The organism is Gordonia sp. NPDC003950 (genome assembly GCF_053605205.1).
This window is the reverse complement of sequence record NZ_JBSGIT010000005.1, coordinates 173015-230529: the sequence shown is the minus strand read 5'-3', so window position 1 is coordinate 230529 and position 57515 is coordinate 173015. Positions and strand designations below refer to the sequence as shown.

Genomic DNA, 57515 nt, shown 5'->3' with positions numbered 1-57515 from the left:
CATATGCCAATCGGACGATGAAGCGAGACGTAGATGAGGCCGCGATCTGTCGCCGCAAGCGATTCCCAGGTGGCCGACTCCTCGCCATACGTCGGCCAACTCACACCGACGTGTAGCTTGTCCCCGGCCGTGCGGAAGGCGGCAATCGCGAGGGCGATCTCAGGTGGAGGCTCGTCGTGCGGTTTGGTCACGAGGACCTCGGAGTACGACTGCAATTCGGTGCCTGTCATTGCTATGTCCATAGCCCTTGACCGTACGAGCCGCCTAGCGGCGAGCGTGGACGTTAACTGCAGATTCCCCGGAACAGATGATGCACGCACTCCTACGCTTGCACGCACGCATCGGCTCCTGATCGAACAAGCGGCAATCACCTGGCGCGCGGTGTACGCACCGCGCAACGCTGACTGCCGATTGGTCTGCCGGCAATCAGTTCTGAGTGTTGTGAGAGTTGTGAGGGGTAGTCATCCCAAGCAGAACCCGGCCGACTTCAGAGACCACTGATCTGTAAGTGATTAATCTCAACAAGCGTTCAGTAGGTAGGTCTCTCTAAGGGCTCGTTGTCACGAGGTTGTCACAAGTTGTGCAGACAACCCTGTTCAGAGCATGACTACCGTGGACGGTAAGTGCAGGTCACTAGACGTCCTGAGACTCCCCTAGCCTGCCGGATACGCACGGTACGGGACTTAAAATCCGCCCAGTGTCGGTTCGAGCCCGACTGGACACTTATGCTTGTTCGCTCGACGCTGCTCGGTCGCCTTTGTCTCATCATCAGTGTCTGCATCGCGGCCTCGGTGGTCGCGGTCGCGCCCGCCGCCGCGGCCTCGGCGGTGTCGGTGACCGGCGGCACAGTCCAGGGCTTCCCGCGAGACGGCGTCATGACATACCTCGGTGTGCCGTTCGCGACGGCGGAGCGGTTCGCCCTTCCGCACGCAGCCGCTCCCTGGCCTGGGGTTCGCCGCGCGGATCAGCACGGACCGCAATGCCCACAGGCCTTGCCGACGCCAGGTATCTCACTCCCCAGTTCGGTTCCTTTCCCGACGAGTGAGAACTGCCTGAACATCGACCTCTATGTGCCGCCGCACGCTGCCGGGCACCGACTACCGGTGATGGTGTACCTCTTCGGCGGCGCCTTTGTCCTCGGCTCGAATCTCCAATACGACTCTCCGGCCGAGCTCGCCCGGACCGGCAACGTGATCGTGGCAGTGCCGAATTACCGTGTCGGACCGTTCGGATTCCTTGCGCTTCCGGAACTCGCCGCCGAATCCGACGGAGCCACCGGGACATACGGGATCGCCGACCAGCAGTTCGCCCTGAGGTGGGTGCGGGACAACATCGGACGGTTCGGTGGCGATCCGCACAACGTGACTATCTTCGGCGAGTCGGCAGGTGGGATGAGCGTGTGCTCGCAGCTCGCCGCCCGGGGTTCGGCAGGCCTGTTCACCAAGGCCATTGTGCAGAGCGGTGCATGTGAGGACAGCCCGTTGGTCCCGCCACCCGTGCGGGAGGGCTACCGCCGTTCGGCCGCCTACGCCGCGTCACTGGGATGTACCGAACGGGCCTCCCGAGTGGCGTGCCTTCGTTCGCTTCCCATCGAGAAGCTGTTGGATTCGCCGACCACAAAGTTCAACAGCGCCGCGATCACCTGGACTCCGTTCCGGGATGGCGTGGTGGTCGCCCGCACCCCCGGTGAGGCGCTCGCCGCCGGAGCTGCCTCGCACATCCCCATGATCGTCGGGAGTAACGCCGAGGAGGGCGGCACCTTTGTGGCGCTCTTCGACTACGCCCAGGGCAAGGTCCCGACCGCGGCGGGGTACCGCGACGAGATCCGCACGCTCTACCCGGATCACTGGCGGCAGATCCTCGCCACATACCCGGTGTCTCGCTACGGCTCTCCGACTCGTGCGCTGTCGGCGGTGTACACCGATTCACTGTTCGCCTGCCCCGCCGACCAGACCACCCGGTCGGCTGCGGCCGGCGGCACCACCGTGTGGCAGTACCGGTCGACCGCGGCCCCGCTGGGCGAGAACCCGGTGCTGCCGGGCGCATTTCACGCCTCCGACATTCCCTACCTGTTCAATCGCCTGGGCGGCATCCCGATCCCGTGGACCGGGAAGCCCGCACAGCTCGCCGCACAGTGGAAGCGTCAGTGGACCACGTTCGCCCACACCGGGAATCCGAACGGACCCGGTCTCCCTGCCTGGACGCCGTGGACCAGATACCACCAACGCTTCCTCTCGATCGGCGTCGAGAGCTCACATATGCGGGGTGGCTTCACCTCCCTGCACCGCTGCGGATTCTGGAAGTCGTTGGCGAACTGACCGGTCCGTCACGAACCGACGAGCGTCAGTTGCTCGGTGAGATCGGCGGCTGCACTGCGCACCGCGACGACGATGGCGTCGAGCCGTTCGGCTGGCATCCGTCTACGCATCGCGACAACGCTGGGCGCGCCGGCAACCTCACCATCGCTGTCGAAGACCGGCGCCGACCCCCATAGCGTCCAGATCCAGTTCAGCGGTGCTCCCGCTGTAACCGTCTGCACGGATGCACGAGCCGTTTCAGCAGCTCGTCCCCATCGGTGAGTGTGTTCTCCGTGAACGTTCCCGGCCTCCGCTACGTCCGAGTGGGGTGTCGATCAGGCCGGGAGAGCCCACGTTGCAACGGACCCCACGTGATGCGTTCTCCATCGCCGCGTGGTTGCAGAACGCGGTGAGCGCCGCTTTCGACGCACTCATTGCGGGCACGGCACCCGACGCACTGAAAACCGAGGTGGACGAGATCAGCACAGCGGAGGACCCCGACTCCATGAGCGGCAAGGCGTATTTCACACCGAGGAAGTGCGATCGGACGTTCACTCCGAACACCTGGGCTCTTTGACGATGTTGTGGGTCAGTTTCGTTGCGGGAGAGCAGGACACGCGCCTCCGCGAGTCAGTGTCGACATTGCGATGAGGGCATCGGGTGCGTGAAATCCGTAGGCGCGTTTCATCAGTGCACGCAAGTGGGTGTTGTTGGCTTCCACTCGCGCATTCGACAGGCCGCAGACGATCGCGTTATAGATCTGCGTCTTCTGCGACTCGACACTGGTGACGAGGGCGCACATCTCGATGATCCCGCTGCGCCTCGCGCGACTGATCCAGCGTTCGATCGCCCGCCATGGATCATCATGCGTTCCGGAGAACAGATATCGCAGTTGCTCTTTGAGCTGATACGCTCGCGCGAGTTCATTATTGGCGTGGCCAACAATCCTCGCGCGGGTACGTCGCTGGGCCGTGGTGAGGTTCTCGGGATTCTTCAGCATCGCCCATCGCAGGTGGCGGCGGTCGGCCTGGGTCAGCCCGGCGATACGATTCATCACTCTCGCCCGGCATCGGTCTAATGCCCGTGTCGCCCACTGAACAACGTGAAACGGGTCCATACACCACAACGTCTCCGGCGCACGCTCGGCAACGACCGAGGCGATGTACTGGCCGGCATCGGCACTGATATGGGTCAAATGCGCGATTCGAGGCTCGCCGAGCTCATCGAAGAACGCGTGCAGGGTCTGTTGGTGGCGCGACTCACCGATGTCGATCTCCTCGACCTAACACTGATCGCGGGTGCCTTCGGCTACCCGACGACCATCGAGGCGCAGGACACCGCGATGAGCCCGCGCGGCTACCGGCTGCTGGCCCGCATCTCACGCCTGCAGTTCGCCCACATCGACCGCCTGGTCCGCAGCTTCGGCACGCTACAGGCATTGCTCGCCACCAGCGCCGCCGACCTGCAGGCCGTCGAGGGCATCAGCAGCATCTGGGCACGGCACATCCGCGATGGCCTGTCGCGGCTGGCCGAGAGCAGCATCGAACGCTACGAGTAGCGCGTCGTACTCGGTGACCGGTGTTCGTCGAGTCTGTGTTCGTCGAGTCTGGGCGGAGCGCAACGGTAGGTCGCGGGCGTGGCCGAGAGCCGGATCGGGTTGGCCACCTGACGGATCGGGGCATGACTACGTTCGTCGTCGATGGTGATGACCGGTTCGAGCCCGAGACGTTCGGCGAGTGCGACGGCATCCGCGATGTCGTTGAGCGGGCCGCACGGCACCCTGTGCTCGGTGAGCCGCTCGAACCAGGCATCCGCGGTGTCGGCACCCAGCGCGGCGTTCAGGAGCTCGGTCAGTTCGACGCGATTCGCCACGCGGGCGGCATTGGTCGCATACCGTTCGTCGTCGGCCAGATCCGGTTGTCCCAGAACGTCTGCCAGAGCAGCGAACTGCCGGTCGTTGCCGACGGCCAGCACCAGCGGACGGTCGGATGCCGAGAACACCTCGTACGGCGCGATGCTCGGATGCCGATTGCCCATCGCCTGCGGCACCACGCCTGCGGACACATAGCCCGATGACTGGTTGACCAGTGCCGACAGCAGCGACGACAGCAGGTTGACCTCGACCCGCTGACTTCGCCGGTCTGGTCCCGGTGTCGTAGCGCCGCAAGGATTCCCACTGCGGCATGCAACCCGGTGATCACGTCGACCATCGCGACACCGACCTTCGTCGGGGTGTCCGGGTCCGGCCCGGTGACGCTCATCAGCCCGCCGACCGCCTGGATGAGCAGGTCGTAACCTGCCAACTGGTTGTTGCCGCCGAAGCCGGTCACCGAGCAGTATGTCTGTGACAGACGCCACCTATGTCTGCGAGAGGCAAGGGTCGACGCGAAACGGCTTGGTAGACAAAGGGTTCGAGGGAGTGGCGGCGGGTGCATGCGCCGGGCTGGCCCTGATTCATCTGTTGCAATATGCAGTGGTTTACTTGACATAATGTATCTTATCGGCTTGGAAGGGTGTGGCCGGAACCCGACTCCGAGTTCCCCCCGCCCAGCGTCATCCGGACGCGCGGTCCCGCATCCGCCACCAGAAACCGTGTGGTGTTCGGTTCATGCCGGTTTCCTCGGACCGACGACCCGAACCTCGACGAGAAGCTGGGGATCGACGCACTCGACTCCTATGCGACCCGCCTTGCCGGCCTGCCTCATGAGCAGTGGCCGGATGCACTGCTCCTGCTCGGTGATCAGGTGTACGCCGACGAGCTGACTCCCCGCGCCCGTCGCAATCTGGCCGGGCGGCGATCCAGCACCGACCTCCCCGACGACGAGGTGGTCGGCTTCGACGAGTACGCCAGTCTCTACCGGCACACGTGGGGCGATCCGGAGATCCGGTGGATTCTCTCGACCGTGCCGACGGCGATGATCTTCGACGACCACGACATCCGAGACGACTGGAACACGTCGGCCGCGTGGCAGGAACAGATCAACCGGCAACCGTGGTGGCGCGAACGGATTCGGGCGGGTCTGGTGTCGTACTGAGTGTTTCAACATATCGGAAACCTCGATCCGGCTGTCCTCGCCATCGACCCCGACTATCAGGACGTCATCGACATCGACGGGGACTGCTGGTCGCGGTTGGTCGACCTCGCCGACCGCGCCGACACCGAATCCGATGGGCGCAAAGGCCTTCGGTTCAGCTTCCGTTGGGACCTGGGGCGTGCCCGACTGATCGTCGTCGATTCCCGTAACGGCCGGATTCTCGCCGAGGGTGACCGAAAGATGTTGAGCGACGGAGAATTCGAGTGGTTCGAAGCCAGCTGACCGACTCGCCGGAAGCGGTCGATCACCTGATGATCGCAACGTCTCTGCCGTGGCTGCTGCCTCCGGTTCTCGGTGACGTCGAGACGGTGAACGAGATCGCCGCGCACCGGTCCGGGTGGCGTGGTCGGTTGGCCGAGCGGATCCGCCAGGGTGCCGACCTCGAACACTGGCCCGCCTTCAGCCAGTCCTTCGAGCGACTCACCAGGCTCATCCGCAGCAGCGCGTCGCGGCCCGTCGCACCGTCGACCATCACCGTCCTGTCCGGCGATGTCCACCACAGCTACGCCGCGCGCGTCGACTTCGGCGAACCGGTGCATTCGGCCGTGTACCAACTCGTCTGCTCCCCGGTACACAACGTGGTACCGCCGTACGTCAAACCGATGTTCATCGTGGGCTGGTCAACCCTCCTGGCGCGTGGGACCCGTCGGTGGGCCCGGCACGCCGGCGCTCCCCCGCTGCCGATGTCCTGGACCAAGGTCAACGGCCCGATCTTCGGAAACACCATCGCGACCGCCGGCTTCCTCGGACGTTCGGCACGGGCGGTGTTCGAGCAACCCGGAGACGACGGCACACTTCGCACGATCTCCGATGTTGCGCTCACCACCGATGCCTCGGATGCTCGGTGACCGTCTCTCACGTGCTCAACCACCCCCCTGCGTCACGAAATACGCTGTGGCGTACTCTGTTCGCCCGTGCCTCTCCCCACTGCCGACGCTCCTATGAATGACATCACCCTGCGTGAATGCGTGTGGTGCTCGTCGACCGACGACCTCGCCTACTTCCGCAACGAACCGCGATGCGCACGTTGCCGGACCTCCGAACAGACCATCGCCGAGGCTCGCGAGTTCGTCGACTTCTATGGTCTGCGGCCGTTGGGTGGGTCGTTGGAGTCCGACGACGAGGAGGAGCGCGCGCACCGTGTCGCGGCTCGCGAGGCGCGGGCGGAGCTGACCCGTACCCGCACCGAGCCGTCACGGCGTGGAAAGTCCCGATCCGGGCAGCGTGGCGTGGTCGCCACTGGCTCGGCCGGGCGAACTCAGCCTGCGGGAAGGACGAGCGCTAGCCCGGCGCGGACCGCCGCGTCGGCGACGGTTCGATCCTCGAACGTTTCCGGGCCGGACCGCGCAGAACTCGAGCATCGGGCCGAGAAGCTGCTGGCGCAACTCGCCGAGATCGAGGAACGCCTCACCGTCGCGCAGAACGATCCAGGTCTCAGCGGCAAGGCCAAGGTGTCGGACCTGAGTGCGAAACGTGAGTCGGTCCTGCGGACCCTCGCGGCGTTGGCGAAGGCCACGCGCTCTCTGGAACCTGCCTGACGTCACTCGTCCGCGGGGGTGAGTCAGATCTTGCTCGCCCCGTGATCGACGGGGAGCTGAATCCCGGTGATCGTCCGTGACTCGTCACCGGCCAGGAAGAGTACGGCGTTGGCGATGTCCTCGGGCTCCGAGATCGGCGGATCGAACCAGTACTGCCCCATGGCCGCAGCGTAGGAAGGATTGTCCGCGAACACCTTCGTACCTTCAGGGCCTTGGGAGCCCATCGGGGTGTTGACGCCCCACGGGTGTATCGAGTTGACGCGGATCCGGTAGGGCGCCAACTCGATCGCGGCCGACTTGACCAGCCCGACGACGCCGTGTTTGGCTGCGCTGTAATGACTTTGGCCGGGCAGTGACTTGATGCCGGCCACGGAACTGGTCGCGATGATCGATCCGCCGTTACCGAGGTCGATCATGGTCGGCGCGGCGGCGCGCAGCGTGTTGAACACGCCGGTGAGGTTGATGTCGATCATGTCGCGCCACCGGTCTACCGACATCTCCCAGAATCGTCCCCAGCTGACGACCCCGGCGTTCGCCACCACGATGTCGAGGCGTCCCAGTTGATCGACACCACGCGTCACCAGCTCGACCATGCCGTCGAGATCGCGGACGTCGACCTCGGCGTGCACTGCGCTACGTCCGGTCTTCTCCACGAGCGCAACGGTTTCGGCCAGATCCTCCGGGGTGGCGGCCGGATAGTCGGTGTCGGTGGGGGGTGCACAGACGTCACAGAGAATGACGTCCGCGCCCTCCTCGGCCAGCGCGACGGCCTCGGCCCGCCCCTGGCCGCGCGCTGCTCCGGTGATGAAGGCGACCTTGCCCGCCACTCGTCCTGCGCTTGTCATTGTTTACACCTTTCGTCTGGCGGACCGACGACTGCCGGTCGCCGGGTTGATAATTGGCCCGGCAGCGGACAGTAGGTTCCGCACCGTGTCGTCGATCGCCACCTGTGGATCTCGGGCCCAGTTCTCGACGGCCAGTCGGTTGGCGGTCACGACGCAGGCGGCGGCGAATTGTGCGCGCAGGTCGGCCGGGTCGAGGTCGATGCGTCCGGCGAGCACGGGGCGTAGTGCGTCACAACAACGGTCGTGCACGCTGAGCCACGCGGATGCGAGCGCCGGTGACGTCGGGAGTGTCCGCAGGAAGGTGCGGTGGCGCCGGCCGGATGGTTCGTCGAGCGCCGTCTGCAATGCGCCGACCAGCCCGTCGATGAGGTTCTCCTCGTCCGGGCGCGCCGCGAAGGCGTCGACGTAGGATCGCCAGCCGGCGTCAAGTGCCGGGGCGATCACATCTTCCTTGGTGGGGAAATAGCGATGGAATGTGCGTACCGAAACGTGTGCGGCCGCGGCGATGTCGGGGATGGTGGTCGCCGTGTAGCCGCGCCGGGCAAACAGGTCCAGCGCGGCGTCGGAGATGTCGACCGACGTCTGCTGCTGACGTTGTTCACGCAAGGTGGGGACGGTGCCCATGTCCCACACCCTAGCAACTGGTGGCAGAAACTGCCATCAAGGCAGAAGATGCCCCGTATTGTCAGTCGGTGTCGGTGTCGGTGTCGGTGTCGGTGTCGGTGTCGGTGTCGGTGGCGGGGCCATCGTCGGTCGCGCCGCCCTCGCCGGTCCAGTCTCCGGATGTCTCGCCGGAAGCGGGATCTGATTGCACGTCGGAATCCGCGCCTTCCGGCCCGGTGCCTGTGTCCTCGGTGTGTGGGTCGGTCTCTTTGGGGGACATCCACCATTCATACCGAACGTGGTCGCCATGAACTGCCGAACTCGTCATCTCCGTCGATCTCACCGATGTCTCCGGTACGGCAAAGCACTGAATGTTCGGAGTTCGAGTCCAATGTCTCTACCCCTCCTGTCGGGTGGGCGGGACAATCGGAGCATGGGTGAGGTCAAGAGATTCCGCATGACGCCGATACGCAGGGTCGGCGAGAAGGTAATGCCCGTGCCGGTGCGGTGGGGATTGGTACCGCACACCTACATGATGACCACCCGCGGACGGAAGACCGGTAAACAGCACAGTCACCCGGTCAGCCTCGTCGAACGAGACGGCTCGCGATGGCTCGTCGCGCCCTACGGCCCCGTCGGATGGGTGCACAATGCGCGCGCGTCCGGAACGGTACGCATCATCCGGCGCGGCGAGAACCAGGAGTGGGCGGTGCGCGAGGTCACCGCACCCGAGGAGGCCGCCCCGATCCTGAAGGAGTATCTCCGGATCACCGGTCCGCCGCGCGATTACTTCGTCGCGAAACCCGATGCGCCGCTGGAGGAATTCGCCGCCGAAGCGGATCGACACCCGGTCTTCGAATTGGTGCCGATAGGCGCGTGAGGGTACGTCAGTCACGCTGTGCCGCGTAGCGCAGCAGGACGGTGCCACCCGGGAAGGTGCGATTCTCCAACAGTCGCAACGACATCCACGATGGCAGCATCGGAAAGAACGGCAGACCGCCGCCGATTGCCGTGGGCGCGATCACGAGTCGATACTCGTCCACCAGTCCGGCCCGGATCACCGGTGCGGCCAGGGTCGCGCCGGCGATCTCCAACTGGCCGTCGGTCTCGGCCTTCAGTCTGGTGACCACCTCGACCGGGTCGCCGCGTTCCAGGCGCGAGTTCCAGTCGACGGACTCCAGGGTGTGGGAGAAGACCACCTTGGGCATGGCGCGCCAGATGCGGGCGAAGTCGACGATGATGGGTGACGCCTCGGGGTCGTCGTCGGCGGTCGGCCAGTAGTCGGCCATGAGGTCGTAGAGTCGCCGTCCGTAGAACGCCAGGCTGGTCTCGCGTTCGAAATCGTTCCAGTACTGATGCAGTTCCTCGTTCAGATCGGACCAGTCGATGTTTCCGTGCGCATCGGCGATGTAGCCGTCGACCGACACGGTGAAGCCGTAGATGAGTGTGCCCATGAAAGTCAGACTGCACCGGAGCGCGATACTCATCGCGGCGCCGCGCTGGTCACACCACGATTGTGGAGCTCAGGGGGTGCACACCTCGTCGAACCCGACGCCGAGACTGTCGACGAGGACATCGAGATCCGGGACGGCGGCGTCGTCGACGTCGATGCCCAGGCAGCACTCCCCCACATACGACAGCAACGTCACGTTGAACGCTGCCCCGATCGTCGGGCCGAAGGCGTACTGCTTGATGATCTTGGCGCCCGCCATGTACAGCGAGACGGGCGAACCGGGTACGTCGGAGGCGAGGAAGTCGACATGTTCGAGCATCGCGCCGACCGCGGAGGACGGCAGCACGTTGAGGGCACCGGCGATGGGCTGGGCCAGCGGGACCGCCGGCTCCAGCCGCCAGTTGGCGACGATCTCGTGGATGCGACCGATCAGCTTGGCGGGTTCGGGAATGTCGGAGGGAATCACGAAGCGCAACAACGTGATCTGGTTGCCGCCGATCGTCTCGTCGTCGTCGGGCCGCAGGTTGACCGGCATGGTGATCCGCAGACGATCGACATCCGAGTCGTGCCGGCGGTGATACTCACGCATGCCGAGCACGATGCCGGCGAGGAAGGCGTCGTTGAGGGTTCCCCCGCCCTTCTCGGCGGCCGCCGCCAATCCGTCGACCGGAACGTTCAGGGTCGCGAGGTGGCGCCGTGTGCTGCGCTCGGTCATCACCGGCGACTGCGTGCGGAGCACCGGTTCGACGACGCGGGCGATCGAGGCGAGGGTCACCCCGACATCGCGGACCGCCCGGATCGGTTGGAAGAGCATGCGGGTGCCCAGACGTGCCGCCCCGACCACGGACGCGCGCACCACCACTGTGGCCGAGGATGCGTACCAGCCGACGGTGTCGAGTATCGACGGGTCGGCGGCACGGGCGACGCTGTCGGGCGCCGGTTCCCGTGGGGTTCCGGACCGTTCGAAGTCCATGATCTCCGCCGCGATGCGGACCGCGCCGACGCCGTCGGTCATCGAGTGGTGAAACTTCATCACCACGGCCGCGGCCCCGTCGCGTTCGAGACCGTCGAGCAGCGTGTACTCCCACATCGGGCGTGCCGGATCAAATGCGGTCATGGCCTTGGTCCGGGCCACCTCGAGAACCCCGCGCAGATCCTTGGGATGCGGGGCGGCGAGACGACGGAGGTGCCAGCGGAGGTCGAAATCCGGATCTTCGATCCACCGGGGCGGTGCGAGACCCACGTCGGGTACCAGCTTGCGGCGCATCGCCGGTAGTACCTGGGCTGCCCGTTCGGCCGTCGCGACCAGTCGGTCCCAGTCCGGTGAGACATCGAGCAGGAGAACCACGACGACCGTGGAACGCAGGACCGGGTTGTGCTCCATCCGCCAGGAGAACATGTCCGATTGAGTCATCCGGGTGGTGTTACTGCTCATAGCGTCCAGTATCCCCGGTCGACATCACATAGCGGCAGAGTCTTTTGACATGTGCTGGCATGGTTCCGGCACCACGTTCACGGTTTCGTCGTGGATGCTGACGCGTGCGCGTCCGGTTCGCACCGCTCCGCACCACCCGGGCCGGGTGTAGCTCACCGCGGTGCGTTACCGCGACCCGCTGACGTTGACCGCCGCGGTGTCCACCCGCGAGGCGACCGCTCGGTTCGCTCTACCGGCCGACCGATGGACACGCTCGGCAAGCCGACCGTGGCCGGGTGATCGGGCAGGGTAATCGGGCAGGTGCCCGGCGAGTCGCGCGGCAGCCGTTGATTCGGTTGATCAGTGGGAACTGCTCCCCGCGCGGGTAGATCATGCCTTGTCGCGATCGAGTCGCATTCGAATGTCGTCCCGCATCGTCTTCTTGTCGATCTTGGTGGTGGGCATCTTGTCGACGACGACCAGACGTTCGGGGATCTTGAACCGTGCCACCCCGGCGGCCTGCATCGACCGGCTGACATCGTCGAGTGACACCGAATGTCCCTCGGCCTCCGTCAGATACAGCCACCGTCAGATACCGGCAGAGCCGTTCACCGAGAACCAGATCCGGCGTGGCGATGGCAGCGGCCGTCTCGACGCCGGCAAGTCGGTAGGCGACGTTCTCCATCTCCTCGGCGGAGGCCTTCTCACCACCCCGGTTGACCATGTCCTTGTCGCGACCGGCCGGCGTCGATTCCGAATGCCACCTCGGTGGTCTTCCCGGGGCAGAGTCACTTCGCGAATCTGACCGACCCGAAAGGGGTTGCCGGGGCGATTCGGGAGTTCACCACCGGATAGGCCGTACTCACAGCTCTCGGCCTCGGATGCGGGCTGCCCCCGGTGTACGCGTCGCTACCGGGCACGCTCGCAGACGAGCGTCGCCATCCGGACGCCTTCGCTGTAGACCGCAGCGGGCAGGTGATGGATTCGAACCACCTCGTCATGGCAGAGCCACCTGAGAGTGTCGGTGGTGACGCCGTACTCGTCGTCGAACAGCAGATGTGCCTCGTAGACCGCTCCGTCCGCGACGATCCTGGTCACCACACGACCGTCGTGGACGCGAAAACCGTGGGCGAGAGCGGCGTCCGACACCGCATGCTTGTCGCGGAATTCTCGTCCCTGAAAGTCGAGGTTCACATAGGCCCGGTCGTCGGGGCGGTAACGAAACGTCATCCGGTGAATCTGCTCGACGGGTTGTTCGATACCGGTGTCCTCGGCGAAGCGTCGCAACTGGTCGAGTTCCGCACCCAGTGTTGCCGGATGGGGGAACACGACGTTCTCGCACCGTACGGACACCATGGTGTCCAGTGGTGTGAGCACCTCGATCACTGCGGTCTCGTCGCTATGTGGGTCGGGTACGACGCGGTGGAGAAATCCGGCGGATGGCGGGTCGTCGGCATCGACTGGTGTCGTGACGTCGCGTATCGGTACGACGGCCAGGTTGCGTAACCAGCGTCGCCAGGTCGGGTCCGGCCATAATTCACCGAGAAGTAGTGTGCGCACCGGCATTCCGGTACTCACCCATCGCTGTACCTCGGCGTGGGAGTGCGAGTCGTGTCGCACCAGCAGGTCCCCCAGTTCACGCAGCTGTGTGTACTCGGGTGTGCCGTACACGGCCTCCGGTACCGAGGGAAGTGCGGTGCCGTCCAACCGCCGTGCCACGACCTCACCGTCCTTCAGGGACAGTTCTGTCTCGCCGACGGTCACCCACAGAGAATCCCCGGTGCTCGAGCTGACCTCATCGTTCGAGGACATCCGACCTCCGTTCGGCGATCGCCCGGGCCTGGTGCACGAGCTCTGTCAGGTCCGCGACGATGGGGACGGGGGCACCCGGCAGCACCCGCTCGATCGTGGGACCCAGATGATCGTCACCGGCGGCCAGTAGCTGCTGGGCGTCCTCGTCGGTGAATCCGCGCATCCGATCTGAGGTCACGGAGTCTCGCACGGTCAGCTGATGCCACCACATGGGCCGCAGGTGGCAGAGCCACTCGTGGGCGGGTTGTGCTGCCCGATAGGATAATTCGCCGTCAACCAGTTTGCGGGTGTCCCAGATCAGGTCGCCACCGTCCGCGTCGTAGATGCGCGAACCCGTGAGAACCCACCGGTGGCTCCCGCTCTCGGGAACGCGCATCACCGACGTCGGAGTGATGTGACGCGGTAGGTCGATGGTGATCGACGTGCCGTCACCTTCCACAACCCGCCAGCGTTGTTCGGTCGAGTCGCAGAACACCGCCAGATAATGCCTCTCATTGTGTGTATTGACCGGCGAATGACGGGTCGTGGGAGTCACCGGCCGGGCGGTGCAGTACTCGGGGCGTATCCGTTCGCCGGGCAGTGCCGACGGAAAGAGTCCGATCACGTCCGGGGGCGTCAGGTGTTCGCTTCCGCTGAATGGACGGAACTGATGTCGGTTCACGTCGGACGACTCCGGTACCACCCACGCGTTTCCCTCCTCGTCGACGAGGACGGGAAATGGCTCACGCAGCACCACCAGAGCCGGCATATCCGGCGCGACAACCGATGTCGTCGACCAAACCCGTCGTCCGTCCGGCATCACCCAGGACGCGCCCGTACTCGCGGCGTGACGATTTCGATCAAAAGATTGGCTGTCGTAGGTCACGTGGGCCCGCCGCCCCGACGGACTCCATGTGGCGACATCGCCATCGGTCTGCACCACCTCGCCATCGACAAGAGTGAGGAAGCGTGAGTTCCAGGGCAGGCCAGCACATTCGGCGACAACGTCATCGCCGTCGACGAAGACGAAACGACTGCCGCTGCGGACGCCGACGGCCGGCCAGGCATCTGCCCACGCCGGAATCGCTTCCCGGTCATCGAATCGACTGGATGCGAATGTCCCCGGCCTGGTTGGGGCGGGCGTCGGCTCGACCAGATCTTCGAACATCGTCCACCCGTACTCCGAGGGGAGACCGCATCGAATTGCTTGGCTCAGCAGGGAAACGGGAGCAAGGGCGGCCACCGCCGAGGCGAGCGCCCGGCTCATGAGCGGTGCGGGAATCTGGGCAACCTTGCCGAGGGTCTCGACGATCTGACGAACGGAACCGGTTGTGGTCAAACGGTTCGCGAGTTCGTTGGTGTAGCGACGACAGAGTTCGGCGACACCCGCGGCGGTCAACAGCTCCGGCTCGCGGGTCACCGCCCGCATGAGCGCTCTGCCCGTGCCGTCGATGTTTGCGGTGAAACTATGGGTCGCCGCGTAGAAACGCAGGTCGCGTCCGAAATGTGTGGCCGGTTCGGTGAGCCCGGTGACGCGGCCTTCGAGCTCCAGCCCGGCCGCCAGAAGAGCGTCATAGAGTCCCGCCGATATGGCGCAGGTCGATGGGGTGCCCACCACTGTCCGGTGCACCTCGATTCGTCCAGAATCCCGGGCTGCGATGACCTTCTCGACGAGACGCACCAGGCCACCTCCCGTGTCATCGTCGAAGCCGCGGTCGAGAAGTCGGTATGTCTGGGCCGCCAGCCATTCACCCGCGTCGACGCGTCCATCGAGGAGAGCGGCGTCGGCACCGACCGCGATGAGGTAATCGGCCCAGTCGCTCGGACCGATTCGTCGGGGGCGCACCCGGAGTAACGCTTCGGCCCAGAGCTCGTTGCCGTCCACGCCGGCGGTCACCCGGTCCGCGACCCGTGTCCAGAACGGTGACGAGGCGTCGCAGGTTCCCGGGAGGTCGAGAATGCCGAACAGAAACCGATCAAGATGGTCGTCCGGATCGATACCGCATTGTTCGGCCACTTCAGCGATGTCGGCGAGCATCCCCACATGCGGGGCGTAGCCACTACCGACCATTGCCGTCAGTACCGCGCAGAAGGTATCTACGCAGAAGGAATCCGTATCGGCCGGCGCGGGCATGGCGGTCAGGCTGCGTCGTAAGGGTAAGAGGTCCGCGCTGTCCAGCTGGCCGCGCAAGGCAAACTCCTGGTACGCGGCGACAAGCCGCGGGAGATCTGGTTCCACTCCGGCCGAACGCTCACCGACGCGAGCATCGGTGAAATATGACATCTGGCCGCCATCGCCGTGTCCGGCCCACGCAGGGTCCTGTACTCGGGCCCGCTCTTCGGTTGCCAACGCGACCACGGCGGGGGGTGCACCCCGTTCCCACTTGCGCCATTCGAAGGGACTGGCCGAATGCAGCAGGTTGGCACCCGCGAGGATGTCGTCGCGGTCATCGGGGTGGTGGGCCAATGCCCACTCCGGGTATCCGGCAATGCCGCGTGCCTGGTAGCCCACCACCCGGTCACCTGCGACCTCCACCCCGTTGACGAGGTGCTCGTCGTCGGCGGTGCCGATCCGTCGTATCACCCGATCGCCGAGGAGCGCAGACCGAAGCTCCACCACTCGTGCCGGTGAGGCGCCGTGCACTGGCTCGTTCGACACGCCACCGAACTGGATGATCTGCCGTGCTCCCCAAGTCACCGGACCGATGCTAGCCGACCGCGTCGACTGCAATAACGCCGTAGATCCGAGTCACCAGGTGACTCGGATCTACGGCATAGCGTCTCGCGATCAGCTGCCGGTGGACGCGGGCCCGTCCCGCGGACGTGGGTTTCAGGCACGTGACCGAGCGAGTGCACAGAGCATCCGACGGGTCTTGACATCGGTCGGTGAAGGTATCAGACCGCGGTTGTCCAGAGCTGTTCGGATCGCCAATTGGATTGTCGCAGAGCGTATTTCCAACTCACCCGCCGACTCCCCCGGTCGTGGCTGCACCATTGCGGAGATCTCGAGCAGATCCACCTCGGGCACGGTCCAACGCTCTACCTCGATCCCGACCCCGTCCAGCGATATCCCCGACCATCGCGATGAGTCGATCGGCCCCAGCCGCATCAGGTGGTCGATGGGTACGCCTGCGGGTGTGCAGGTCACGAGAAACTGACGCTGCGCAGAATCGAGGAGATGTGCCGGATCGATCCCGTCGGCAACGGCGGTTCCCACCGAACCGGGGTTCCGTCGACTCACCACCGACGCCGCCATCGCGCGATGTGAGCCGCACCAGTCGCCGGTGAGGCGGTACATCAGATTGTCGTCGGCGAACGGGGCGACCCACTTGCCGACCAGTCGGTCCGGCGGACACGGGCGTAGCCGGACCGTGATGTCATCCTGGTCACCGCTGCGCATCTTGATGATGAGATTGCTCGACAGCAGCGGAAGAGGAGTGTGCTCGACCGTCGACTTCGCTTCGGCAAACCAGATGTCGCGACGTTCCGTGGGCCGCTGCGGACACCCCAGGACCCGCAACGCCTCGCCGACCCCGGTGTCGATGTTCGTCTTGATCTCGATCGGTGCGATCACAGGCCACCCTCCATGTACATGACGCTCACTGCGCACCGAGGTCTTCAGCCGCGCCGGTTATGTCCATCGTCGCCATCGACACGCCCGAGGGCACGAGTACGGCGCTACCTCAATCGGGGTCGTCGCGGCCGAAATCGGACGTCAGAACCGGACAAACCACACGAACGGGCACCTCCGACGTACCTCTCAGGTGAATGCAGCGTCGGAACCGAGAGGTGCGAGCCGCAATCCGAGGGGTGATGTGCCGGGGATCGAGTAGTCGATTACTCGTGTACCCGTTCACCGATGGCTTCATGCTGGTGGGGCACCGACGCGTACGAAGATGAACCCGACGACCGGCGGAGCTTTCCCGCCACGGAGACTGCTGATGCCCGGAATCCCTGGTGTGACCGCCTCGACCACCGCGCTGCAGGGCGCACCGCCGCAGGCGTCACCCGACGGACGACCCGCTGAGGGATTGGGCGCGCACCTGCTGCTGGATGAAGCTGGTACGCATGTCAGAAAAGGCGCGTGCCGCCGACTCTCCGTCAGGACCGAGCGCCCGGAGCTGGCTGCGTAGCTGGTTGGCTGACGCATCGCTGCCCGCCATCCGTTTTGCGAGATCCTCGTTCGAGATGCCGAGCTTGTCGAACGCGCGCTGTGCCGCCTCCGCTTCGTCGGCAAGCGCATTATTCCGACCGCGATTGGTGTCCCACGTCGCGAGGCCAGCCATGAAGGATTTGTGGGTGGCGGCCGTCGCATCGAGCTTCTGTCGATACTGGTCGACCGCAGCCGTCTGGGACTGGATCACGCTGTCGTTGACTGCGCCCCCAGAGGCCACGAGTGCGTTCAGCACCTCGTGCTGCGCCTCGACGAGGTTGCGGCTGGCATCGGCGAGAGCTTCCGTTTTCTGCTTGGCCTCAGCGAATTTGGCGGCCACATATGTTCCAGCCACTGCCGCTGCGGTGAGCCCTAGCCCGACAGGACCACCAAAGACCCCCGCAACCGCCGACCCCGCATTCTTCAGCATCCCGAGCCCACCCTTGGCCGCAGCCGCCGCATTGGCGCCGAGTACGCGGGTTCCAGCGGCGACAAGACATTCCAGGATTTGCAGCCTGCATATAGCCGATCGAGGTACGCCACGCCGAACCAAACCCTGTGACCGCCGTCCGCGCGGATGCGAGCTGGCCGGCCATTGGTGCGACCGCCGTCGTTACCCGCCCCATGATCGCCGGCACGGTCTTGAAGGCCAGCCACGCCGCCACAAGTGCCGTCACCGCACCCTGGTTCGACTGCATCAACCCCGACAGTCCCGACAGGATCGGCTCGATCGCCATCAGCACCGCCGATGCCGCCTGCAACGTCGTCAAGAAGATCTGCCAGCCCGAGACACCCAACGCGGCCGACGCCTGCGACAGAGACGAGATGATCCCCCCACCGCGGGTGCCATCGATGCGAGCGTATCCATCAGGCCAGCGAGCGTCGACTTCAGGTCGTCGATCGCCCCGGTCTCCTCGAAGCTCGCGAACGCCTCACGAACCTTCGGGCCCCACTCGTCGAAAACCTTCGAATCAAATGCAGCCGCAAGCTCTTTCGCCTTCGGGGTGAAAGCGTCAATGCGCGCAGTAACGTCTCCGAAGAATGCGGGCAGCCGGTTGAAACCGGGTTCCTCCACTGCCGCGCCCAGCCTGCCGAGCGCGGCAATCATGTTCTCGAAGGAGCCCTTGACTGTCTTTCCGGACTCGAGTGCGGCGCCGCCGATATTCTTCCGGATCGCCGCGAAGAAGACTTCGGACGATACCTCGCCCTTCGACGCCAAGTCCTCGACCTCGCCGGCGGCCACCCCCATCTCCTGGCCGAGCCACTGATAGATCGGAATACCCCGATCAGCGAGCTGACCCAGGCTGTCGTTCATCGCGTTGCCCGAGGTCTGCACCCCGTTGAAGATCGAGCCCATCTCTCCGAGTGATGCTCCCGCGATCGTCGCGGCGTCCGCTGTGAGCGACAGATACTTCGTGAGGTCCTGACCCGGCTTGATACCCGCGGCGATGGCCGACGCGGCGATGGTCGCGGAATCACCGAGCCCGAAGGCAGTGCCCTTGACCGATGCTAGTGCCGAGTCCATGACCCGTGCAGTCTCCTGTGTCGAGCTGCCGAGCCCCGCTAGCTTCCCCGTGGCCTGGTCGATCGCATTGAGCCGATCGAAGCCCTTGGTGAAGGCTGTCGACACCGCCTGCATCCCCACGCCAATCGCTTTCGACGCCCCAATACCCAGCGCGGTACCCATTGCGGTCGACATCGTCGACCCCATGCGCTGACCCGATTGCTGTGCCTGCCCCTCGGCTTGCCCGAGTGCCGACTTCACCGACTTGGGGATGCCCGACGTCTCGGCGACGATGCTGATGTACGCAGTGGCCAACTCGACCAAGAGGGACACCTCCCTGGGATTACGCTGGGTGGATGGGAAAAAAGATCACTGACGAAATGGTGGACGCCGAGCTGGCCCGCCAGGACTACAACCGGAGGGCTGGTGTGGTCGAGGTGGAGGGCCGCGTCGACGCGAATCTGTCGTTCTGGCAGGTCGTTTCGGCGATGGTGGTGGCCAACCTGATCACCGCCGTGGCGGTGGGGATCGTGGTAACCGTCGCTATGCTGGCTTAGATCCCCATCTCCGCCCGGATCTCCGCGGCGGCGGTGCGAGCACGGGCGTCACTGTCCGCTTCCGTCGTCTCATCGACTGACTTGCGATCGGATGAATCGTCACCGCGGGGGCCGTACGCGCCGGGGGCGTATTCGTCCGGCACCTCTGGCATCACTCGCGCGGCGGCGAAGTACCGCAGGTCACGGACGAGGGTCGCCACCTCTGCCGCCATTGCGGTTGTCGGATCGGCCCAAATCCAGTCGTCGGGATGTAGCGCGCGGAAGAGTGCAGATGACCCATTCGGCGGGGACCATTGCAGGATGTCGCGGAACTCAACCCACGACAGCTGCGGGGTACCGATGTCACTGAGCCTGAAGCCATGTGTCAAGAGGTCGTATCTGACGGCCCCGCGGTGCTCTCCTTGGAGGATGTCGCGGAGCCCTCGGATTCCCCCATCGACGTCTCCGACGCCGCCACCCACTCGTCGTAGATCCACTTCACCTGACCGAGTGACAGTGACGCGATTCGGTCAATCACCTTACGGGCGGCCATCTTCGAGACCACCGACGGATATTCGGTTGCCAGAGAGTCGACCACAACTTCGATCTGCTTCGAGTAGAATTCTCTGTCCGAGATGGGTTTCCGCGTCTCTGATACCGCCGTACCGTCCGCATTGAGGACAGGTTGGCCGTCATCGCCGATCGCAGGCTGTGGGATCATACGCTCCGCAAGCCATGCGTCCCAAGCATCCGCCCCGGACGGTGGGACGTACTCCACTTTAGGCAAAACGAATGTGAGCTTCGGCTTGCGGAGATCAAAGTCGACCAGAAGATCAGCAGAGAACTCCGCATCCCCGATGTCGGGTACAACGCGTGCCATTGACCAGGAACCTTTCGTGATAGGTGAGATCGTGATAGGTGAGATGCTGATCAGGAGCGAAGCCCGCCCCGGCGAGGGCGGCTCCTGGTCAAAGGGGTGTGAAAACCCCGCCGGGGCGAGACTGTTACGAGCCCGAGACGATGACGCCGTCGTCGCGGAACTCCTTCAGGAACTTGCCGTCAGACCCGCGGTAGACGCTAAAGGTCAGCTCATAGCTGGTGACGTCGTTGTAAACGTCCTTGATCTCAGCGATCTCGGTGACCTGGCAGAGCTCGGCGACATACAACTTGCCCTTGCCGGCATCCTTCGTCTTGATCGCAGCCTGCAGGTAGGGCAGCGGATCGGACGAGTGCACAATGCTGATCTGCTCGCCGTGGGAACCGGTTGCCGCAGTGATCTCCACATTGTCTGTGCCGTAAACGGTCTCGACCAGATTGTGGTTATCGGCATCGAGGAACTTCGCCTTGAAGCCGTCGCTGAACTTGTCCTGCAGGTTGCGGTAGACCGCGCCGTCAAAGTCGTTGACCTCGGTCGAGGATCGGGTGTAGCTGATCGACAGACCATCACTCGACAAGGTGCCGAGATCCAGCGCGGCCCATCCGGTCGGCAGTGCCGTGCCGGGCGCCGCATGGGACCTGGCCGGAAGTTCCAGCACGCCGGTCGGGCCGACGAACACAACGCCGCCATCAAGCGACGCGGGAACGAAACTCTTCTTTACATCTCCCATGACTGGGTGCCCCTTTCAGGCGATTCGACCAGGAGCCGCGAAAGGGTATTCAGTTGTAAGACTTAGTGATCCATGCGGACGTACAAGGTGCCGGTGAACTGAAAACGGGAATGCTTCGGAAAATCCGGGTGCGCATAGTCGGCGATGCCGCCGCCATCCCACCCCGTCACCCACATGTCAGCCCACGGACCGCCAGACGAGGCGGCATCAAAGGCGTCATAAGCATCCGCCGCATCCGCCTCTGCCTGCGCAGTGTCAGGAGAGCCCTTCACTGTCGACGCGAAGCACTGGCACAGGATTGTCACCCGATCCAAGTACCGATCACGTCGACCGCCAGCGCGCGACACCCGCACAAACCGGGCTGGATCATCCGACACGATCGCCGACACGCGCACACCTGGCAACGCAGCTCTGACAATCGACTGCGCTGCTGCAACAGGAGAACTCACGCCGAACCCAATGCGGTGATCAAGGTGTTGTGTTTCGCATTGTTCGCCATCGCACGCGCATCAGCCGTAACCACCGTGGTCCGCCACCGACCCTGAGGCCGCTTCACGCCCTGACGAGAACCCACCGCATACGTTCCCTTACCAATCCGATTCGCCTCAGCCGCAACCCGTTCGGCCACCGCCTCCTCCTCGGCAACAAGCGCCGGATCGGACCGAATCTGATAGAGAGCGTTGTAATCCCACACAAGACGGACAGCCACTACTCCCCCTCGTCCTCGTAGGTTTCCTCGACGCGACGCCACGCACCAGGCGCATAGGCCGCCCACAGATCGTTCGGCCGCTGAAAAATGCACAGCACACCAGACGGCTCCGTAACGAACGACAGCCTGGCCTCCGGCCCTTCGATCCACCGATCGCCATCAGGAGCGCCATCGGCACCGATGCGCGTCTCCACGTACAGCACCTTCTTCACGACGACACCACCTTCAGATTGATGACAAGGCAGCCGAACTCAGCATTGAACGGGTTATGCACGAAACCCTCCGGCCGACCGACCACCTCATAAGTGACGCCGTCAACCGTCATACGATCCCGAGCGGACACTGCGCCGAAATCCGGCAACACGACCAGCCCGAGCTCAGCAACATCACGCACAAACCCCGCATTCGCCTGCAAATCAGGCTCATCCGAGCTCGGCTGCTGGATCGTCACGAACCGCTTCTCGGACGGCGCCGACCACGAATCAATCGTGTTGCCGTGCGCATCCTCGCTAGAGCCGGAATACGACTCGTGGAAGACAGTGAAGAGGGCGGAGATCTGCCTACGGTGACGTGACAATGACCTGTCCTCCCGGCCAGCGATACGAACAGGCCAGTTCGCGTTCCTCGGCATTCAAACCCACCGACGACTGCACCGACTCGGCCCGATATCCGGTTGACTGCGACACAGGCCCGGCCGCATCGGCAAGGGTGCTGGCACCGGCGCGAACATCTTCCGGCACAATCAGTGCCCGCGAAACCATTTCGGCGATCGCGACACTCACATCACCGGGCACATTCCCGCCGTGCGCGTAGGTGACAGTGACGAATCATGCGCGGTTCGCCCACCCGCTCTACGGCGATGTGATCAGGCGGCGCATCGGGACAATCGCCGGTCGACGCCTCCGCGCCCGGATCGTCGAGGTTCTGCGCGAACGGCCGACCGGCACGGCCGCCGACCGGATCCGCCTGGCGCGACTGTGCGTCGACGGTGGCCACCAGCTCGACGTCAAGCTGCTGATCTCGGCCGCGAAGGATGCGGTGGCGCTGACCAATCTTCCTCTGGGAGAACGCCTTGCGCGAGCTGCGACCGAGAACGGCGGAGGTCTGCGCGCCGTGGACGTGCTGTCGAGGGCCCTCCTGTGGCAGGGCAAGATCGTCGAGGCCAACGAGGTGCTCGCCGCCTTCGACCCGGACACCCTCGATGAACTCGAACTCGTCCAGTGGGGCGTGCCGCGCATCAGCCTGTTGTTCTGGTCGCTCGGCGACGTCGACCAGAGCGCGCGCCTGCTCGATCTGCTGCGGTCGAGGGTGCGGTATCCGGCGCTGTGCTTGATGGTCGAGGCGACCGGATCGGCGATGGCGGTGCACGCCAACCGGATCGCGGAGGGTATCGACAGCGCCGAACGGGTGCTGGCCGACCCGGAATCCCCCGGGCAGGCAGTCGATTTCGCGGCCTTCGCGGCGGGACTGGCGATGCCGGTCGCCGGCCGTGGCCGCGATTTCGAGGCGATCGCCGATCGGTGCCGTCCCGAACACAAGGCCACCGACGGCATGATCAAGGTGATGGTGCGCTACGGCGACGTGCTGGCCCTGGCCACCACCGGCCGCATCGACCTCGCCGAGCAACGGGCGATCGAGTACGCCGAATTCTCCAACGCAGGCCAATTCGTCGGGTGGGCGATAGCGAAGATCATGGCCGGCCTCGTCTCCTGTTATCGGGGGTCTTTCCGGGAGGCGATCGGTGCACTCGAACAAGCGCTGGCAGCACTCAACGCCGACAACTCGCTGCCGTGGAAACTCCCGGCGCGACTGCTACTGGCACGTGCCTACGCGGCACTGGGTGCGGTGGGCGACGCCGACCGGGTGCTCACCGAGGCCGACGAGCATGTGGGTCCGCACGAAGCGATCCACGATCCGCAACGGTTGATCTCCCGCGCCTGGCTGGCCGCCGCACGCGGTGGGGAACGAACCGCCATCGAATTCGCGCACGGCGCAGCCGATCTCGCGCACGAGGTCGGTCAGTACGCCGTCGAGGCGGAAGCCCTGCATCACGCGGCGCGCTTCGGTGATCGCACCATGGCCGAACGACTCGTGCAGGTTGCGCCCCGGGTGCAGGGAGTGCTCGCGCCGTTGTTCGCACGCCACGCGGTGGCGGTCGCCGACGCCGACCCCGACGCGCTCGACGACGTCAGTCACGCCTTCGAGCAGGCCGGACTGCTGTTGTCGGCGGCCGACGCCGCGGCGCAGGCGGTGTCGCTGCATGACCGGGCCGGGCATCGGCGGCAGAGCACCGAGTCCAGCGCCCGGGCACTGCTGCTGTCCAGGAGGTGTGATGGCGCGACGACCCCGGCCACCAGAACGGCCGCGCGGCCATTGCCGGTCACACCGCGTGAACGCGAGATCGCGGCGCTGGTGTCACAGGGCCTGAGCAATCGTGAGATCGCCGATCGCCTGACGGTGTCGGTCCGCACCGTCGAGGGACACGTGTACCGGGCGTGTATCAAACTCGATGTCGCCGATCGTGACGAACTGGCCCGCATCGTGTGGCGGGGCGACAAGCGGGGTGTCGGGTAGCTGGTGTGTGGAGCGGCTGCGCGGCGATGACTTTCCGATTGCCTCGTGGTCTGTACTGCGACGGTGTCGGACGGCAGACATCGCAGACCTCAGGAGTGAATCGTGCACACCACCATCTTCGTCAATCTTCCGGTGGCCGACGTGGCGCGCTCGCGTGCCTTCTTCGGTGAACTCGGATACTCCTTCAACGAGAACTTCTCCGACGGCAGGGCGATCTCTGTCGTCCTCGGGGACAACATGGTGGCAATGCTGCTGCAGCGGGACTTCTTCGACACGTTTCACCCCGTCCACACGGCCGATGCGACCGTGACAAAGGAGTGCGTTGTCTGCCTTGACGCCGACAGTCGTACGTCTGTCGACGAGTTGGTCGACGCGGCCATCGCCGCGGGGGCCACGCCCGGCGACACCGAGGATCACGGCTTCATGTACGGGCGCAGCTACAGTGATCTCGATGGTCACTCGTGGCAGATCATGTGGATGGATTCGGCTGCGACACAGTCAGAGTGATACCTCGTAGCGAGAGAAAGGACGCCACCATGACGCGTGTCCGCGTCGACATGTTCACCTCGCTCGACGGCCGCACCGCCACCGCCGGCCTCTCCCCGGACGATCCGATGGGTGCGGACTGGGGGCGGCTGACCGCGGCGTACTCGGCGACGCGCACATTCCACGAGCGGGTCTTCGGCGACACCGGCGGCGCCGGCACAACCGGCGTCGACGATGCGTACGCTGCAGCGCATTTCGAGGGGATCGGTGCCGAGATCATGGGTGCGGCGATGTTCGGGCTCCATACGTTTCCCGACGATCCGGCCTGGCAGGGCTGGTGGGGTGACGAACCGCCGTTCGGCACCCCGGTCTACGTGCTCACCCACAGTGCGCCCCGGGCATCGATCCCGATGACCGGCGGCACCACATTCCACTTCCGCAGTGGCGCCATCGACGACGTACTGGCCGAGGCGTCGGCAGCCGCCGACGGTGCCGACGTCCGCGTCGGCGGAGGCGTGGAGACCATCCGGGAGTTCCTGCGGGCCGGCCTCGTCGACGAGCTCCATCTGATGGTCGCCCCAATCGTGCTGGGCCGCGGAACCCGGCTGTGGGATGAGCTGCCCGCGCTCGACGTGACCCACACGGTGACGACCGAGGTGGCCGAGAGCGGCACGATCCACCTCTCGTTCAACCGGTAAGACACCACGTTCTACCGTGGGACCATGACCATCAACACCGATCAGCGGGTCGTCATCATCGGCGCGGGACACGGAGGTGCCGGACTTGCCGCGCTGCTGCGTCAGTCCGGCTTCACCGGGGCGATCACCATGATCGGCGATGAAGCGCACCTCCCCTATCACCGGCCGCCGCTGTCGAAGAAGTTCGACGCGCCGTCGGTGCAGCAGTTGCTGCGGCCGGCCGAGTTCTACACCGACAACCGGATCGACATCCGCACCCGGTCACGAGCCGTTCGGATTCGCACCGACGGCAAGACGGTGATCCTCGCCGACGGCACCGAGATCGGGTACGACACGCTGGTCCTGGCGACCGGATCGCACCCGCGCGCACTGCCGGGCACACCGGAGGGAACCACCTCGGTGATGACGTTGCGGACCCTCGATGATGCGAACACGCTCAACCGGTCGCTCGCCCGTGGCGGCGAACTCGCGATCGTCGGCGGCGGCTACGTGGGCATGGAGGTCGCAGCTGTCGCCCGCAGCCGCGGCCTGCACGTGACGGTCATCGAACGGGAGGAGCGAATCCTCGCCCGCGTCGCCAGCCGTGAACTGTCGGCGATGCTCACCGACTACCACCGTGAGCGGGGAACGACGATCATCACCGGGCGCTCGGTGTCGGACCTGCGGATCGAGGGCTCGGAGGTGACCGGGGTCAACCTGGACGACGGCAGCGTCGTCGAGTGCCGCACGCTGCTGGTCGGAATCGGTGCCGCCCCCGACGAGGTACTGCCCCGCACGGCGGGTCTGGAGTACGACGACGGTGTGATCACCGACGAATACGGACGGACCAGCAACCCCGACATCTTCGCCATCGGCGACCTGGCGCGGCGCCCGGTCGCCGGGCATCACGGTCTGCGTCGCCTCGAATCCATCCCTGCCGCAACCGAACACGCCCGGCACGCGGTGGCGGCGATCCTCGGTCAGGAGCCCGAGGAGCATGAGGTGCCGTGGTTCTGGTCGGATCAGTTCGATCTCAAACTCAAGATCGCCGGACTGACGACACCGGATGTCCGGGTGATCACCCGCGCGACGCCGGGCAAGAACGCGGTCTCGTTCTTCCACATCCAACCGGCGGGCAACGTGGTCGCGGTGGAGGCCGTCAACGCCCCCGCCGATTTCAACGGGGGTAAGAAGCTCATCCGCAGTGGCGCGCACGTCGACCCCGACGCGCTGGCGGATCCGTCGGTCAAGATGCGGGACCTGACCGCCTGATCCGATTGGGCATCGGACAGGGCGCATGCCGCCCCTCGGGGTCAACCTCGGCGTGGGAATTCAGGCGGTGATCCTGTTGTGGTCGGTCGTGGCGTTCGTCCGGCCCCGCTGCGCAGGCCCGTGCGGGTGATGTGCGGCGCCACGGGCGAATCGTGCGCCGACGAACCACGCGCCGGCGACACGCGGGCGACCCTGCGTGCGTCCGAAAGTCCGGGCGACGAACGAGTGAGCCAGTGACGCTGCAGAATCCGCTCCCGCCGACGGCGGCGTAGGCCGCCCTGCGCGACAGACCGGCGCGAATCGGTTGCGGGGTGGATGCCGGACGGCAATGCTCATAGCCGAAGACCCGCAATCACAGAGCCGTCAGAACGCGAGGACACGGGGTGCCCATGACAATCAGAGACTCACTGACGATCAGCGACTCACGCGAGGGCCGGCCGACGGCGGGTTCGCGACATGTCTGAGCTCGGCTCCGCGCCGACGAGCATCGGCGTCCTCACCAGTGGCGGCGACGCCTCCGGGATGAACCCGGCGGTCCGGGCCGTGATCCGGACCGCGCTGCATCACGGCATCGACGCCTATGCCGTTCACGAGGGATACCAGGGTCTGGTCCACGGTGGCGAGTTCATCCGGCGGATGGAGAACGCCGACACCGACGGCATCCTGGCCAAGGGTGGCACCGAGATCGGTACCGCGCGCTCGCAGGAGTTCCGCACCCGTGAGGGGCGCCGCGCGGCCGCCCACAACATGCTCCAGCGCGGCATCGACGCGTTGGTGGTCATCGGCGGCGACGGAAGTCTCACCGGTGCCAACATGTTTCGGGCGGAATGGGCGGAGCTGCTCGATGAGCTCGTCACCTCCGGTGAGATCTCCGCCGACGTCGCCGGCGCGCATCCCTTCCTGCGTCTGGTGGGCCTGGTCGGCTCCATCGACAACGACATGTCCGGCACCGACATGACCATCGGCGCCGACACGGCACTGCACCGCATCGTCGAGGCGATGGACGCCCTGCGCAGCACGGCCTCGAGTCACCAGCGCTCGTTCGTCGTCGAGGTGATGGGGCGCAACTGCGGGTACCTCGCGCTGATGGCCTCCCTGGCCACCGCTGCCAACTGGGTGCTGATCCCCGAGCAGCCGCCGGCCGACGGGTGGGCCGACCGGATGTGCCGCGACATCCGGACCGGTCGGCAGATCGGCCGACGCCAGTCGGTCGTCGTCGTCGCCGAGGGAGCCCAGGACCGCGACGGCAACCCGATCACCGCCGAACAGATCAGGAAACTCCTCGAGGACGAACTCGGCGAGGACACCCGCATCACCACGCTGGGCCACGTGCAGCGTGGCGGTGCGCCGAGCGCCTTCGACCGCTATCTCGCGACGCGGCTGGGATACGCCGCCGTTGAGCGACTCCTCGCCGATGAACCGCACGCCCCCGCGCAACTGGTCGGTCTTCGCGGCAACCGTGTGGTCACCTCCCCGCTGATGGAATGCGTGGAACAGACACGCGCGGTCGCCGACCGGATCAAGTCGAACGACTATGACGGTGCGATGTTGTTGCGCGGCGGCAGTTTCCGCCAATCCCACCGCATCCTGCAGACGATGCAGCAGGCCGCCGCGCGACCCACCCAGGCGGGCCGTCGACGCTTCCGCCTCGCCATCGTCCACGGTGGCGGACCGGCACCCGGAATGAACACCGCGGTGCGTGCGGCGGTCCGGCTCGGTCTGGACCGCGGGTACAGCGTCCTCGCGGTGCGCAACGGCTTCCGCGGGCTGCGGCGTGGCCAGGTCCAGGAGATGGGCTGGATGGACGTCAGTGGCTGGGTGTCCGACGGTGGCGCCGAACTCGGCACCAATCGCTATGTGCCAGAGGGCGAGGCGATCGGGCAGATCGCCGAGCAGATCGCCGCCCATCGCATCGACGGTCTGCTGGTGGCCGGCGGCTGGGCGGCGTACCAATCCGCCTACGAACTGCACCGTCATCGACAGGAGTTCTCGGCCCTGGACATCCCGATCGTCTGCCTGCCGATGACGATCAACAACGACGTCCCCGGAACCGAACTCAGCATCGGCAGTGACACCGCGCTGAACAGCATCGTCTCCGATGTCGACAAGATCCGGCAGTCCGCGGTCGCCACCCGCCGGGTGGCCGTCGTCGAGGTGATGGGCCGCGACAGCGGTTATCTGGCGTTGCTGTCGGGAATCGCGTCGGGTGCCGAGCGGATCTACATGCCCGAGGACGGCATCACCATCGACGACCTGACCGCCGACATCCATTCGATGGCCGAGGGCTTCCGATCGGGACGACGATTCGGACTGATCATCCGCAGCGAAGGCGCCGACTCGGTGTACAACACCTGGTTCATCACGTCACTGTTCGAGAAGGAGGGCGGTGAACTTTTCGATGCCCGCCAGGCGGTGCTGGGTCATGTCCAGGAGGGTGGGGATCCGTCGCCATTCGACCGCATCCACGCCACCAGCCTGACCGCGCGGTGCGTCGAGTTCCTCTCCGAACAACTCGAGTCCGGGGGCCGGGCGAGCGCCATGATCGGATTCCAGTCCGGCAGGCTGCAATTCACCGACCTGACCTCCTACCCCGCGCTCATCGAGACCGATGCGATGCGGCCCATCGAGCAACGCTGGATGGAGAGCAAGAACCTGGCGAGGATCATGCGGCGGTGATCCGGGGTGTGTCTGTGATGCGGTGAGTCTGGATTCGGCACCGGGATCTGGCGCGGCTCGATCGAGGGTTTAGGTTACCCTAACCGAATTGCTCGATCGGAGAAAGAACCGTGATGACTGGTGAGACCTTCGACCGCATGCCCGACGGAGATGTGACCGTGGCGCTCCCTTCCGACGACCCGACCGGCACTGCGTCGGACGGCAGGAACGGGATCACATCGACCACCCCGGTGACCCGGCCGGGAACCGGATACCTCGTGACTCTGGCCGTCGTCGTGGTGGGCGTCGCCGTCACCTCGGCCACCGGACTGCGCGCCCCGTTCTGGTACGACGAGGCGATCACCGCAACCACCGTGAGTCGCGGAATCGGCGGCACCGTCGGCATTCTCGGTCACGCCGACGGCGGGTTCGCGGGGTACACCTTTCTCCTGAGCCCGTGGTCATCGGCGGGTGCCGAATCCGAACTCTGGCTTCGGCTTCCGTCACTGCTGGCCGTGCTGGCCACCATCGTGCTGACCGCCGAACTCGGCCGCCGGATCGCGGGAGGAGCATGCGGCCTCGTCGCGGCACTGCTGGTGGCCGTCGGCGGGGGGATCGTCGCCGAATACGCCAACGAGGCGCGGCCGTACGCCGTGGTCACGGCGCTCGTCACACTCGTGGCGCTGCTCACGCACCGCGCATCGCGCAGGGGTTTCACCGTGGGGTCGGTGGCGCTGCTCGCGGTCCTGATCGCGGCGGCGACCTCGGTGCACACACTCTCGCTGGTCGCCGTCGTCATGTTCACGCCCTGGCTGATCCGGGCCGCGCAGGTCAGTACGTAGTCGACGCGCCTTCGGGTGGTGGCCGCCGTCGGTATCATCGCCGATCTCGTAGTCGCCGGCGTCATGCTCACACTGTCGGCGCAGTACAGCGATCTGCAGAGCTGGATCCACAACCTGAGTGCGACCGAGTTGCTGACCAGCGGGGTGGCGATCGCCTCCGTCGGGGTTGTTGCCCTGCTGCTGATCGGTGCGGGCTACCTGCTCGTCTTCCGACGTGATCGCGGCGGCCTTTCCGACGATTCGGCCACGCCGATCGCCCGCATCGACGTCGGCACCCTCCTACTGTGGGCATGCGGTCCCATGGTGGTGCTGGTGGTCGCCGGGTGGATCTACCAGCCGATGTTCGCATCTCGGTACGTGTTGTCCTCGTCGGTTGCGTGGGCTCTGCTCGGCGGGCTCGCGGCGGCTCTGGTCTGGCGGCATGCCCGGGGCCATCGGGTCCGGCAGATCGCCGTATGCGCCTGCGTCGCCGTGGTCCTCGTCGGCTCGGTAATCGCTCTCGGGGGCCTTCTGCCACGGGCGAAGTCCGAGGATCCGCGAGCGGCGGCGGCCTGGATCACCGAGCGATACGAGCCCTCCGACGCGATCCTGTACGGACTGACGTGGCTCGAGCCGGAACTGCGCTGGTATCTCTCCGATGCGCCGGGTGCGCCCTTCCCCGCCGGTGGTCCCACCGACATCACCGCGGGCCCGGTGACGTCGCTGCAGGCGGATTCACCCTGGACGCCACCCCAACCATCGCTGGTCGAACCGGATCCGGGCACCGGGGTGGGTGAACGACTCGATGCGATCACCCGTGGCCATGATCGCGTGTGGCTGGTGTCCAAACCCGGGGTCCCGGCCGGCTGGACGCCGGTGCCCGAGGTCGGCGCGCCCCTGGCCGAGGAACTCCGTCAGACCTGGACCCTCACCGAGACACGTGGTTTCGGTGATGTTCGCGTGGAGTTGTTCGAACGCACCCGAGGCTGAGCGGGACCACCGACGGCGGTGGCGGCCACGTAGAATCCGCAGTGCGTTGACCAGCACGCACGGGGATGGCAGGGGCCGCGGCCACCGGGCCACCCCGGTTCGAGGAGAAGGTGGCGTCGATGTCGATGGCAGATCGTGTCGACGGATTTCAGCGTCGACACCCATGGAGTGGATTCCCACTGGGCGTCGCCTACAAGTTCTTCGACGATCAGGGTGGGTACCTGGCCGCGCTGATCACCTACTACGGCTTCATCTCGCTGTTCCCACTTCTGCTGGTCTTCACCTCCATCCTCGGCCTCGTCCTCGAGGACGATCCGGAACTCCAGGCGCGCATCGTCGACTCGGCGCTGTCGCAGATCCCGGTGGTCGGTGATCAACTCGGCGACACCGGGCACCTCGGTGGCAGTGCCACCGCCGTGATCATCGGTGTGGTGAGCGCCGTCTACGGTGCGCTCGGGGTGTCGGTGGCGATCCAGAATGCGATGAATGTCATCTGGGCGGTGCCACGCAACGTTCGGCCCGATCCGATCCGAGTGCGGATCCGAGGTGCGATGCTGCTGTCGACGGTTGGACTCGCGGTCATCGGCCTGACCGTGCTCAACGGCGTGACCGCCGCCCTCGACCTCGGTGGCAGTGGGCGCGTGCTGGCGATCATCGGTCCGGTGCTCCTCTACACCGCGGTCTTTGTCGTGGGGTTCCGGTTCGGTACCGCTCGGCACGTGAGTACTCGCGACGTTCTGCCCGGAGCCCTCATCGCCGCACTCGGATGGCAGCTGATGCAGACCTTCGGTGCGGTGTACGTACAGCGGGTGATCGCCCGGGCCAGTGCCATCAACGGCGTCTTTGCCGTCGTCCTGGGTCTGCTCGCGTTTCTCTACATCACCGCGGTGATGGTGGTGATCTGTCTGGAACTCAACACGGTGTGGGTCGACAAACTGTATCCGCGGTCCCTGCTGACCCCGTTCACCGACAACGTCATCCTGATGCCCGGTGACGAGGCTGCCTACTCGGCGCAGGCTCGGGCGCAGCGCAGCAAGGGTTTTCAGGAGATCGACGTGACGTTCGACAATCCGGCCGAATCATCGGGTTCTGATGGGCGCGGCTCCGACGCGCCGGGTGGGCCCGACCCGAGGTCCGCTCCTCGATCACGGGGTTCGACGGAGGGTGCCCACCATGGCATCGATCAGTGATGGATCGGCGGCATCGGGTCCGCCCTGCGGCAGCGAGATCACGAAGAGCACGGTGCCGGACTGGCCGGGCACCGTGGTCGCCACCATGCTGTGGATCGCGGTCGGACCCACGCACGCCGAGGTCTCGATCCCGGTGACCGTCGCGACGATCTGAACCGCCGGTGCGCCCGAGACGGTCAATGGGCGCGGCTCACTCAACGTCACGGTCGGCACCACCCCGGAGTCGGAGGTGTAGATGTCGGCGACGAGCGCTGCCTCGTCGGTGACCGCCGTGGTGATGTCGTCGGTGTTCGAGGCCGCCGGTGTTCCGGACAGGCCCGCCGAGTTGTTCGGGCACCGCGGGACCTCCAACTCGGCCGCACCACCCATCGTCCTGATCGCGCAGTAGCCGAAAGGTCCGTCGTCGCAGCGCTTTTCCCAGCCGACGAGAGTGCCGCAGCCCAGTACCTGCCAGTTGCCCGGGACGTCATAGGACAGGCCCCGTTTGCCGGCCACGGGCTGCCATCCCGTCGGTGTCGCCGCCGTGGTGACCGCTCCCGGGCACGTCGCCGGTGGCGGTGTGGCGGTCACGGGTGGCGGTGTACTCACCGTGACCGAGGTGGTGTGCGACGAGGACGCGGCCGGTGCGGCATGCCCACCCGTACCGCTGAACAGGTGGACTGCGACCACGCCCACCCCGACGATCGCCGCAACGACCAGAACGAGGACGCCGATGATGACCGCCACAGCCTTCCCGCTGCCACCGGGTGGACCGCCGCCCGACGATCCGGGACCACCGGCCTCCGGCCACGCGGACTGCGGTGGGGGCGCGACCCCGTATCCCGGTGGCTGCCAACCGGGCTCGGGCGAGGTCGGGTGGCCGAGCGGGGTCGGGGACCATTCCGGATGCCCTCGGTCCGGTTGCTCGCCCGGTGTCGGATGGCTCATCGATTCCCCCGCGGTCGCTGTTGATGGATGCGTCACGCTATCACCGCGGGCTGCGCGGCGGCCCGCGCCCGATGTCCGTTTCGGAGGATTCCGCCTCGTCGTCGGACGGCGGATGGGACCCTGTGATGGCCGTTTGCGAGAATGCGGTTGAGCGGATCGAGGATCGAGGAGTGATCAGATGTTGAGCACCATGCAAGACGTCCCATTGTCCATTGCTCAGTTGCTCCGGCACGGAAGCAGCGTGCACGGGACGGCCGAGGTCGTCACCTGGACCGGTGAGGGGGCGCGTCGCCGTAGTTATGCCGATGTCGGCCGCCGATGCGCCGCGCTGGCGCACGCGCTGCGGGGTCTCGGTGTCGACGGTGACGAGCGGGTCGCCACCTTCATGTGGAACAACGCCGAACACCTCGAGGCCTATCTGGCCGTTCCGGCGATGGGGGCGGTACTGCACACGCTCAACATCCGGCTGTTCCCCGAGCAATTGGTCCACGTCGCCAATCACGCCGAGGATCACGTCGTCATCGTCGACCCGACGCTGCTACCGCTGCTCAATCCGCAACTGCCGCAGCTGACCACCGTCAAGCACATCATCGTCACCGGTGATTCGACGGACGGCGTCGACGCTCCCGAGGGAGTGCAGGTTCACTCGTATGAGGCGTTGATCGCCGACCAGCCGACCGACTTCGACTGGCCCGAGGTCGACGAGCGTTCGGCGGCCGCGATGTGCTACACCTCGGGGACCACGGGTGACCCGAAAGGTGTTGCGTACTCCCATCGTTCGATCTACCTGCACTCCATGCAGGTGTGCATGACCGAGGGCCCGGCACTCAAGCAGGGTGACCGTGCCCTCGCGGTGGTCCCCCAGTTCCACGCGATGTCGTGGGGGTTGCCGTACGCGGCGTTCATGATCGGCGCGTCGCTGATCATGCCGGATCGTTTCCTGCAGCCCGAGCCGCTGGCCGCGCTGATCGCCGCGGAGCAGCCGACGTTCGCTGCTGCCGTTCCGACGATCTGGCAGGGCCTGCACCAGTACCTGGAGCAGCATCCGCAGGACATCTCGTGCATGCACGACGTCCTCATCGGCGGTTCGGCCGTGCCGCCGTCGCTGATGCACACCTTTGAGGAGGATCACGACGTTCAGGTGCTGCATGCCTGGGGTATGACCGAGACCTCGCCGCTCGGGTCGGTGGCCCGACCGCCGGCCGGCGTGACCGGCAAGGAGCGGTGGGCCTACCGCTACACCCAGGGGCGGTTCCCCGCCTCGGTGCAGGCGCGTCTCGTCGACGAACTCGGTGAGCCGGTACCCAGTGACGGCAAGAGCATCGGCGAACTCGAGGTGCGGGGACCGTGGATCACCGGCTCCTACTACGGCGTCGATGCGCCGGAGAAATTCCAGGACGGCTGGTTGCGCACCGGCGACGTCGGCACCATCACCCCCGACGGCTACCTCACCCTCACCGACCGCACCAAGGACATCATCAAGTCCGGCGGTGAGTGGATCTCGTCGGTGGATCTGGAGAACGCGGTCATGGGTCATCCCGACGTCATCGAGGCGGCGGTCATCGGCGTGCCCGATCCCAAGTGGGATGAGCGGCCCCTGGTGGCCGTGGTGCTGCGCGAGGGTTCCGACGCCACCCCCGACTCTTTGCGAGAGTTCTTGTCCGACAAGGTCGCCAAGTGGCAGCTGCCGGAGCAGTGGACCATCGTCAACGAGGTGCCCAAGACCAGCGTCGGCAAGTTCGACAAGAAGCGCCTGCGGTCGCAGTTCCACGACGGCGGGCTCTCGGTCACGCATTTGTGACCGATCAACGGCCGGACGGCTCGTAGGCGATCCTGATCGGACGCAGGATTGCCTGCGCCCGTCCGTCCGTATCGGCCACCGTGGCGGACGCGGCGATGAGCCCGGGACTCTTCCGGTGGCCGGTGAGGTGCAGTTCCACCGGGGCATCTCCGAGATACACCGGTCGGACAAAACGCGTGTCGCATCCGGTGATCCGGGCGCCGTGGTCGGCCGCCCACCGTTCCGCGTGACTCATCACGATGGCCAGGATGAGGTAGCCGTGTGCGATGGGCGCGGGCAACCCCGCCGCGCGGGCCGCGCTGTTGGACAGGTGGATCGCGTTGTCATCGCCCGAGACCTCCGCATAGCGGGCCACCCGGTCGCGGGTGATGGGCTCGATCGCCTCCCACAGCGGCTCCGCGTCGGCGGGGTCGGGCGTCGTGGTGTCCCCCGTCATCGGCCGGCCTCATCGTCGTCCTCGCGAAAGGTCAAGGTGGCCAACGATTCCGCGATCGTCTCCGCGGTGGCGGCGAGGATCTCGCCGCGCACCCGGGTCGAGACCGCGCCCGCCCGCCGCCGCACCGACTCGATGGTCAGGCGCCCGCCGAGGACGTCGCCGGAGCGTGGCGGACGGTGCACCCGAAGCGATTCCGCGGTGAGGACGAGGCCGTCGGCCGGGACCGCGCCGGCACGCATCGCCTCTCGCGCGAGGATCGCCATGATCTGATGGACGACCGGCAGCCCCGACGGAGTCGTGCCGGGGCCCACAACCTCGGCGAAGTCGGCCAGCAGGGTGTCGGTGACGCCAAGGGGTTCCGGTGTGGTGAACACCATGCCCTCGGCGAGGGTGTACGGCATGGCCAATGGTATCGCCACGGCATCGGCGGTGTGGGTGGGATGTGCCGCCTCAGCGGGTGTCGGGTTCCAACCACGAACGCAGTCGCGCGACGACGTCGGCGTCGGTGAAGTAGCGGAGGTGGTTGATGCCGGTGATCGGCGGCAGATGGAAGGTCTCCGGTAGCGGGGTGTTGTCCACCATGCTCATCGATCGCACACCGACAGCGAGGTCGTTTGTTTCTCCGACGTCGCGGCTCGTGAAGGCGGCGTCGGCGAGGGTGTCGAGGGCGGTCCACAACGCGAGTTCGGGCCCCGAGAACGGTGGATCCGCTTGGTGTGGTTCGAAATCCGTGGTGATGGAGAACAGTTTGGCGCCGGTCGACGCGGATGGGCTGTTCAGCTCGGCGAGGTAGGGGCTGTCGGGGGCCATCGCCGCGAGCCCCGGGATGGCGGGTCGCGAGTCACCGGCACTCACCACGGCCTTGATCATCTCGGCGATCGGGCGACATCCGTCGAGTGAACCGTCCGCCGGCGGGTGGCCGGTCGCGGTGCTGCGGCCCGCGACGAGACCGTGGCCGGCGACGAGATTGGTGAACAAATCGACGGCCAGCCGCCACCAGTCGGGATTGCCCAGCGGTGTACCGGCATTCGGGCCGCCGACCATGATGAGCTTGCCGACCCGCACGCGATCGGCAGGTGTCGCCACACTCTCCAGCAGGCTTCGGGTCACCAACGACCCGCGGCTGTGGGCGATCACGTCCAGGTCGATGTCCTCATACCCGAGGCCCTTGAGGGCGGACAACAATTCCGCGGCATTGACCTTGGGGTCGACGCTGAGGGTGCGGTGATCGAATCCGAGCACCAGGTGGTAGCGGGATATGCACTCATTCAGAAAGGCTGTGCCCGCATCGAATTCGGTGAGCCAGCGGAAGGTGAACCGCGTCGTCACGAAGATTCCGTGGACCAGCAGCAGAATCCGGGTCGGTTGACCGCCCCGTGGTGGCGGTACCGTCGCCAGCGTCGGCCAATCGGGATCGTGTGCCGAGTTGACATGCACCAGGCGGGTTCTGGTGAACAACGACTCGGCGATCGTCACGACGCCGCCGATCGCCGGGCTCAGCGGGAATCGAAAGACGGAGCACGACAGCACGTCCGACCCGAGGCCGATGTCGATCGTGGAGTCTGCAGACGCGGTGCGTGCGCGGCGCGGCGGTGGGGCGGGTAGCGCGAAGGTCAGGGTGCGTGAGGCGGCGGCGCCGTGAGACGGGGTGATCCACCGGAGAACACCGCCGTCGTCGATGAGGACGATCGCACTCTGCCCTTCACCGACGGTGACGTCGATGTGGGGTCCGGGGGCGGGTTCGCGCGCCGCCGGCGGCGAGGGTCGCCCGCGGACCACCGCGGCCTCGGCCACCGCAGTGGTCGCGGACGGGCCGATGCGTGCGTGATACATCGACTGCCAGCCACCGAGCCGGGCGAAGGATGTCGCCGATGGTGCACCGCGACCGGCGACGGTCTCGGGATCCTCACCCGGCCCGAATCGGGCGAGCGGACCGAGCAGGACCAGGTGCGGCGGCAGGTGGAAAACCGGTTCGTCCTCGTGCATGGTCACGGCCCTCCGTCGTGGGCGGGGTCGCCTCCGGATGGCGGCGGTGACAACCGGAGCGTCGACGCCGCTGCGTCATCGGTGACCATTCCGCTGACCGTGGGATCGTCGGACACCCCGTACTTGCTCCGGTAGGCCGCATCGACGGCGGTTCGCATCCCGGCATCGGCGGCGCCCACATCGGCGACGGCGACCTTTCGCTCCCAGTCGGCGATGCGGACCCGGGCCGTGCCGGTCCGCACGGCGGCCCCGAACCAGCCGGTGTCGCGCCGACGCCACGTCCGCACGAACACCGAGCCGTCGACCTCGACCACCCAGATGGGGACGTCGGTGCGCATGGTGCCGTCCGCGCGGGGCGTCGAGATCCGGAGCTCGCGTGCGGCAGCGATCCGTCGCAGAGCGGCACCGTCCCATTTGCCGGGGAAGTTCATTGCCCCACCCTTCGTGCCGACGACCTCGCGTCGCACCGTCGTTCGATGCGGCGATCTCTGGCAGACATGGTAGTTCGGTGACGTCCCCACGTGCCCCGTGATAGTCGTGGACGGAATCAATCGAGAGGCATGCCCGATGGACACACCCCGAATCCGCAGCACCGTCGACGAGACGGGAGTCGCCGTTCTCACCCTCAATAGAGCCGAGAAGCACAACGCCCTCGACGACGCCATGTTCGACGCTCTCGTCGATGCGGCGGCAACGATGGCCTCCGACAACGCCGTCCGTGCCGTGGTGATCCACGGCGACGGCAAGAGCTTCTGCTCCGGCCTCGACGTCTCCACCCTGGGTGGTTCGGGCCTGGGCGGTTCGGGCCTGGGGCGCTCGCTGCTGGAGCGTGAGGGCGGACAGGTGGCCAACCGGCCGCAACGGGTTGCGCTGGACTGGGCGCGGGTGCCGGCGCCGGTCATCGCGGCGATCACCGGGAACTGTTTCGGAGGTGGACTGCAGATCGCGCTCGGCGCCGACATCCGCTATGCGGCGCCCGATGCCCGGTTGTCGATCATGGAGATCAAGTGGGGACTCGTGCCGGACATGGGCATCACCGCGACCCTTCCCCGCCTGGTTCCGCTGGACGTGGCCAAGGAGTTGACCTTCACCGGCCGCATCCTCTCCGGTACCGAGGCGCACCGTCTGGGGTTGGTCACCGGGGTGTCCGACGATCCCCTCGACGCGGCGCTGACCCTCGCCCGCGAGATCGCGGCGAAATCACCCCACGCCGTCCGCGCCGCGAAGCAGTTGTACGAACGCACCTGGACCGGCAACGACCCCGCCGCGGCCCTCCTGCTCGAAAGCGAGCTACAGGTCGGGCTGATGGGCTCGCCGAACCAGCTCGAGGCGGTGGCCGCCGGGATGGCCCGTCGCCCAGCCCGGTTCGTCGATCCCGATTGAGCATTCCGGCCGGGCGCCGGGAGCCTCCTGGGCGATATGCCCGAGTTGTCGGGTCCGCCTGTGCGGCAGGGAAGTTCGCCTCGGCTGGCGTCATGGGCAAGCCGTTAGACTTCCGACACTCTCCTACGACGAAGGGTGTCGATGTTCCCGACATACGGAATCCCCGATGGCGCAAACACCGCCTGGATGCTGGTGGCGTTTGCGCTCGTCCTGCTGATGACACCGGCCCTCGCGCTGTTCTACGGCGGCATGGTGCGATCCAAGAGCGTGCTCAACATGATGATGATGTGCCTGTCGGCCATCCCCATCGTGTGGATCATCTGGGTGGTCATCGGGTACTCGTTGGCGTTCGGTACCGACCACGACGGACTGATCGGCAGCTTCGCCTCCTTCCCCGGCCTGGAACACACCTTCGGCGCCAACGCCGACGGCGAGATACCGCTCGTCGGAACGATTCCCGCGATCCTATTCGTCGCGTTCCAGGCCGGTTTCGCGATGGTGACCGTCGCGCTGATCGCCGGTGCGGTCGCCGACCGCATGCGGTTCGTCGCGTGGTTGCTCTTCGCCGCGGTGTGGTCGGTGGTGGTCTACATCCCGATCGCGCACTGGGTGTTCAGCGCACCCGGCCTCACCGAGGAACACGGTGGCTGGATCGTGTCGCACCTCAAGGCGATCGACTTCGCCGGCGGAACCGCGGTCGAGATCAACTCGGGTGCCTCTGCGCTCGTCCTCGCCCTGCTCCTCGGCCGCCGGCGGGGATGGCCGAAAGACCCGATGCGACCACACAATCTGCCATTCGTCATGCTGGGCGCCGGACTGTTGTGGTTCGGATGGTTCGGCTTCAACGCCGGTTCGGTCCTCGAGGCCAACGGTGCGGCAGCGATCGTCGCCGTCAACACCCTCGGCGCGGGCGCGGCGTCGATGGTGTCATGGCTGGTCGTCGAACAGGTCCGGCACGGTCGGCCGACCTCCTTCGGCGCCGCGTCCGGTGTGGTCGCCGGTCTCGTGGCGATCACCCCCTCCTGTTCGGCGGTCACGCCGGTCGGCGCGCTGGCCGTGGGGGCGGTGGCCGGCGCGGTGAGCTCGTATGCGATCGAATTGAAATTCCGCTGGCGCTACGATGATTCGCTCGACGTCGTCGGCGTGCACTTCGTCAGTGGTGTCGTCGGCATGCTGATGATCGGACTGGTGGCGTCGTCGACCGCTCCGGCCGGTGTGGACGGCCTGTTCTACGGCGGTGGGCTGGATCAGCTGTGGCGGCAGGCGGTGGCCGTGGTCGCGGTGCTCGCTTATGCGGTGGTGGTGACCGGGGTGATCGGGCTGGCGCTCAAGTACACCATCGGACTGCGCGCGGACCGTCAGCACGAGGTGGACGGGATCGACGACGCGCAGCACGCCGAATCGGCTTACGACTTCTTCACCCCGGGCCGCTGAGTCCTCTCCCGAGCTACTTCTCCTGGGTGGCTTCTATCGCGCGGCAGCGGAATAGAAGACCGTGGACACCCCGATCGGTGCGGGGGCCGACTCGCCGTCTCCGTGGAAGACCGTCCAGTCGGATTGCGACTTGTCGAAGAGTGCTCCGACGCCGGTGCCCAGCTGCGGGCGGTAGAAGACAAACGAGTACACCGACCCCGATCGGCAGCTGTATCCGAACTCGAACCCCGCCGGCGGCATCGGCCAGGCGCCACCGTTGCGGGCGACGCACCGCGCGCCGTCGGCCAGTTCCAGAGCCCAGGGGAAGATGTCCGGATCGGGCTGCCCCAGCACCGGCAGGCTCCCGCTGTAGCCGTACGCCGTGAGTCGGGTGGTCCACGGGTCGGGGGTACAGAGCAACCGCCCGGGAGACGGCCAACAGGCATTGGCGGACTGCGCGGTGGTACCGCATCGGTACACGCCGTCGGTGGTGGCGCCGAGCGCATGGCTGCAGTAACGGATGTCGGTTGCGGTGAACGAGTCCCCGCCGCCGCCGAGGCTGTAACCGTTGACGGGATTGCCGGCGGTGTCGACGGCGACCACCGAGATCATCCGAGGACCCGATTCGGCGGCGCCGCCCGATTCGGTGGACTGCGCTCCGGCTGCCTCCGGGTGGGCCGCGCCATCGGTGCTGACACTGCATCCGCTGAGGATCGCGCCGAGGGCGATGACCGCCGCGAGCCAGGCGGACAGCCGGGTGAGGTGAGTTCGGGCGATTCGCGATCCGCCGTTGGTCCTCCGCATGGGACAGAACCTTATCGGGGTCGGCGCCGATGCCGCGGCGATGTGATGTCGTCCGAAGAGGTGATTGCGATCAGGATCCGGTCACGGCCGTGATGCGCTCCTCGACCATTCCGACCGCGAGTCCCAGGAGTTTGAAGGCCTCGTTGGTGGTCTGCCCGTGGTAGTAGCGGTAGTAGATCTGCTGCGCGATCACGGCCTGCCGGAAGTAGCCGAAGGCCTCATACCAGCGCCACCGCTCCGGTGACATCGCGAAACCCATTCGATCGCAATAGATGTCGACGAACTCGGCGCGGGTGATCATCCCCGGCAGGTGCGTCGGAACCCGCCGCATCATCTGCATCTGATCGTCGTCGTCGGCCTGGACCCAGTAGGCCATCGAGCCGGCGACATCCATGAGCGGATCACCGAGGGTGGCCATCTCCCAGTCGAGGATGCCGATCACCCGGGTCACGTCGTCATCGGCGAGCACCACGTTGTCGAGCTTGTAGTCGTTGTGGATGACGCAGTTGGCGACGTCTTCCGGTTGGTTGTCGGCCAGCCACGCCATCGCCGCCTCGTAGTCCGGGACATCGTCGGTGCGTGCGTTGCGGAAACGCGTCGACCATCCCTCCACCTGTCGGCGCACATACCCGGCGCCCTTGCCGAGATCGGCGAGTCCGGCGCGTTCGGGGTCGACCGAATGCAATTCGACCAGAACGTCGATGAAGTTCAGACACAATGCCCGGGCCTGCTCGGCGGACAAGGGGACGTCGGCCGGCCATTCCTTTCCCGGGATGATCCCGTCGATCCTGCCCATCACGTAGAAGTCGGTGCCGAGGATCTCCTCGTCGTCACAGAAGGCGACCATCGGTGCGACGTAGGGCAGCACCGCAGCCAGTTTCGATTGGATGCGGTATTCACGGCCCATGTCGTGGGCGCCGCGGGCCTTGGTGCCGCGGGGTCCGTGACGCAGGATCAGTTCACGGTCGGGGTAGGTCAGCAGAAACGTGAGATTGGATGCGCCACCGGAGAATTGCTTGACCTCGGGTGTCTGGTCGAGGCCCGTAGGGTCGGATGCGTGGGTTCGTAACCATTGCGCGACCCGGACGGTGTCGAAGGCGTCCTCGGACCGGACATCGCGTGCACCCGCGACCTGATGACTCATCCTCGATCTCCCTTGCTGCTCTGCAGGATCACCTCGACCGCACGCGATGCACTCTGGCACGCACCTTCCATGGTGGTGGCCCAGTCGGTGCGCGTCCAGTCCCCCGCCAGTGCCGGCCTCCGCGTCGCGGTCGGCTGATCCGGCCGGATCTCGGCGGTTCCGGGTCGTTGGGCGAGGGTGGATTTCGGCATGCGCACGACGTGGCTGGCCGGTCGAGATCGAGGTTGACGCCGAGAATCGGTACCGGTGTGAGTTGTTCTGCCGCGGCATAGATCTGCTCACGCCCGGGAACCCTGTCGAGCAGCCCGCGAATGCTCCACACCGGGAGGGCGCAGATGACGGCATCGGCCGCGATGTGTTCCCGCCACCGGCATCGCGATGGTGCGTCCACCCAACGACCCGCGACGCTCCGGCAGCGTCACCCGATGACCGGCCTCGGTCAGCCAGACCGCCGAGGCCAGCCCGGCCTGTCCCCCGCTCACAATCACACAGTGCATGGATTGAGACCAGATCGTCGATTTGTGTCTTTGTGGGTCTTGGAGCTGATGTCGGGCGCTGTCAACGGTGGGGCGAGCGCTGTCAACGGTGGGGAGAGCGCTGTCAACGGTGGGGAGAGCGCTGTCAACGTCAGGCGACGCGGACCGCCCCGCAGCGATCGGTGACGATCGGTGCGGGGCGGTCTGTGCGGTCTGAGCGGATGCAGGCCGCGATCGGGCGGGCTTTACCTTACGAGACGCCCACCTGGGTGTTCTGATTCGACCAGGCGGTGCTGCCGTTGATGGCGCCGATGATCTGCGGCCGCAGTTCGGCCGCCTTGATCACCGCGTCCACCGAGCCCACCTCGACGGCGCGCTGGATGCTGTGCACCGAGTCGAACTCCGCGGCGAGTTCGCTGATCTTCTCCGCCCGCACCGACTGCCGGATGTCGGTCAGTTCCGCCCCGAGGTTGGTCCGGTCGGTGCCGGATGCGTCGGCCACGCGGGCCTCGAGATCACGCACCCGCGGGTCGGACGCGGTGCGTTTGGCCACCTCGCCGGCGAAGACCACCGCGGCGGCGGGAGCTCCGCCGAGCACCGAGGCGAACGACCCCTCGATCGCCAGGACCGTCATGTTCGGGTTGAGGGCCTTGGAGAACACCACGAACGCACCGCCGTGATAGCGCGAGATCACGCAGAACACGATGGGGCCCTTGAAATTCACGATCGCGCGACCGATCTCGGCTCCGTATTCCAGCTGCAGTTTGCGCAGCGACTCGGGCGATCCGTCGAATCCGGACAGGTTGGCCAGGACCACCAGCGGACGGTTGCCGCTGGCCACGTTGATGGCACGGGCCGCCTTCTTCGACGACTGCGGGAACAGCGTGCCTGCGGTGTAGGTGTCCGGGCCGTCGGTGGGTGTGTATCCGCGACGTTGAACTTCGCGGGACTCGATACCCAAGAGGCACACCGGGATTCCGCCGAGGTGTACATCGCACACGACCGCGGTCTCGGCGTCGGCCATTCCGGCCCAGCGTTCGAGGACCGCGTGGTCCTGATCGGCAAGCGCCCGCATCACGGTACGAATATCGAAGGGCTTCTTGCGATCCGGGTTGGTCAGCGGGGAGAAGATCTGACCGACCGTGGTGAAGTCGCTGCCGGCCAGGACATGCGGATAATCCGACACGTCGCGATCGATCGGGTCGCCGGTGATCGCCCGACGCGGTGTGGGCTCCCCCGGAACCACATAGGTGTGATCGTAATGCGACATCAACAGATCGCGGGCCGCGGTCAGGTTCGGTACCCAGTACTGGGCCTGGCCATTGGGGCCCATCACGCGGTCGTAACCACCGATGCCGAAGTTGTCCTCGGCCGAGACGCCACCGGAGAAGTCCAGCGACTGCTTACCGGTGAGCACCATCGCCGAATCCGGGGTCATCACCAGGATGCCCCTGGTGTGCATCAGCATGGTCGCCTCGGCGTTCCAGTACGGCTGCGCACCGACGTTGATGCCGGCGACGACGATGTTGATCTCGCCACCGTCCTGGGTGAACTCGACGACACGCTTGAGTGCCCGGGCCACCCAGTCCATGTTCTCGGTGCCGGACTCCATCGAGATCCGGGCGCCCGAGGAGAGGGCGAACCACTCCAGCGGAACCTGCATCCGCTCGGCCAGATCGAGTGCCGCGATCACTCGCGCACACTCCGGTTCCGACAGTGCGCCAAGGGATTTGGTCGGGTCACCGAGGAGGATGACGCGGGTGATGCCCTCGGGGTACTTCTCGCTGGTGGTGGTGATGACACCGGCGACCATCGCCGCGGTGTTGCGTCCTGCCGGCCTCTCGACCGGTACCAGGGTCTGCTCGGCGTCGAGATCGTACTCGGCGAAGTCGCCGAGCATCGCGGCCAGTTCGTAGGGGTACACGGTGTTGCGCTTGGCGGCCCGCAGCACCTTCTGGCGGTAGGCATCGACCGGTGCGATCGGCTCGTCGGTGGGTTCGCCAACCACGACGTCGAAACCACCGGTGGCGTTGACCGACAAGCGAACTGCGATCTTGGACAGCTCGCCGGAGTCGGCATCGCGGCGCCGTCCGATCAGTAGGACCTCCTCGAGTCCCACCCCGACGGTGGTCGCCCGGATGTAGTCGGCGATCACCCGGAAGGTGTCGTCGCCGGCCTCGATGGGCGGCCAGATGTACATGATGATGCGGTTGGTGTCGGCGCTCCTGCCCGCGCCGCGCAGGGCCCGTCGCAGCGAGTCCACACACGATGCGAGAGTGGCCTCGGCCGACGGCAGTGTGAGCAGGTGGCCATCGTCGTCGCGCAACTCGGTGAGGTCGCGCACCTGCGCGAAGGCGACGAGCCGGTCGTCGGACGGATTGTCCTTGGCAACAGCGCGATACAGGTAGATCTCCTCGTCGTCGGCCGAGGCGACACGGGTGAGATCGAACTTGCGCCACCGTTCCATCTGCATGCGCTGGGCGATGTAGGGATGCAGGCCGCGGATCAGGCGCTCCTCGGACATGCCGGTGGCCGAGGGGCGGAAGGTGAAGTGATGGTGCATCCGGGCACCGTCGATGCCGGCGACCGTGGTCGTGACGCGGTGGACCTGGGGCGGCAACCCGCTGCCGGCGATGACCTCCTCCAGGGCGCTCGCCATGGCGTCGAAGTCGTCGGGTCGTTGCTCCCACCGGAGGTAGATGTCGGCGTCGACGGAGACGCTGTCGCGGGCGATATCCGCCAAACCGGCCAGCGCGCCGCCCAATTCGTCGAATCCGACGGCGGTCGAGATGAGGCTCGAGCCGGCACGTTCGGCGACCACGAAACCGGCCGCGCCGGTCTGCTGGACGCGAATGTTGGTCAGGCCCTTGTTGCCGTAGTACCGGCGAGTGAGGACCTCGAGCAGGACGGAGTTGTCGCCCTTGCCGCGGGTCATCTGCTGACCCAGCAGCCGAACCAGTGGTTCGGTGCTGCCGACCATCTCGGCGATCCGCTCGGCACGATCGGCGGCGTCGGGGGTGGCGTCGAGGTAACGCAACTGATCGCGGACGGTGTTGTTCACCCGCGCGCGGCTACGCAGCAGCAGTGGCTGGCCGTACCAGGCGTAGATGACGCCGCGGGCGAGGTCGGCGATCGCCGGGAAGCGCACCTTGGATGCGGCGACCAGACGGTCCAGCGCGGCGCCGACGGTGTCGCTGAGCTCGTCGCGGGGCGCGGGTTCGCTCAACCACTGCCGTAGCAGCGCGGTGATGACGGTGACCGAATCCGACGGACGCTGCAGGGCGAGGAAGATGCGGAACACCGCGGCCTCGAGTTCGGGCGTGCGTTCCAGATCGTCGATGCCGTAGTGCACGAGTGCGCGACGCAGCGCGGCGTGGAAGGCCTCGGGCAGCCCGTCGCGTTCGGCGTCGAGGCTCTGCAGGTAGGTGTGGAAGCTCTCCCGCGCGCTGTGCACGCGTTCGTCGCCGATCCCCTCACCCGACGGGCGGTTCTGGCTCAGGCGCGCCAGATCGGAGAACACGGTGATCAGCTCGAGTTCGTCGGCGATGGGACGGCGCGCGTCCTCGATCGCCTCACGCCGGGCCGAGCGGTAGTCATCGAGCAGGCGGGTGCGGTCGTGCGGATCGACGTCGTAGCCGAGCAGCAGGCTGCGCAGATCCTCGAGCCCGCGAGCGGTGCGGACCTCGGCCGACAGGTCGGCGGGGACTTCCGGCAACTCGATGTCGACGGCGGCCTCGGCCGCCTCGACCGAATCCTCCTCCTCGTCGTCGGTGAGCGGTTCCAGACGCAGCAGCGGGACACCGGTCTCCACCTGCGTACCGACCGACACCAGGCATTCCTTTAGCCGCGACCGCATCGGTGCCCGCAGCACGGTCTCCATCTTCATGCTCTCCAGCACCAGGACGGGAGCTCCGGCCTCCACCTCGGCGCCGACCTCCAGCGGGGTGGCGACGACGAGTGCGGGTGCCGGTGATCGGACCACGCCACCCTCGTCGCGGCTGACGCGGTGCGTCACGCCGTCGACGTCGACGAGGTGGATCGGTCCGTGGGTGTCGGTCACCAGGCGGTAGCGGACCCCGTTGAGGACGATCTGCGCGGCATGCGCGTCGAAACGTTCGAGGTCGACGTCGGCGGTGCGGGACTCGGTGCCGGCCTCGATGCCGACACGGAAGCGATGGGCACCGATGCGCGCCACGCGGACGCGGTAACCGACGCCGCGCAGCTTCAGGTCCAACGGGCGGCCACTGTCGTGCTGGACCTGCGGCCGACCACCGGATGCGGTGGACAGCAGCCGCTGACGTTCGAGGGATTCCTCTTCCTCGTAGGCGTCGATGGCCGCGGCGGCCAGGGCGACCGCGGAATGGCGGGACGCTATGAGGCGGCCCTCGGTGCGGACCCGGTCGATCCAGCCGGTGTCGGCGCTGCCGTCGATCACCTCGGGCTGGTTGAGCAGTTCGAGAACGAAACTCTTGTTGGTCGCGCCGCCCTCGATGATGACGCGGGTCTGGGCCATCGCGCGGCGCAACCGGCCGAGTGCCTCGTCGCGGTCGCGGCCGTAGGCGATGATCTTGGCGATCATCGAGTCGAAGTCGGCGGGGATGGTGTCGCCCTCGCTGACGCCGGTGTCGACGCGGATGCCGGGACCGGCGGGCAGATCGAGACGGGCGATCCGCCCGGGGGCGGGTGCGAAGTCGCGGTCGGGATCCTCGGCGTTGAGCCGGGCCTCGATGGCGTGGCCGCGTTCGGCCGGCGGTTCACCCTCGAGACGTTCACCGGAGGCGACCCGCAACTGCGCGCGTACCAGGTCGAAGCCGGTGGTGACCTCGGTGATCGGATGCTCCACCTGCAGTCGGGTGTTGACCTCCAGGAAGGCGAACAGCTTCTCGCCCGGGTGATAGAGGAACTCGACGGTGGCCGCGCCACGGTAGCCGACGGCCACCGCGAGCCGTTCGGCGGAGGTCTTGAGTTCGAGGACCTGCTCGGGTGCGAGCACCGGTGAGGCGGATTCCTCGATGATCTTCTGATTGCGTCGCTGCACCGAGCAGTCACGGACGCCGAGTGCCCATGCCGTGCCCTGCCCGTCGGCGATCACCTGGACCTCGACGTGGCGGGCGCCGGTCACCAGACGCTCGAGGAAGACCACGCCGCTGCCGAAGGCGCGGGCGGCCTCGTCGCGCGTGCGCTCGTAGGCGTCGCGGAGTTCGGAGTCGTCGGAGACCTTGCGGATACCTCGACCGCCACCGCCGGCGGTCGCCTTGAGCATCAGTGGGTATCCGATGTCCTTGGCCGCTGCGACGGCTTCGTCGATGGTGTCGACGCCTCCACGACTCCACGGGGCGACGGGGACACCGACCTCCTCGGCGATGAGCTTGGCGCCGATCTTGTCGCCCAGTTTGCGCATCGCCTCGGCCGACGGGCCGACGAAGGTCACGCCGATGCGGTCGCAGAGCTCGGCGAAGACGGGGTCCTCGGCGACGAAGCCCCAGCCGACCCATGCAGCGTCGGCGCCGGTCTCGAGGAGGGCTCGTTCGAGCAGGTCCATGTTGAGGTAGGGGCGTGCGGCCGCCGGGCCCAGGTCGTAGGTGATGTCGGCTTCGCGCACGAAGGTCGCGTTGCTGTCGACATCGGTGTGTAGGGCGACCACCTCGATGGGCTGTCCGGTCTCGGCGGACAGGCCGCGGACGGCGTGGATGAGTCGCATGGCGGCTTCGCCTCGGTTCACGATGGCAATGCGGGCGAACATCACCGACTCCCTTCTCTTCGTCGTCAGGCCGATGGACCGTGGTGGTCGCACAGCACTCGGGGCGGACGGTAGCACCGTCGCTGCGTCGAGTGTCTCGGTTCGGCGGAGTGGGACGCCGGTGGCGAACCCGCGGTCGATTGTTGCGGATCGTTATCGTACGCGCGAGTACGGTTCGGACACGCCGACCTGCGATGTCGCGTTCGAGCGTGCCGGTGGCCGACGAATCCGGGCGGCACCAGGACATGTGGACCTCGGCGGCGTCGGAGATGTGGTCTTCGTCACTATGGCCGGCGAAGGTGTCGGCTCCCCCGGATATTCCGAGCAATGCCCGTTGTCACCATCGATGGTTGGCGCATGGGATCGGCGAGTTGACGCCGATTCAACTCCGACGAACGTGAATGATTCTCTGGCCCAGCTCAACCGGTTGGGATCGACACCCGAGCGGTGCTGTGGTGTTGCCTCGCAGCGCAACTCGGCGATCGATCCGGAGGTGCCAGGTACTTCGTCTGTCGGACAACGAGACTCGCGGCACCGAGGTGCGCTTCTCCGCGTCACCGTAACCGGGGTGTGCCGACGCCGGTGAGGTGGCCGTCGCCGGCGGGGACGAAGGTCCCCCCGACGCCGTTGCGCCGCGCCTAAGGTGGCTTTCATGAGCCACCAGCCCGACGACCGGGTCGACATCAAGCCCCGCAGCCGCGACGTCACCGACGGACTGGAGAAGACCGCCGCCCGCGGCATGCTCCGCGCGGTCGGCATGGGTGACGACGACTGGGTCAAACCGCAGGTCGGGGTCGGGTCGTCGTGGAACGAGATCACCCCGTGCAACCTGTCCCTGGACCGGCTGGCCACCGCGGTGAAGGAAGGGGTGTTCGCCGCCGGCGGATATCCGCTGCAGTTCGGCACCATCTCGGTGTCCGACGGGATCTCCATGGGCCACGAGGGCATGCACTTCTCCCTGGTGTCGCGCGAGGTCATCACCGACAGCGTCGAGACCGTGATGAGTGCCGAACGCCTCGACGGATCGGTGCTGCTCGCCGGGTGCGACAAGTCGCTGCCCGGGATGTTGATGGCCGCGGCCCGACTCGACCTGGCGAGTGTCTTCCTCTACGCGGGGTCGACCCTGCCGGGGTTTGCCACGCTGTCGGACGGCGCGGAACATCAGGTCACCATCATCGACGCCTTCGAAGCAGTCGGCGCGTGCGTCCGCGGGCTGATGAGCCGCGACGACGTGGACACCATCGAACGCTCCATCTGCCCGGGCGAGGGCGCATGCGGCGGCATGTACACGGCGAACACGATGGCGAGCGCTGCCGAGGCCATCGGCATGTCACTGCCGGGCAGTGCCGCTCCCCCGGCACCGGATCGTCGTCGTGACGGGTATGCGCGCGCCAGCGGTGAGGCGGTCGTCGAGTTGTTGCGCCGCGGGATCACCGCCCGCGACATCATGACCCGGGAGGCCTTCGAGAACGCGATCGCGGTGGTGATGGCCTTCGGCGGGTCCACCAATGCGGTGCTGCACCTCCTGGCGATCGCCTACGAGGCGCAGGTCGAACTGTCACTGGAGGACTTCGCCCGAATCGGTGCTCGGGTGCCGCACCTCGCCGACGTCAAACCCTTCGGACGGCACGTGATGACCGACGTGGACCGCATCGGCGGCGTTCCGGTCGTGATGAAGGCGTTGCTTGATGCCGGCCTGTTGCACGGGGACTGCCTGACCGTGACCGGAAAGACGGTGGCGCAGAACCTGGCCGCGGTCGCGCCGCCGGACCCGGACGGAAAGGTGCTGCGCGCCTTGTCGTCCCCGATCCATCCCACGGGCGGGATCACCATCCTGAAGGGATCGCTCGCCCCCGAGGGTGCGGTGGTCAAGTCGGCGGGCTTCGATTCGGACGTCTTCGAGGGCACCGCCCGGGTCTTCGACCGGGAGCGAGCGGCGATGGACGCGCTCGAGGACGGCACCATCGCCGCCGGCGACGTCGTGGTGATCCGCTACGAGGGACCCAAGGGTGGCCCGGGAATGCGCGAGATGCTCGCGATCACTGGCGCCATCAAGGGAGCGGGCCTGGGCAAGGACGTACTCCTGATGACCGACGGACGATTCTCCGGCGGGACCACCGGACTCTGCGTCGGGCATGTGGCCCCTGAGGCCGTCGACGGCGGTCCGATCGCCTTCGTGCGGGACGGCGACCGGATTCGCCTCGACGTCGGTGCGGGTACCCTTGACATCCTGGTCGATGCCGACGAACTTGATTCCCGTGCAGTCGATTTCACTCCCCTCCCGCCGAGGTATACACGTGGGGTGCTGGCCAAGTACATCAAGTTGGTGGCCTCGGCGTCGCAAGGTGCGGTGTGCCGCTGAGGTGTCGCCGGGTGTGCTGACGAGGGTGGATCGCGGCGAATCGAGTAGTCGACTACTCATGTGCCGCTTGCGGTTACGATCCTAGGCTCGTCGCACGACGACGAGCACGTCGCCGGCAGGCATCACCGGACTCGAGGATCTTTCATGAGCAAGAAGATCATCTACTGCTGCGACGGGACGTGGGACGGCCCGGCGACTGACACCAATGTTTATCGGCTGTATACGGCGCTGGTCAAATCCGATGCGCAGCAACCGTTCTACGACGAGGGCGTCGGGCGCGCCGGTGGCTTCCTGTCACGGTTGCGGGGCGGGGCCTTCGGGGTCGGACTGGTGGAGAACGTCCGCGAGGGCTACGAGAAGATCGCCAACTGCTTCGTGCCGGGCGACTCGATCTACCTGTTCGGTTTCAGCCGCGGCGCGTACACCGCGCGCACTCTCGGCGGGATGATTGCCTACTGCGGTCTGCCCGAGGGCCTCGCCACGCCCGATCAGGTGGCGAATGCCTTCCACGCCTATCGCGCGCGCGACGGCAGATCCGCGTGGGCGCAGCGGCCGGCCGACCTCGTCGACGCTCACGTCGAGATGGTCGGCGTGTGGGACACGGTCGGCACGTTGGGGATCCCGGGTGCGTTCTTCGGCTCGCAGGACGCGAAGTATCGATTCCTCGACACTGCGCTGCACCCGGCCGTGCGGGCCGGATACCACGCGGTGGCGATCGACGAGCGACGCAAACAGTTCGCGCCGACGCTGTGGTCACGCGGGCGCGAGGACCAGATCATCGAACAGGTGTGGTTCGCCGGCGTGCACTGCGACGTCGGTGGCGGTGGGCAGATGGCCGGCGGACTGGATGCGATCACCCTCGGATGGATGCTCGACAAGGCGACCCAGCACGGCGTCGAGATCGACCCGGCGTCGACACGGCAGCGCGCTCCCTTGCCGCGGGAGTCCGCGTGCGTGCCGATGAGGCGCTCGTGGAAGGCGTACTGGGGACGACGGATCACCCGCGCCATCGCCCCGCGGGCGGCGGTGGCGAACTCGGCGGAGGTACGGATCATCGGCGACGACGGTTACCGCCCCAAGCAGCTACCGGATCTTGCCGGGCCGAAGGGCACGTTGCTCGATACCCAGGTCGGCCGACGGATGGTGCCGGTGGTCGCGGAGGCGGTGACGGGTGTCGACGCGGTGCGCAGCGCCCCGGTCGGGGAGACCGATGACGCCGACGCGGCGTGAGAGTTCTCGTGATGGCGCGCCCGGGGCTCCTCTGAACGCGGAACGCCTCGGTGCTCACCGGGCGCCGGAGGTGTGCCTGCGTCGGGGTCAGCCGGCGCGCGCCGGCCGGACATCCTCGCGCTCGGCGGCCCACGACACCAGCAGTCCGGCGAGCAGACCCCAGAACGCCGCTCCGATGTTCAGCAGGTCGACGCCGGAGATCGTCACCAGCAGGGTGACCAGCGCACCCAGGGTGCACCGCGAGGAGAACGCGGTGCGAAACGCATTCTGAAGTGCGCCGAGGAGTGCCAGTCCGCCGACAGTCGCCACGAATGCCGCAGGTGTGGCGAGCATCAGGTCGACGAACAGCGGTGCGGCCAGGCCGACGACGATGGCCAGGATCCCGAAGGTCAGCGCCGCGGTGTACTGGCGTTCGCGCTGTCCACCCGCGACCAGCAACGCGTTGGTCGGCCCGGCGAGGCAACTCGACACGGCACCGACGGCGGCCGCCATCCCGGAGAACATGCCGCAGGCGATGGTGACGACGTTGACCGGGGTGCGGTGCCCGGCGGATTCGAGCACGGCCGTGCCCTGCCCGTTCTGGACGACGATCACGGTGATGGCCAGGGGGATGACCAACTCGAGGCAGGCCTGGATGCCGAACTGCGGCGCTTGCAGTGCGGGCGTGGCCAGCCATGTGGTGGGCGTGGTGGCGAGATGGAATCGACCGCTCACCGCAACGGCGAGGGCCCCGGCCACCAGTGCGCCGATGATCGGCGGGATGAATCGTCCCAGCCGCCGGTAGGCCAACAGCACCACGAACACCACGACGATCGGTACGGCGATCCCGGGATCGTCGTCCAGCGACCGGAAGATGTTGATGCCGAACTGCAGGAACACGCCGGCGACCATGGCCATCACGATCGGTTGCGGCAACGCCGACATCACCCGCCGAACCTGCCCGGTGAGCCCGATCGCGGTGATCAGCAGACTGGTCACCACGAAGGCGCCGAGAACCTCGGGCCACGACAGATGCTGCAGCGAGGAGCCGACGAGGACGGTCCCGGGAATGGTCCACGCGAACGCGAGGGGCGTGCGGTAGACCCAACTGGCCAGGATCGTCAGCGCACCGTTGAGTGCGAACACGCCGAAGATCCACGACGACAGCACGGCCCGATCCAGGTGACCCGCAGCCCCGGCGGCCAGAATGACGGCGACCGGTCCGGACGCGGAGAAGATCAGGCCGATCAGGCCGTTGGTGGCGTAGCTCGTGCCAAAGTCGGCGATGATCCGGCGCGGCGTCGGAAGCGGGCGAGGCGGACGTTCGTACGCACCTCCGTCGTCGTGCGGGGCGTGCAGATCGGGGTGGGCGTTGCGGGAGGTGACCATGGCGTGAACCCGAGGCTAGCGACGCGGCGCCCGCGTGAGAATGACCGAGATTCGTGGCATTGATCGGCGTCATCGATCAGTGGTTGCGCCCAGTGCGAGCCGAAACGTGATGTGCCGGATTCCGGGCTTGATGGCATCACGCTCCATGAGGAGAATTGTGTTGCGGCGCATGGCCGTAGCGCTGTGCGGTCGTGGTGGGGATGACAGTGGTCGTGGGCCCGGTGCACGCGACCGGACTTCGCGCACGACGTGGTGCGCCTGGTATCGCGGTGGAAGTATCCGCAGCGTCTGACCGCGTGGGCGATGGGTAACATCCAGACGCTCGCCGACGGTTCGGTGTTCGGGGGCTGGGGCACGACCGGCCACCTCTCCCGGTTCGATGCCCGAGGACACCTCGTCTACGACGCCAACCTCTCAGGAAGCCTGACCACCTACCGCGCGTTCTTCTACCCGACCGGATTGTAGGTCGACGGTGCGGCTCGACTCACGGCCGCGGACACACCGCGTCGAACGGCGCCGACGACGACAGTCGGCTCACGATCCCGCCGTGGGTGAACTCCTTCGCGGTGGCGACGGCGTCGACGATGTCGGCACCCTTGGCGAGTTCGGCGGTGGTGGCGGCGGCGAAGACGCACCCGGCGCCCGACACGCGCTCCTGGCCGACCTTGGGTGCGCGGAGCACCGAGATGGCGCCGGCGTTCCACACGACGTCGACCGCGTCGTCGCCGGAAAGGCCGACACCACCCTTGACGATCACGGTCTGCGGGCCCTGATCGGCGATGCGGCGCGCCGCCTCGGCGAGGTCGTCGACCGTGGTCAGCTCGTCCATGCCGGCCAGTGTTGCGGCCTCGAACAGGTTGGGGGTCACCACCGTCGCCAGCGGCAGGACCTGCTCGCGCAGGGCGTTGTCGGTGTCGAGCGCAGCCCCCGGTTCCTGCCCCTTGCAGATGAGGACGGGGTCGACCACGACGTGACGCCACGTACGACTGCGCAGTGCCTCGGCGACGGTCTCGATCGTCGTGGGCGTACCCAGCATGCCGATCTTCACCACATCGGGTGCGTGGGTGACGGTGGCGGCCTCGATCTGGTCGGCGATGACCGCTGCGTCGACGGGTACGAATCGATGGGCCCACCCGTTGTTCGGATCGAAGGACACGATGCAGGTGATCGTGCCGACACCGTAGGTGCCCAGTTGAGCGAAAGTCCGCAGGTCCGCCTGGAGTCCGGCGCCGCCGGTCGCCTCGGATCCGGCGATCACATACGCGATGGTCATCGGTTCACTCCTCTGCGCTGATCGTGAGGAACCGTGATGGTTCCCCACGATCAGCGTAGAGGTACGCGTGAGGCCGTCGATGGGGTGCGCCGGACCTGCGCTCAGGCCGCGATGAACCCGTCGATCTGGTTGATGGCGCCGGTCGATCCCTCGACGACGCCCATGTCCAAGACCTTCTGGAGACCTTCGGCGGTGTCGAACGTGCTGGTGTACGTGGCGACGGTGGTCCCGTCCCGTTCGGTGAACGTGTAGGTGTTGCGCGATAGCGGGAGGGAATCGATGGGGGTGAAGTCCTCATTGGCGAATCCGTCACGGAAGGTGAAGCCATGGGGTTCGTCGACGGTGTCGACGAGCCAGTATCCGGCGAACTTTCCACCGTCCGGACCGGTCATGTAGTAGGTGACCCGTCCACCTGTGGTGAGGTCGTGATCGACCACGGTCGCCGGGTATTCGGGTGGGCCCCAGATCTTTTCGAGCTGCCGCGGATCGGCGTAGATCTGCCAGATGCGGCTCGGCGGGGCGGCGAACTCCGCGGTGATGGTGAGGGTTCGGGTGTCGAGATCGTGGGTGACGTCGGTGACGGGCATGGTGTCAGTCCTCTTCTGATGCTGGGGGTGTCGGTTGTGGTGATTGCTGGTGATCGCTGGTGGCGTGCGGTGATTCGTCCGCGATCAGGTCGTCGATGCGGGCGATCCGGCCACGCCAGATGTGTTCGAGATCGGTCAGCATGTCGGCGACGGCGCGCACGGCGTCGACGTCTCCGGACGCGAGTTGTTCACGGCCGCGGCGGCGCTTGGTGATCAGTCCGGCGCGTTGCAGGACCGCCACGTGTTTCTGGACGGCCGCGAAGCTCATGTCGTAGGCGGCCGCGAGTGTCGACACCGAATGCTCCCCGGCCAGAACGCGCCGCAGGATGTCGCGGCGGGTGCGGTCGGACAGCGCGTGGAACAGGGCATCGGCCCGGTCCTCGTCGGTGTCGTTCACCTCCCCAATATACAACTGATTGGTTGTACGTTGTCAAGGGTGTGACGTCCTTCGCTGCAGGCGATGTCCTAGGCTGACCACGAGCGATCACCGATCACCTGGAGGATTCATATGACACAGCTCGGAGTTGTCGGCGGCGGCACCATGGGCGCGGGAATAGCCGAGGTTGCCATCCGGGCGGGTGACGACGTACTGGTTCTCGAGCGCGATCAGGAGGCCGCCGACGGCGCGCGGGCCCGCATCGAGAAGTCACTCGGTCGCGCCGTCAGTAAGTCGAAGATCACCGAAGACGATGCCGCACAAGCACTGTCGCGGCTGCACCTGACGACCTCGGTTGCCGACTTCGCAGACCGCGAACTGGTCATCGAGGCATTGCCGGAGATCGAATCGCTGAAGGTCGGGTTCTTTGCCGAACTCGACAAGGTCACCTCGCCGGAAGCGATTCTGGCGACCAACACCTCCTCGATCCCGATCATCCGGATCGCCAAGGACGTCGCCGACCCCTCCCGCGTGGTCGGTGTCCACTTCTTCAACCCGGTGCCGGTGATGCCGCTCGTCGAGATCATCTCCAGCCTCGCGAGCTCACCTCAGGCGATCGAGACCGTCACCACCTACGCCCGCGATCACCTCGGCAAGACGACCATCGCGGCCGGTGATCGCGGCGGATTCGTCGTCAACGCGCTGCTCATCCCGTATTTGGTCAGCGCAATCCGGATGTATGAGAGCGGGTACGCCTCCAAGGAGGACATCGACGCCGGCATGGTCAACGGGTGCGCGCATCCGATGGGCCCGCTGACCCTGAGCGACACCGTCGGCCTCGACGTGGTGCTCGACGTGGCCGAGTCGCTGTTCGACGAGTTCCGTGAGCCGCACCTCGCGCCGCCGCCGCTGCTGCGCCGCATGGTCGAGGCCGGATACCTCGGCAAGAAGACCGGCAAGGGCTTCTACGACTACAGCTGAGGCTCATGCCCGGCGGGGTGGCGCGCCCACTCGACGGGAATGGGCGCCCACTCGACGGGAATGGGCGCCCACTCGACGGGTTTTGTCAGCGATTCAGGCCGATGTCCTTGCTGCCATAGCTCTCTCGCAGGCGGGGCTTGACCACCTTGCCGCCGGCATTGCGGGGCAATTCGTCGACGATGATCAGGTCCTTGGGCTGTTTGAAACGGGCCAGGTTCTCGTCGAGGTAGCCGGCCATGGCGTCGAGGGTCACATCCTCGATTCCCTCGGCCAACACCACTACCGCGACCGGTACCTCTCCCCACTTCTCATGCGCCCGACCGATCACCGCGGCTTCGGAGATGTGGGGATGGCCGTAGAGGACATTCTCGACCTCCGCGCAGTAGACGTTCTCACCGCCGGAAATGATCATGTCCTTGGCCCGGTCCACGACGTAGAGGAAGCCGTCCTCATCCTCGCGCACCAGGTCTCCGGAGTGGAACCACCCACCGCGGAAGGCGTCCGCGGTGGCCTGCGGATTGTCCCAGTACCCCTTCATCAGGTTCGGGCCCCGGTAGACGATCTCGCCGACCTCGCCTGGTTTGACATCGTTCATCATCGGATCGACGATGCGTGCGGTCACCGCGGGAACGACCTTGCCGATCGATCCGATCTTGCGCAGCGCGTCCTTGCCTTCGAGGATGCAGGTGACCGGTGACATCTCGGTCTGCCCGAACGCCGTCATGTTCAATGCCTGCGGGAAACTGTCGCTCATGGCGTTGAGCACGGAGTCCGAAGCCGGCGCCGCACCCCAACTGATGGTGCGCAACTTCAGGTTTCGCGGCCGAGCCTGTTGTGCGGCGCAGACCGCCTGCCACTGCGCCGGCACCATGAACACCGACGTCACACCCTCGCGTTCGAGGGTGTCGAGCATGTCGTCGGGGTCGAAGGCGCCCAGCGGGTGGATCACCGAGGTCACGCCCCGGTAGAAGACCGGCGCAAAGGCGGCCAGGCCGGCGATGTGGAAGATGGGCGGCAC

52 protein-coding genes and 6 pseudogenes (2 of these 58 running past the window's edge) are annotated in these 57515 nt (G+C 66.5%); 21 read left to right on the top strand and 37 right to left on the bottom strand.

The features are described from left to right. On the bottom strand, positions 1–230 hold the 5' portion of the coding sequence (locus tag ACWETB_RS06520) for a hypothetical protein (protein WP_452210053.1). 184 nt of this gene lie to the left of the window's left edge; the window shows 230 of its 414 coding nt (coding positions 1–230); it begins with the start codon at positions 228–230; its stop codon lies beyond the left edge, outside the window. A 495-nt stretch (positions 231–725) separates the two neighbouring features. On the opposite strand from ACWETB_RS06520, the gene ACWETB_RS06515 reads away from it, so the two are divergent. Beyond that, positions 726–2318: a carboxylesterase/lipase family protein gene (locus ACWETB_RS06515; RefSeq protein ID WP_452210051.1), complete on the top strand. Its 1593-nt coding sequence runs from the start codon at positions 726–728 to the stop codon at positions 2316–2318. Between the two features lie 237 nt (positions 2319–2555). Here the strand turns inward: ACWETB_RS06515 and ACWETB_RS06510 are convergent, their stop codons facing one another. Both ACWETB_RS06510 and ACWETB_RS06505 read right to left on the bottom strand, forming a co-directional pair. Continuing rightward, the gene (locus tag ACWETB_RS06510) at positions 2556–2852 is read right to left on the bottom strand and encodes an SDR family oxidoreductase (protein ID WP_452210049.1); all 297 of its coding nucleotides are present in this window, start codon (positions 2850–2852) and stop codon (positions 2556–2558) included. Between the two features lie 34 nt (positions 2853–2886). Next, positions 2887–3543, bottom strand: a pseudogene (locus tag ACWETB_RS06505) (transposase); the annotation flags it as partial. 9 nt (positions 3544–3552) lie between these two features. Between ACWETB_RS06505 and ACWETB_RS06500 the strand changes: the two are divergent. Then, a pseudogene (locus tag ACWETB_RS06500) lies at positions 3553–3855 on the top strand (DNA integrity scanning diadenylate cyclase DisA); the annotation flags it as partial. Here the strand turns inward: ACWETB_RS06500 and ACWETB_RS06495 are convergent. After that, positions 3846–4636, bottom strand: a pseudogene (locus tag ACWETB_RS06495) (CaiB/BaiF CoA transferase family protein); the annotation flags it as partial. The pseudogenes ACWETB_RS06500 and ACWETB_RS06495 overlap by 10 nt on opposite strands. Before the next feature lie 171 nt (positions 4637–4807). Between ACWETB_RS06495 and ACWETB_RS06490 the strand changes: the two are divergent. Together ACWETB_RS06490 and ACWETB_RS06485 are read left to right on the top strand one after the other, a co-directional pair. After that, positions 4808–6240: pseudogene (locus ACWETB_RS06490) on the top strand (alkaline phosphatase D family protein); the annotation flags it as partial. A 93-nt stretch (positions 6241–6333) separates the two neighbouring features. Further along, positions 6334–6930: a hypothetical protein gene (locus tag ACWETB_RS06485; RefSeq protein WP_449742745.1), complete on the top strand. Its 597-nt coding sequence runs from the start codon at positions 6334–6336 to the stop codon at positions 6928–6930. Between the two features lie 23 nt (positions 6931–6953). Here ACWETB_RS06485 and ACWETB_RS06480 read toward each other — a convergent pair whose 3' ends face one another. From ACWETB_RS06480 to ACWETB_RS06470, 3 genes are all read right to left on the bottom strand, one after another. Then, entirely contained in the window at positions 6954–7775 is an 822-nt protein-coding gene (locus ACWETB_RS06480; protein WP_452210047.1) for a mycofactocin-coupled SDR family oxidoreductase, read from the bottom strand. 3 nt (positions 7776–7778) lie between these two features. Further along, entirely contained in the window at positions 7779–8399 is a 621-nt protein-coding gene (locus ACWETB_RS06475; protein WP_452210045.1) for a TetR family transcriptional regulator, read from the bottom strand. A gap of 61 nt (positions 8400–8460) precedes the next feature. Continuing rightward, entirely contained in the window at positions 8461–8658 is a 198-nt protein-coding gene (locus tag ACWETB_RS06470; protein WP_452210043.1) for a hypothetical protein, read from the bottom strand. Positions 8659–8811: 153 nt separating this feature from the next. Between ACWETB_RS06470 and ACWETB_RS06465 the strand changes: the two genes are divergently transcribed. Further along, the gene (locus ACWETB_RS06465; protein WP_452210041.1) at positions 8812–9258 is read left to right on the top strand and encodes a nitroreductase family deazaflavin-dependent oxidoreductase; all 447 of its coding nucleotides are present in this window, start codon (positions 8812–8814) and stop codon (positions 9256–9258) included. 7 nt (positions 9259–9265) lie between these two features. Here ACWETB_RS06465 and ACWETB_RS06460 read toward each other — a convergent pair whose 3' ends face one another. The 8 genes from ACWETB_RS06460 to ACWETB_RS06425 all read right to left on the bottom strand — a co-directional run bounded on the left by ACWETB_RS06460 (position 9266) and on the right by ACWETB_RS06425 (position 19017). Beyond that, positions 9266–9832, bottom strand: coding sequence for a dihydrofolate reductase family protein (locus ACWETB_RS06460; RefSeq protein ID WP_452210039.1), 567 nt, complete (start codon positions 9830–9832; stop codon positions 9266–9268). Positions 9833–9901: 69 nt separating this feature from the next. Continuing rightward, positions 9902–11266, bottom strand: a complete 1365-nt coding sequence (locus ACWETB_RS06455) for a wax ester/triacylglycerol synthase domain-containing protein (protein ID WP_348806889.1) — start codon at positions 11264–11266, stop codon at positions 9902–9904. A 369-nt stretch (positions 11267–11635) separates the two neighbouring features. Beyond that, positions 11636–11797: a hypothetical protein gene (locus ACWETB_RS06450; protein WP_348806888.1), complete on the bottom strand. Its 162-nt coding sequence runs from the start codon at positions 11795–11797 to the stop codon at positions 11636–11638. 357 nt (positions 11798–12154) lie between these two features. Further along, positions 12155–13057: a DUF4132 domain-containing protein gene (locus tag ACWETB_RS06445; protein WP_449742753.1), complete on the bottom strand. Its 903-nt coding sequence runs from the start codon at positions 13055–13057 to the stop codon at positions 12155–12157. Beyond that, complete coding sequence (locus ACWETB_RS06440; RefSeq protein WP_452210036.1) at positions 13041–15734, bottom strand: hypothetical protein; 2694 nt, start codon at positions 15732–15734, stop codon at positions 13041–13043. Before ACWETB_RS06440 ends, ACWETB_RS06445 begins: the two co-directional genes overlap by 17 nt. Before the next feature lie 132 nt (positions 15735–15866). Next, positions 15867–16610 (bottom strand): hypothetical protein, encoded by a 744-nt coding sequence (locus ACWETB_RS06435; RefSeq protein WP_452210034.1) that lies wholly within the window; start codon positions 16608–16610, stop codon positions 15867–15869. 430 nt (positions 16611–17040) lie between these two features. After that, positions 17041–17529 carry a hypothetical protein gene (locus ACWETB_RS06430; RefSeq protein ID WP_452210032.1) on the bottom strand — a complete coding sequence of 163 codons (489 nt, stop codon included), beginning with the start codon at positions 17527–17529 and terminating at the stop codon, positions 17041–17043. Positions 17530–17955: 426 nt separating this feature from the next. Next, complete coding sequence (locus ACWETB_RS06425; RefSeq protein WP_452210030.1) at positions 17956–19017, bottom strand: tape measure protein; 1062 nt, start codon at positions 19015–19017, stop codon at positions 17956–17958. Positions 19018–19049: 32 nt separating this feature from the next. Between ACWETB_RS06425 and ACWETB_RS06420 the strand changes: the two genes are divergently transcribed. Then, positions 19050–19250 carry a hypothetical protein gene (locus ACWETB_RS06420; protein ID WP_452210028.1) on the top strand — a complete coding sequence of 67 codons (201 nt, stop codon included), beginning with the start codon at positions 19050–19052 and terminating at the stop codon, positions 19248–19250. Here ACWETB_RS06420 and ACWETB_RS06415 read toward each other — a convergent pair. The 7 genes from ACWETB_RS06415 to ACWETB_RS06385 all read right to left on the bottom strand — a co-directional run bounded on the left by ACWETB_RS06415 (position 19247) and on the right by ACWETB_RS06385 (position 22327). Next, complete coding sequence (locus ACWETB_RS06415; protein ID WP_452210026.1) at positions 19247–19450, bottom strand: hypothetical protein; 204 nt, start codon at positions 19448–19450, stop codon at positions 19247–19249. The two genes, ACWETB_RS06420 and ACWETB_RS06415, sit on opposite strands and share 4 nt — an antisense overlap. Positions 19451–19614: 164 nt before the next feature. Next, complete coding sequence (locus tag ACWETB_RS06410) at positions 19615–20109, bottom strand: hypothetical protein (RefSeq protein ID WP_452210025.1); 495 nt, start codon at positions 20107–20109, stop codon at positions 19615–19617. A gap of 124 nt (positions 20110–20233) precedes the next feature. Further along, on the bottom strand, positions 20234–20836 hold the full coding sequence (locus tag ACWETB_RS06405) for a hypothetical protein (protein WP_452210023.1): 603 nt from the start codon (positions 20834–20836) through the stop codon (positions 20234–20236). A gap of 62 nt (positions 20837–20898) precedes the next feature. Further along, complete coding sequence (locus ACWETB_RS06400; RefSeq protein WP_452210021.1) at positions 20899–21225, bottom strand: hypothetical protein; 327 nt, start codon at positions 21223–21225, stop codon at positions 20899–20901. A 319-nt stretch (positions 21226–21544) separates the two neighbouring features. After that, entirely contained in the window at positions 21545–21757 is a 213-nt protein-coding gene (locus ACWETB_RS06395) for a hypothetical protein (RefSeq protein WP_452210019.1), read from the bottom strand. Further along, positions 21754–21996 (bottom strand): hypothetical protein, encoded by a 243-nt coding sequence (locus tag ACWETB_RS06390; RefSeq protein WP_452210017.1) that lies wholly within the window; start codon positions 21994–21996, stop codon positions 21754–21756. Before ACWETB_RS06390 ends, ACWETB_RS06395 begins: the two co-directional genes overlap by 4 nt. A gap of 109 nt (positions 21997–22105) precedes the next feature. Further along, positions 22106–22327 (bottom strand): hypothetical protein, encoded by a 222-nt coding sequence (locus ACWETB_RS06385; RefSeq protein ID WP_452210015.1) that lies wholly within the window; start codon positions 22325–22327, stop codon positions 22106–22108. A gap of 49 nt (positions 22328–22376) precedes the next feature. Here ACWETB_RS06385 and ACWETB_RS06380 point away from each other — a divergent pair. The 8 genes and pseudogenes from ACWETB_RS06380 to ACWETB_RS06345 form a co-directional block, all read left to right on the top strand. Beyond that, positions 22377–24119 (top strand): annotated as a pseudogene (locus ACWETB_RS06380) (response regulator transcription factor); the annotation flags it as partial. Between the two features lie 102 nt (positions 24120–24221). Beyond that, positions 24222–24626, top strand: a complete 405-nt coding sequence (locus ACWETB_RS06375) for a VOC family protein (protein WP_348806882.1) — start codon at positions 24222–24224, stop codon at positions 24624–24626. Between the two features lie 29 nt (positions 24627–24655). Continuing rightward, entirely contained in the window at positions 24656–25303 is a 648-nt protein-coding gene (locus ACWETB_RS06370; protein ID WP_452210012.1) for a dihydrofolate reductase family protein, read from the top strand. Positions 25304–25327: 24 nt separating this feature from the next. Next, positions 25328–26554: an NAD(P)/FAD-dependent oxidoreductase gene (locus tag ACWETB_RS06365; RefSeq protein WP_449742757.1), complete on the top strand. Its 1227-nt coding sequence runs from the start codon at positions 25328–25330 to the stop codon at positions 26552–26554. 456 nt (positions 26555–27010) lie between these two features. Beyond that, positions 27011–29230 (top strand): 6-phosphofructokinase, encoded by a 2220-nt coding sequence (locus ACWETB_RS06360; RefSeq protein ID WP_449742758.1) that lies wholly within the window; start codon positions 27011–27013, stop codon positions 29228–29230. Positions 29231–29343: 113 nt separating this feature from the next. Further along, a complete protein-coding gene (locus tag ACWETB_RS06355; RefSeq protein WP_452210010.1) occupies positions 29344–30051 on the top strand; it encodes a hypothetical protein in 708 nt (235 codons plus the stop codon). Between the two features lie 18 nt (positions 30052–30069). Next, complete coding sequence (locus ACWETB_RS06350) at positions 30070–31020, top strand: hypothetical protein (protein ID WP_452210008.1); 951 nt, start codon at positions 30070–30072, stop codon at positions 31018–31020. 119 nt (positions 31021–31139) lie between these two features. After that, on the top strand, positions 31140–32210 hold the full coding sequence (locus ACWETB_RS06345) for a YihY/virulence factor BrkB family protein (protein ID WP_449742761.1): 1071 nt from the start codon (positions 31140–31142) through the stop codon (positions 32208–32210). Here the strand turns inward: ACWETB_RS06345 and ACWETB_RS06340 are convergent. Further along, positions 32166–33137: a hypothetical protein gene (locus ACWETB_RS06340; RefSeq protein ID WP_449742762.1), complete on the bottom strand. Its 972-nt coding sequence runs from the start codon at positions 33135–33137 to the stop codon at positions 32166–32168. The genes ACWETB_RS06345 and ACWETB_RS06340 overlap by 45 nt on opposite strands. Before the next feature lie 178 nt (positions 33138–33315). Between ACWETB_RS06340 and ACWETB_RS06335 the strand changes: the two genes are divergently transcribed. Further along, positions 33316–34938 carry a long-chain fatty acid--CoA ligase gene (locus ACWETB_RS06335; RefSeq protein WP_449742763.1) on the top strand — a complete coding sequence of 541 codons (1623 nt, stop codon included), beginning with the start codon at positions 33316–33318 and terminating at the stop codon, positions 34936–34938. Between the two features lie 4 nt (positions 34939–34942). Here the strand turns inward: ACWETB_RS06335 and ACWETB_RS06330 are convergent, their stop codons facing one another. From ACWETB_RS06330 to ACWETB_RS06315, 4 genes are read right to left on the bottom strand one after another with little or no spacing between them, the layout of a single operon-like run. Further along, positions 34943–35374: a MaoC family dehydratase gene (locus ACWETB_RS06330; RefSeq protein ID WP_449742764.1), complete on the bottom strand. Its 432-nt coding sequence runs from the start codon at positions 35372–35374 to the stop codon at positions 34943–34945. Next, positions 35371–35775 (bottom strand): hypothetical protein, encoded by a 405-nt coding sequence (locus ACWETB_RS06325; protein WP_449742765.1) that lies wholly within the window; start codon positions 35773–35775, stop codon positions 35371–35373. Before ACWETB_RS06325 ends, ACWETB_RS06330 begins: the two co-directional genes overlap by 4 nt. Positions 35776–35824: 49 nt before the next feature. Then, the gene (locus ACWETB_RS06320; protein WP_452210077.1) at positions 35825–37360 is read right to left on the bottom strand and encodes an esterase/lipase family protein; all 1536 of its coding nucleotides are present in this window, start codon (positions 37358–37360) and stop codon (positions 35825–35827) included. A 2-nt stretch (positions 37361–37362) separates the two neighbouring features. Then, on the bottom strand, positions 37363–37791 hold the full coding sequence (locus tag ACWETB_RS06315) for a DUF2255 family protein (protein ID WP_452210005.1): 429 nt from the start codon (positions 37789–37791) through the stop codon (positions 37363–37365). A gap of 136 nt (positions 37792–37927) precedes the next feature. Between ACWETB_RS06315 and ACWETB_RS06310 the strand changes: the two genes are divergently transcribed. Both ACWETB_RS06310 and ACWETB_RS06305 read left to right on the top strand, forming a co-directional pair. Then, positions 37928–38743 carry a crotonase/enoyl-CoA hydratase family protein gene (locus tag ACWETB_RS06310; RefSeq protein WP_452210003.1) on the top strand — a complete coding sequence of 272 codons (816 nt, stop codon included), beginning with the start codon at positions 37928–37930 and terminating at the stop codon, positions 38741–38743. Between the two features lie 141 nt (positions 38744–38884). After that, positions 38885–40177, top strand: a complete 1293-nt coding sequence (locus ACWETB_RS06305) for an ammonium transporter (protein ID WP_449742768.1) — start codon at positions 38885–38887, stop codon at positions 40175–40177. A gap of 33 nt (positions 40178–40210) precedes the next feature. Here ACWETB_RS06305 and ACWETB_RS06300 read toward each other — a convergent pair whose 3' ends face one another. The 5 genes and pseudogenes from ACWETB_RS06300 to ACWETB_RS06280 all read right to left on the bottom strand — a co-directional run bounded on the left by ACWETB_RS06300 (position 40211) and on the right by ACWETB_RS06280 (position 48323). Further along, on the bottom strand, positions 40211–40960 hold the full coding sequence (locus ACWETB_RS06300; RefSeq protein ID WP_449742769.1) for a hypothetical protein: 750 nt from the start codon (positions 40958–40960) through the stop codon (positions 40211–40213). A 70-nt stretch (positions 40961–41030) separates the two neighbouring features. Beyond that, positions 41031–42104, bottom strand: a complete 1074-nt coding sequence (locus ACWETB_RS06295; RefSeq protein WP_452210001.1) for a phosphotransferase family protein — start codon at positions 42102–42104, stop codon at positions 41031–41033. After that, a pseudogene (locus tag ACWETB_RS06290) lies at positions 42101–42465 on the bottom strand (FAD-dependent oxidoreductase); the annotation flags it as partial. The gene ACWETB_RS06295 and the pseudogene ACWETB_RS06290, both read right to left, overlap by 4 nt. Further along, on the bottom strand, positions 42383–42586 hold the full coding sequence (locus ACWETB_RS06285; protein ID WP_452210083.1) for an FAD-dependent oxidoreductase: 204 nt from the start codon (positions 42584–42586) through the stop codon (positions 42383–42385). The gene ACWETB_RS06285 and the pseudogene ACWETB_RS06290, both read right to left, overlap by 83 nt. A gap of 244 nt (positions 42587–42830) precedes the next feature. Further along, on the bottom strand, positions 42831–48323 hold the full coding sequence (locus ACWETB_RS06280; RefSeq protein ID WP_452209999.1) for an ATP-binding protein: 5493 nt from the start codon (positions 48321–48323) through the stop codon (positions 42831–42833). A 649-nt stretch (positions 48324–48972) separates the two neighbouring features. Between ACWETB_RS06280 and ilvD the strand changes: the two genes are divergently transcribed. Both ilvD and ACWETB_RS06270 read left to right on the top strand, forming a co-directional pair. Next, positions 48973–50682, top strand: a complete 1710-nt coding sequence (gene ilvD / locus ACWETB_RS06275; RefSeq protein ID WP_452209997.1) for a dihydroxy-acid dehydratase — start codon at positions 48973–48975, stop codon at positions 50680–50682. A 144-nt stretch (positions 50683–50826) separates the two neighbouring features. Then, positions 50827–51912 (top strand): DUF2235 domain-containing protein, encoded by a 1086-nt coding sequence (locus ACWETB_RS06270; protein ID WP_452209995.1) that lies wholly within the window; start codon positions 50827–50829, stop codon positions 51910–51912. An 87-nt stretch (positions 51913–51999) separates the two neighbouring features. On the opposite strand, the gene ACWETB_RS06265 is transcribed toward ACWETB_RS06270, so the two are convergent. Then, positions 52000–53280 (bottom strand): benzoate/H(+) symporter BenE family transporter, encoded by a 1281-nt coding sequence (locus ACWETB_RS06265; protein WP_452209992.1) that lies wholly within the window; start codon positions 53278–53280, stop codon positions 52000–52002. A 249-nt stretch (positions 53281–53529) separates the two neighbouring features. Between ACWETB_RS06265 and ACWETB_RS06260 the strand changes: the two genes are divergently transcribed. Beyond that, positions 53530–53745 carry a hypothetical protein gene (locus tag ACWETB_RS06260; protein ID WP_449742776.1) on the top strand — a complete coding sequence of 72 codons (216 nt, stop codon included), beginning with the start codon at positions 53530–53532 and terminating at the stop codon, positions 53743–53745. 19 nt (positions 53746–53764) lie between these two features. Here the strand turns inward: ACWETB_RS06260 and ACWETB_RS06255 are convergent, their stop codons facing one another. The 3 genes from ACWETB_RS06255 to ACWETB_RS06245 all read right to left on the bottom strand — a co-directional run bounded on the left by ACWETB_RS06255 (position 53765) and on the right by ACWETB_RS06245 (position 55537). Further along, on the bottom strand, positions 53765–54553 hold the full coding sequence (locus ACWETB_RS06255) for a hydroxymethylpyrimidine/phosphomethylpyrimidine kinase (RefSeq protein ID WP_449742777.1): 789 nt from the start codon (positions 54551–54553) through the stop codon (positions 53765–53767). 101 nt (positions 54554–54654) lie between these two features. Further along, positions 54655–55140, bottom strand: a complete 486-nt coding sequence (locus ACWETB_RS06250; protein ID WP_452209990.1) for an SRPBCC family protein — start codon at positions 55138–55140, stop codon at positions 54655–54657. 4 nt (positions 55141–55144) lie between these two features. Further along, complete coding sequence (locus ACWETB_RS06245) at positions 55145–55537, bottom strand: ArsR/SmtB family transcription factor (protein WP_449742779.1); 393 nt, start codon at positions 55535–55537, stop codon at positions 55145–55147. Positions 55538–55648: 111 nt separating this feature from the next. Here ACWETB_RS06245 and ACWETB_RS06240 point away from each other — a divergent pair, with 111 nt between their 5' ends. Next, positions 55649–56497 (top strand): 3-hydroxybutyryl-CoA dehydrogenase, encoded by an 849-nt coding sequence (locus ACWETB_RS06240; protein ID WP_452209988.1) that lies wholly within the window; start codon positions 55649–55651, stop codon positions 56495–56497. An 85-nt stretch (positions 56498–56582) separates the two neighbouring features. On the opposite strand, the gene fadD5 is transcribed toward ACWETB_RS06240, so the two are convergent. After that, a protein-coding gene (gene fadD5, locus ACWETB_RS06235; protein ID WP_452209986.1) for a fatty-acid--CoA ligase FadD5 crosses the window boundary here: on the bottom strand, positions 56583–57515 show its 3' portion. The gene runs 675 nt beyond the window's last position; only the last 933 of its 1608 coding nucleotides appear in the window; its start codon lies beyond the right edge, outside the window — the gene reads right to left on this strand; the stop codon is at positions 56583–56585.

Coding starts and splice junctions, on each gene's coding strand:
- ACWETB_RS06455 (WP_348806889.1), bottom strand. CDS start 11,266: ATGAGCAGTAACACCACCCGGATGACTCAATCGGACATGTTCTCCTGG.
- ACWETB_RS06460 (WP_452210039.1), bottom strand. CDS start 9,832: ATGGGCACACTCATCTACGGCTTCACCGTGTCGGTCGACGGCTACATC.
- ACWETB_RS06370 (WP_452210012.1), top strand. CDS start 24,656: ATGACGCGTGTCCGCGTCGACATGTTCACCTCGCTCGACGGCCGCACC.
- ACWETB_RS06265 (WP_452209992.1), bottom strand. CDS start 53,280: ATGGTCACCTCCCGCAACGCCCACCCCGATCTGCACGCCCCGCACGAC.
- ACWETB_RS06360 (WP_449742758.1), top strand. CDS start 27,011: ATGTCTGAGCTCGGCTCCGCGCCGACGAGCATCGGCGTCCTCACCAGT.
- ACWETB_RS06420 (WP_452210028.1), top strand. CDS start 19,050: ATGGGAAAAAAGATCACTGACGAAATGGTGGACGCCGAGCTGGCCCGC.
- ACWETB_RS06315 (WP_452210005.1), bottom strand. CDS start 37,791: ATGAACTTCCCCGGCAAATGGGACGGTGCCGCTCTGCGACGGATCGCT.
- ACWETB_RS06280 (WP_452209999.1), bottom strand. CDS start 48,323: ATGTTCGCCCGCATTGCCATCGTGAACCGAGGCGAAGCCGCCATGCGA.
- ACWETB_RS06410 (WP_452210025.1), bottom strand. CDS start 20,109: ATGGCACGCGTTGTACCCGACATCGGGGATGCGGAGTTCTCTGCTGAT.
- ACWETB_RS06240 (WP_452209988.1), top strand. CDS start 55,649: ATGACACAGCTCGGAGTTGTCGGCGGCGGCACCATGGGCGCGGGAATA.
- ACWETB_RS06335 (WP_449742763.1), top strand. CDS start 33,316: ATGTTGAGCACCATGCAAGACGTCCCATTGTCCATTGCTCAGTTGCTC.
- ACWETB_RS06480 (WP_452210047.1), bottom strand. CDS start 7,775: ATGACAAGCGCAGGACGAGTGGCGGGCAAGGTCGCCTTCATCACCGGA.
- ACWETB_RS06405 (WP_452210023.1), bottom strand. CDS start 20,836: ATGGGAGATGTAAAGAAGAGTTTCGTTCCCGCGTCGCTTGATGGCGGC.
- ACWETB_RS06270 (WP_452209995.1), top strand. CDS start 50,827: ATGAGCAAGAAGATCATCTACTGCTGCGACGGGACGTGGGACGGCCCG.
- ACWETB_RS06330 (WP_449742764.1), bottom strand. CDS start 35,374: ATGACGGGGGACACCACGACGCCCGACCCCGCCGACGCGGAGCCGCTG.
- ACWETB_RS06445 (WP_449742753.1), bottom strand. CDS start 13,057: ATGTCCTCGAACGATGAGGTCAGCTCGAGCACCGGGGATTCTCTGTGG.
- ACWETB_RS06325 (WP_449742765.1), bottom strand. CDS start 35,775: ATGCCGTACACCCTCGCCGAGGGCATGGTGTTCACCACACCGGAACCC.
- ACWETB_RS06465 (WP_452210041.1), top strand. CDS start 8,812: ATGGGTGAGGTCAAGAGATTCCGCATGACGCCGATACGCAGGGTCGGC.
- ACWETB_RS06300 (WP_449742769.1), bottom strand. CDS start 40,960: ATGCGGAGGACCAACGGCGGATCGCGAATCGCCCGAACTCACCTCACC.
- ACWETB_RS06295 (WP_452210001.1), bottom strand. CDS start 42,104: ATGAGTCATCAGGTCGCGGGTGCACGCGATGTCCGGTCCGAGGACGCC.
- ACWETB_RS06485 (WP_449742745.1), top strand. CDS start 6,334: ATGAATGACATCACCCTGCGTGAATGCGTGTGGTGCTCGTCGACCGAC.
- ACWETB_RS06355 (WP_452210010.1), top strand. CDS start 29,344: ATGACTGGTGAGACCTTCGACCGCATGCCCGACGGAGATGTGACCGTG.
- ACWETB_RS06320 (WP_452210077.1), bottom strand. CDS start 37,360: ATGCACGAGGACGAACCGGTTTTCCACCTGCCGCCGCACCTGGTCCTG.
- ACWETB_RS06250 (WP_452209990.1), bottom strand. CDS start 55,140: ATGCCCGTCACCGACGTCACCCACGATCTCGACACCCGAACCCTCACC.
- ACWETB_RS06345 (WP_449742761.1), top strand. CDS start 31,140: ATGTCGATGGCAGATCGTGTCGACGGATTTCAGCGTCGACACCCATGG.
- ACWETB_RS06470 (WP_452210043.1), bottom strand. CDS start 8,658: ATGTCCCCCAAAGAGACCGACCCACACACCGAGGACACAGGCACCGGG.
- ACWETB_RS06305 (WP_449742768.1), top strand. CDS start 38,885: ATGTTCCCGACATACGGAATCCCCGATGGCGCAAACACCGCCTGGATG.
- ACWETB_RS06340 (WP_449742762.1), bottom strand. CDS start 33,137: ATGAGCCATCCGACACCGGGCGAGCAACCGGACCGAGGGCATCCGGAA.
- ACWETB_RS06365 (WP_449742757.1), top strand. CDS start 25,328: ATGACCATCAACACCGATCAGCGGGTCGTCATCATCGGCGCGGGACAC.
- ACWETB_RS06310 (WP_452210003.1), top strand. CDS start 37,928: ATGGACACACCCCGAATCCGCAGCACCGTCGACGAGACGGGAGTCGCC.
- ACWETB_RS06475 (WP_452210045.1), bottom strand. CDS start 8,399: ATGGGCACCGTCCCCACCTTGCGTGAACAACGTCAGCAGCAGACGTCG.
- ACWETB_RS06515 (WP_452210051.1), top strand. CDS start 726: ATGCTTGTTCGCTCGACGCTGCTCGGTCGCCTTTGTCTCATCATCAGT.
- ilvD (WP_452209997.1), top strand. CDS start 48,973: ATGAGCCACCAGCCCGACGACCGGGTCGACATCAAGCCCCGCAGCCGC.
- ACWETB_RS06255 (WP_449742777.1), bottom strand. CDS start 54,553: ATGACCATCGCGTATGTGATCGCCGGATCCGAGGCGACCGGCGGCGCC.